49 protein-coding genes and 1 tRNA gene (1 of these 50 running past the window's edge) are annotated in these 57,311 nt (G+C 71.1%); 13 read left to right on the top strand and 37 right to left on the bottom strand.

The genetic code is table 11. The features are described from left to right. The 3 genes from BM288_RS11905 to BM288_RS11895 all read left to right on the top strand — a co-directional run. Positions 1-31 (top strand) — tRNA-Gly (locus tag BM288_RS11905) (it extends 40 nt beyond the left edge of the window). 111 nt (positions 32-142) lie between these two features. Continuing rightward, the gene (locus tag BM288_RS11900) at positions 143-1,774 is read left to right on the top strand and encodes an HNH endonuclease signature motif containing protein (protein WP_092919138.1); all 1,632 of its coding nucleotides are present in this window, start codon (positions 143-145) and stop codon (positions 1,772-1,774) included. A 60-nt stretch (positions 1,775-1,834) separates the two neighbouring features. Continuing rightward, positions 1,835-2,512: a hypothetical protein gene (locus BM288_RS11895; protein ID WP_143103104.1), complete on the top strand. Its 678-nt coding sequence runs from the start codon at positions 1,835-1,837 to the stop codon at positions 2,510-2,512. Between the two features lie 80 nt (positions 2,513-2,592). Here the strand turns inward: BM288_RS11895 and BM288_RS11890 are convergent, their stop codons facing one another. The 3 genes from BM288_RS11890 to BM288_RS11880 are packed head-to-tail and all read right to left on the bottom strand — an operon-like array spanning position 2,593 to position 4,779. Next, positions 2,593-3,600 carry an Fpg/Nei family DNA glycosylase gene (locus BM288_RS11890; RefSeq protein ID WP_092919136.1) on the bottom strand — a complete coding sequence of 336 codons (1,008 nt, stop codon included), beginning with the start codon at positions 3,598-3,600 and terminating at the stop codon, positions 2,593-2,595. Between the two features lie 43 nt (positions 3,601-3,643). Further along, positions 3,644-4,129, bottom strand: coding sequence for a ribose-5-phosphate isomerase (locus BM288_RS11885; protein WP_092919135.1), 486 nt, complete (start codon positions 4,127-4,129; stop codon positions 3,644-3,646). Beyond that, a complete protein-coding gene (locus BM288_RS11880; protein ID WP_092919134.1) occupies positions 4,129-4,779 on the bottom strand; it encodes a mycothiol-dependent nitroreductase Rv2466c family protein in 651 nt (216 codons plus the stop codon). The genes BM288_RS11885 and BM288_RS11880 overlap by 1 nt, the downstream gene beginning before the upstream one ends. A gap of 105 nt (positions 4,780-4,884) precedes the next feature. On the opposite strand from BM288_RS11880, the gene pepN reads away from it, so the two are divergent. The 4 genes from pepN to BM288_RS11860 are packed head-to-tail and all read left to right on the top strand — an operon-like array spanning position 4,885 to position 10,475. After that, on the top strand, positions 4,885-7,425 hold the full coding sequence (gene pepN / locus BM288_RS11875; RefSeq protein ID WP_092919133.1) for an aminopeptidase N: 2,541 nt from the start codon (positions 4,885-4,887) through the stop codon (positions 7,423-7,425). A 31-nt stretch (positions 7,426-7,456) separates the two neighbouring features. Next, positions 7,457-8,386 carry a mechanosensitive ion channel family protein gene (locus tag BM288_RS11870; protein WP_092919132.1) on the top strand — a complete coding sequence of 310 codons (930 nt, stop codon included), beginning with the start codon at positions 7,457-7,459 and terminating at the stop codon, positions 8,384-8,386. Beyond that, positions 8,383-8,772, top strand: a complete 390-nt coding sequence (locus BM288_RS11865) for a globin (RefSeq protein WP_092919131.1) — start codon at positions 8,383-8,385, stop codon at positions 8,770-8,772. The genes BM288_RS11870 and BM288_RS11865 overlap by 4 nt, the downstream gene beginning before the upstream one ends. Positions 8,773-8,792: 20 nt before the next feature. Beyond that, positions 8,793-10,475: an FAD-binding dehydrogenase gene (locus tag BM288_RS11860; protein WP_092919130.1), complete on the top strand. Its 1,683-nt coding sequence runs from the start codon at positions 8,793-8,795 to the stop codon at positions 10,473-10,475. Positions 10,476-10,580: 105 nt separating this feature from the next. Here the strand turns inward: BM288_RS11860 and ctaF are convergent, their stop codons facing one another. The 5 genes from ctaF to BM288_RS11835 all read right to left on the bottom strand — a co-directional run bounded on the left by ctaF (position 10,581) and on the right by BM288_RS11835 (position 15,554). Continuing rightward, complete coding sequence (gene ctaF / locus BM288_RS11855; RefSeq protein WP_177220377.1) at positions 10,581-11,000, bottom strand: aa3-type cytochrome oxidase subunit IV; 420 nt, start codon at positions 10,998-11,000, stop codon at positions 10,581-10,583. Between the two features lies 1 nt (position 11,001). Then, positions 11,002-12,726 carry an aa3-type cytochrome oxidase subunit I gene (ctaD, locus tag BM288_RS11850; protein ID WP_092919128.1) on the bottom strand — a complete coding sequence of 575 codons (1,725 nt, stop codon included), beginning with the start codon at positions 12,724-12,726 and terminating at the stop codon, positions 11,002-11,004. Further along, a complete protein-coding gene (ctaC, locus tag BM288_RS11845) occupies positions 12,726-13,601 on the bottom strand; it encodes an aa3-type cytochrome oxidase subunit II (protein ID WP_318255534.1) in 876 nt (291 codons plus the stop codon). Before ctaC ends, ctaD begins: the two co-directional genes overlap by 1 nt. Positions 13,602-13,754: 153 nt before the next feature. Continuing rightward, positions 13,755-14,096, bottom strand: coding sequence for a HesB/IscA family protein (locus tag BM288_RS11840; RefSeq protein ID WP_092919127.1), 342 nt, complete (start codon positions 14,094-14,096; stop codon positions 13,755-13,757). A gap of 33 nt (positions 14,097-14,129) precedes the next feature. Beyond that, on the bottom strand, positions 14,130-15,554 hold the full coding sequence (locus tag BM288_RS11835; RefSeq protein ID WP_092919126.1) for a M20/M25/M40 family metallo-hydrolase: 1,425 nt from the start codon (positions 15,552-15,554) through the stop codon (positions 14,130-14,132). Between the two features lie 85 nt (positions 15,555-15,639). On the opposite strand from BM288_RS11835, the gene BM288_RS11830 reads away from it, so the two are divergent. Continuing rightward, positions 15,640-16,200 (top strand): DUF3043 domain-containing protein, encoded by a 561-nt coding sequence (locus BM288_RS11830; RefSeq protein WP_177220376.1) that lies wholly within the window; start codon positions 15,640-15,642, stop codon positions 16,198-16,200. Between the two features lie 67 nt (positions 16,201-16,267). Here BM288_RS11830 and BM288_RS11825 read toward each other — a convergent pair whose 3' ends face one another. From BM288_RS11825 to BM288_RS11710, 24 genes are all read right to left on the bottom strand, one after another. Continuing rightward, the gene (locus BM288_RS11825; RefSeq protein ID WP_092919124.1) at positions 16,268-17,290 is read right to left on the bottom strand and encodes a quinone-dependent dihydroorotate dehydrogenase; all 1,023 of its coding nucleotides are present in this window, start codon (positions 17,288-17,290) and stop codon (positions 16,268-16,270) included. Continuing rightward, positions 17,287-17,757 carry a transcriptional regulator NrdR gene (nrdR, locus tag BM288_RS11820; protein ID WP_092919123.1) on the bottom strand — a complete coding sequence of 157 codons (471 nt, stop codon included), beginning with the start codon at positions 17,755-17,757 and terminating at the stop codon, positions 17,287-17,289. The genes BM288_RS11825 and nrdR overlap by 4 nt, the downstream gene beginning before the upstream one ends. Continuing rightward, the gene (gene hisD / locus BM288_RS11815; protein WP_318255533.1) at positions 17,757-19,085 is read right to left on the bottom strand and encodes a histidinol dehydrogenase; all 1,329 of its coding nucleotides are present in this window, start codon (positions 19,083-19,085) and stop codon (positions 17,757-17,759) included. Before hisD ends, nrdR begins: the two co-directional genes overlap by 1 nt. A gap of 136 nt (positions 19,086-19,221) precedes the next feature. Then, positions 19,222-22,731, bottom strand: coding sequence for a DNA polymerase III subunit alpha (gene dnaE / locus BM288_RS11810; protein ID WP_092919121.1), 3,510 nt, complete (start codon positions 22,729-22,731; stop codon positions 19,222-19,224). Between the two features lie 47 nt (positions 22,732-22,778). Next, on the bottom strand, positions 22,779-23,699 hold the full coding sequence (locus tag BM288_RS11805; RefSeq protein WP_092919120.1) for an RluA family pseudouridine synthase: 921 nt from the start codon (positions 23,697-23,699) through the stop codon (positions 22,779-22,781). After that, on the bottom strand, positions 23,699-24,292 hold the full coding sequence (gene lspA / locus BM288_RS11800) for a signal peptidase II (RefSeq protein ID WP_092919119.1): 594 nt from the start codon (positions 24,290-24,292) through the stop codon (positions 23,699-23,701). The genes BM288_RS11805 and lspA overlap by 1 nt, the downstream gene beginning before the upstream one ends. Before the next feature lie 71 nt (positions 24,293-24,363). Next, the gene (locus BM288_RS11795; RefSeq protein ID WP_092919118.1) at positions 24,364-25,149 is read right to left on the bottom strand and encodes a DivIVA domain-containing protein; all 786 of its coding nucleotides are present in this window, start codon (positions 25,147-25,149) and stop codon (positions 24,364-24,366) included. 89 nt (positions 25,150-25,238) lie between these two features. Next, complete coding sequence (locus BM288_RS11790; RefSeq protein WP_177220375.1) at positions 25,239-25,535, bottom strand: YggT family protein; 297 nt, start codon at positions 25,533-25,535, stop codon at positions 25,239-25,241. A gap of 4 nt (positions 25,536-25,539) precedes the next feature. Beyond that, positions 25,540-26,016, bottom strand: coding sequence for a cell division protein SepF (locus tag BM288_RS11785; RefSeq protein WP_092919116.1), 477 nt, complete (start codon positions 26,014-26,016; stop codon positions 25,540-25,542). A 30-nt stretch (positions 26,017-26,046) separates the two neighbouring features. Further along, positions 26,047-26,718 (bottom strand): YggS family pyridoxal phosphate-dependent enzyme, encoded by a 672-nt coding sequence (locus tag BM288_RS11780; protein WP_092919115.1) that lies wholly within the window; start codon positions 26,716-26,718, stop codon positions 26,047-26,049. Between the two features lie 7 nt (positions 26,719-26,725). Further along, complete coding sequence (ftsZ, locus tag BM288_RS11775) at positions 26,726-27,898, bottom strand: cell division protein FtsZ (RefSeq protein WP_318255532.1); 1,173 nt, start codon at positions 27,896-27,898, stop codon at positions 26,726-26,728. 158 nt (positions 27,899-28,056) lie between these two features. After that, positions 28,057-29,259, bottom strand: a complete 1,203-nt coding sequence (locus BM288_RS11770; RefSeq protein ID WP_092919114.1) for an FtsQ-type POTRA domain-containing protein — start codon at positions 29,257-29,259, stop codon at positions 28,057-28,059. Next, positions 29,256-30,668: a UDP-N-acetylmuramate--L-alanine ligase gene (gene murC, locus BM288_RS11765; protein ID WP_092919113.1), complete on the bottom strand. Its 1,413-nt coding sequence runs from the start codon at positions 30,666-30,668 to the stop codon at positions 29,256-29,258. The genes BM288_RS11770 and murC overlap by 4 nt, the downstream gene beginning before the upstream one ends. Next, a complete protein-coding gene (locus BM288_RS11760; RefSeq protein WP_092919112.1) occupies positions 30,665-31,747 on the bottom strand; it encodes a UDP-N-acetylglucosamine--N-acetylmuramyl-(pentapeptide) pyrophosphoryl-undecaprenol N-acetylglucosamine transferase in 1,083 nt (360 codons plus the stop codon). The genes murC and BM288_RS11760 overlap by 4 nt, the downstream gene beginning before the upstream one ends. A 2-nt stretch (positions 31,748-31,749) precedes the next feature. Next, positions 31,750-33,003: a putative lipid II flippase FtsW gene (gene ftsW / locus BM288_RS11755; protein ID WP_092919111.1), complete on the bottom strand. Its 1,254-nt coding sequence runs from the start codon at positions 33,001-33,003 to the stop codon at positions 31,750-31,752. After that, positions 32,969-34,480 (bottom strand): UDP-N-acetylmuramoyl-L-alanine--D-glutamate ligase, encoded by a 1,512-nt coding sequence (gene murD / locus BM288_RS11750; protein ID WP_092919110.1) that lies wholly within the window; start codon positions 34,478-34,480, stop codon positions 32,969-32,971. Before murD ends, ftsW begins: the two co-directional genes overlap by 35 nt. Next, entirely contained in the window at positions 34,477-35,568 is a 1,092-nt protein-coding gene (gene mraY / locus BM288_RS11745; protein ID WP_092919109.1) for a phospho-N-acetylmuramoyl-pentapeptide-transferase, read from the bottom strand. The genes murD and mraY overlap by 4 nt, the downstream gene beginning before the upstream one ends. Next, a complete protein-coding gene (locus BM288_RS11740; RefSeq protein WP_092919108.1) occupies positions 35,568-36,983 on the bottom strand; it encodes a UDP-N-acetylmuramoyl-tripeptide--D-alanyl-D-alanine ligase in 1,416 nt (471 codons plus the stop codon). The genes mraY and BM288_RS11740 overlap by 1 nt, the downstream gene beginning before the upstream one ends. Further along, positions 36,983-38,572: a Mur ligase family protein gene (locus BM288_RS11735; RefSeq protein ID WP_092919107.1), complete on the bottom strand. Its 1,590-nt coding sequence runs from the start codon at positions 38,570-38,572 to the stop codon at positions 36,983-36,985. The genes BM288_RS11740 and BM288_RS11735 overlap by 1 nt, the downstream gene beginning before the upstream one ends. Before the next feature lie 16 nt (positions 38,573-38,588). Then, positions 38,589-40,382 (bottom strand): peptidoglycan D,D-transpeptidase FtsI family protein, encoded by a 1,794-nt coding sequence (locus BM288_RS11730; protein ID WP_143103102.1) that lies wholly within the window; start codon positions 40,380-40,382, stop codon positions 38,589-38,591. Between the two features lie 95 nt (positions 40,383-40,477). Further along, a complete protein-coding gene (locus tag BM288_RS11725; RefSeq protein WP_092919105.1) occupies positions 40,478-41,203 on the bottom strand; it encodes a cell division protein FtsL in 726 nt (241 codons plus the stop codon). After that, positions 41,200-42,207, bottom strand: a complete 1,008-nt coding sequence (gene rsmH, locus BM288_RS11720) for a 16S rRNA (cytosine(1402)-N(4))-methyltransferase RsmH (protein WP_092919104.1) — start codon at positions 42,205-42,207, stop codon at positions 41,200-41,202. Before rsmH ends, BM288_RS11725 begins: the two co-directional genes overlap by 4 nt. 97 nt (positions 42,208-42,304) lie before the next feature. Beyond that, the gene (gene mraZ / locus BM288_RS11715) at positions 42,305-42,736 is read right to left on the bottom strand and encodes a division/cell wall cluster transcriptional repressor MraZ (RefSeq protein ID WP_092919780.1); all 432 of its coding nucleotides are present in this window, start codon (positions 42,734-42,736) and stop codon (positions 42,305-42,307) included. Between the two features lie 315 nt (positions 42,737-43,051). Further along, positions 43,052-43,429, bottom strand: coding sequence for a DUF3040 domain-containing protein (locus BM288_RS11710; protein WP_092919103.1), 378 nt, complete (start codon positions 43,427-43,429; stop codon positions 43,052-43,054). 86 nt (positions 43,430-43,515) lie between these two features. Between BM288_RS11710 and BM288_RS11705 the strand changes: the two genes are divergently transcribed. After that, the gene (locus tag BM288_RS11705; RefSeq protein ID WP_318255529.1) at positions 43,516-44,628 is read left to right on the top strand and encodes a polyprenyl synthetase family protein; all 1,113 of its coding nucleotides are present in this window, start codon (positions 43,516-43,518) and stop codon (positions 44,626-44,628) included. Position 44,629: 1 nt separating this feature from the next. Here BM288_RS11705 and BM288_RS11700 read toward each other — a convergent pair whose 3' ends face one another. Next, positions 44,630-45,007 carry an Rv2175c family DNA-binding protein gene (locus BM288_RS11700; RefSeq protein ID WP_318255528.1) on the bottom strand — a complete coding sequence of 126 codons (378 nt, stop codon included), beginning with the start codon at positions 45,005-45,007 and terminating at the stop codon, positions 44,630-44,632. Positions 45,008-45,085: 78 nt separating this feature from the next. Here BM288_RS11700 and pknB point away from each other — a divergent pair, with 78 nt between their 5' ends. Next, complete coding sequence (gene pknB, locus BM288_RS11695) at positions 45,086-47,008, top strand: Stk1 family PASTA domain-containing Ser/Thr kinase (protein ID WP_318255527.1); 1,923 nt, start codon at positions 45,086-45,088, stop codon at positions 47,006-47,008. 49 nt (positions 47,009-47,057) lie between these two features. On the opposite strand, the gene BM288_RS11690 is transcribed toward pknB, so the two are convergent. Then, positions 47,058-48,440 (bottom strand): class II 3-deoxy-7-phosphoheptulonate synthase, encoded by a 1,383-nt coding sequence (locus tag BM288_RS11690; protein ID WP_318255526.1) that lies wholly within the window; start codon positions 48,438-48,440, stop codon positions 47,058-47,060. 65 nt (positions 48,441-48,505) lie between these two features. Continuing rightward, positions 48,506-49,213 carry a lysophospholipid acyltransferase family protein gene (locus BM288_RS11685; protein WP_092919101.1) on the bottom strand — a complete coding sequence of 236 codons (708 nt, stop codon included), beginning with the start codon at positions 49,211-49,213 and terminating at the stop codon, positions 48,506-48,508. Between the two features lie 126 nt (positions 49,214-49,339). Between BM288_RS11685 and BM288_RS11680 the strand changes: the two genes are divergently transcribed. Both BM288_RS11680 and BM288_RS11675 read left to right on the top strand, forming a co-directional pair. Further along, a complete protein-coding gene (locus tag BM288_RS11680) occupies positions 49,340-51,175 on the top strand; it encodes an AMP-dependent synthetase/ligase (protein ID WP_404799714.1) in 1,836 nt (611 codons plus the stop codon). 24 nt (positions 51,176-51,199) lie between these two features. Then, positions 51,200-52,051 carry a class I SAM-dependent methyltransferase gene (locus tag BM288_RS11675; protein ID WP_092919100.1) on the top strand — a complete coding sequence of 284 codons (852 nt, stop codon included), beginning with the start codon at positions 51,200-51,202 and terminating at the stop codon, positions 52,049-52,051. 12 nt (positions 52,052-52,063) lie between these two features. Here the strand turns inward: BM288_RS11675 and BM288_RS11670 are convergent, their stop codons facing one another. Further along, on the bottom strand, positions 52,064-52,555 hold the full coding sequence (locus tag BM288_RS11670) for a peptide deformylase (protein WP_092919099.1): 492 nt from the start codon (positions 52,553-52,555) through the stop codon (positions 52,064-52,066). Continuing rightward, on the bottom strand, positions 52,552-55,956 hold the full coding sequence (locus tag BM288_RS11665; RefSeq protein WP_092919098.1) for a pyruvate carboxylase: 3,405 nt from the start codon (positions 55,954-55,956) through the stop codon (positions 52,552-52,554). Before BM288_RS11665 ends, BM288_RS11670 begins: the two co-directional genes overlap by 4 nt. A gap of 64 nt (positions 55,957-56,020) precedes the next feature. Here BM288_RS11665 and BM288_RS11660 point away from each other — a divergent pair, with 64 nt between their 5' ends. Further along, a complete protein-coding gene (locus BM288_RS11660; RefSeq protein ID WP_092919097.1) occupies positions 56,021-56,944 on the top strand; it encodes a ParA family protein in 924 nt (307 codons plus the stop codon). Positions 56,945-57,311: the final 367 nt, after the last annotated feature.

The raw sequence follows: 57,311 nt of genomic DNA, 5'->3' as shown, positions 1-57,311 counted from the left end.
GATTACGCGGGTTCGATTCCCGTCGCCCGCTCCGATCCCCGTCTCGCCGCTGGTCGAGCAGCGCCTGTGGATCAGAACCGAGTTCTCCACACCCGCTTCGAATCTTCATTCCCATGTCGGTGGCCCGTGAGAGTCTCTGCGCATGGACACCAGCGGCATCGATGGCGAGGGCTACATCGCCGCGATCCGCGCTGGCGCCATCGATCCGCACGGCAAGTCGGCGGAGACGCTGCAGGACGAGCTCGATGCGTTCGATGCGGAGTGGACACAGCGGCTCCTGGCGATGACGCCCGAGCAGGTCGAGGCGGGCGAGCAGATCCCGCCGCCCCCGACCGAGCCGGAATCGGCGTTCGACGAGCGGTTCCGCCTCGACGATGCGCTCGTGGGAGGCATGCGGGCGCTCGAGCAGCAGAGCGCTCGCATCGAGGGCGAGCGGCGCGTGCTGCTCGCCTCGCACATGCAGCGCGCCATCGACCTGCCCGGCGACACCGAGACGAACCGCAAGGAGCTGGCCGCGATGGTCGCGGTCGATCTGGGGGTGTCGCGGCGCAGCATCATCGACAGGATGACGCGTGCGCACGCGATCGTCACGCAGCTGCCGATCGCGCACGAGGCCGCCGCCGCGGGTCGCATCACCACGGGGCACCTGCGGATCATCGAGCGCGAGACGCAGCCGCTGCGACTCGACCAGGAGGTCTCCAGGAGCGAGCGGGAGCGGGTCGAGGCCGAGCTGGTCGATGTCGCCGAGCGCGTCTCGACCAGCCAGCTGGGCGCGAAGGCGAAGCAGATCGTCAACGACGTGCTCACCGAGCCGCTGCAGATCCGGCACGACACCGCCCGGCAGAAGCGCCGCACCGACCTGTTCGACGCCGGTGACGGCATGGGCGACCTGCTCGTGCACGCGCCGATCCTCGAACTGACCGCAGCCCACGATCGGGCCACGCAGGCAGCGAAGAAGAAGACCAAGGACGACCCGCGCACGTTCGAGCAGTTCCGCACCGACGCGCTGCTGGAGCTGCTGCTCACGGGTGTCGTGCCGGAGGATGTGCACGGCATCAGCGCCATCAAGGCGCACGTGGCCGTGACCATCCCGGCGACGACGCTGCTCGAGGATGAGTACCGCGACGGCGACGCGCTGCGGGAGCTGCAGTTCCCGGCCATGCTGGATGGGAAGACGCTCGTCGATGCCGACACCGCCCGCTGGCTCGCCGGCGGCAGCGCCGTCTGGGAGAGACTCTTCACCGACCCGGTCACCGGCGTCGCGGTGACGGTCGACACGTACCGGGCAAGCGCCGCGCAGCGGCGGATCCTGCAGGCGCGCGACATCCGTTGCCGGATGCCAGGCTGCGGACTGCCCGCCCGCACCGGCGATCTCGACCACACGCGAGACGCTGCCAAGGGCGGCCCCACCAGTCTCGGCAATCTCGCCCACATGTGCCGCAGCGATCACGGCATCAAGCACGACACCCGCTGGCAGGTCGAACAAACACCAGGCGGCGTGCTGCGATGGACCTCGCCCATCGGGCACGTCATCGACGATGTGCCCGAACCAGCCGGGCCCGTCTTCACCGACATGCCACGCAGCAGACCGAAACCCGTCCCCCTCACCCGTTCCGAGCGGCGCAGCCGGCAGCGGGAGCTGTTCCAACGGCTCGAGGACGCGCACGCGGCGAGGCAGGCCGAGCCGCCGCCCGATCCCGCAACCGTTCCCTACGAATGGGGTGGTGAGCTGGGCGCCCCGGCGGTACCGGTGCTGGGCCCGAACCCGTTCTGAGAGCGAATCGCGCCGTGGTGGCCGCTTCGACCTCACAGCGGCTGCCGGTAGCGTGACCCCGTGCAGTCCAGCCTCGTCACTCGCCCTCGTGGCCGCGGCTCCAGCAGGCTCGGTGCCGCGCTGGTGGCGGCCGCGACCGTCGCGCTGACCCTGGCCGCCTGCGTCGCGATGCCGGCGACGACACCGGAGGATCCCGCGATCCCCGCGAGCGCCTCACCGGTGTTCACCGACCTCGCTCCCCCGCCGACGACGAACGGGCCGACCGACCCGCCGGTGCCGACCACGCCGCCGGGCGACTTCGCCTACGGCGAGACCGTCACCGTGCACACCGACCGCGGCTCGACGTGGGAGATCACCGCGACCGGATCCACCGACCCCGCCGACAGCCTCGCCACGTTCGGCTGCCAGTCGAGCGGCGGCGCCGCGACACCGCGCGCCGGCGAGCGCTTCGTGATGCTCGATCTCGAGATCGCGAACGTGGGTGTCATCACCACCCACCCGATGTACGACATGACCTTCGGGTATCAGCCCGACGGCGGGCCGGTCGCCGACCAGAACTCGGCCTCCGTGGCGGCGGCACCGCTCGATCTCGGCTGCACCTGGGAGTTCGCACCGGGCGAATCCCAGCAGGTGCAGGTGATCGTCTCCATCCGCGACGACGCGGCGAGCACGGGCGCGTGGATCGTCAGCCCCTCCGAGGGCGGCCTCGACTCGGCTCGGCTCTACCGCTGGAGCTGACCTCCTCCGACACCGCTACCGCTGGAGCTGTCCCGCCCCGACGAGCACAGCCGACCAGCGGCCGCGCGGCGCACGGCGACCTACAGCTGGCAGCCGGGGCACCAGTAGAGCTTGCGGCCCTGCATCGTCTCGAGCGCGATCGGCGTGCCGCAGCGGCGGCACGGCAGCCCTTCGCGCTTGTACACCCAGTGCCGATCGGCACGGTTCGCGAGCGCCGCAGCCCGCTTCGCTCCGCGCAGTCCGTCGATCGTGAGCATCTGTCCCGTCTCGACGCCGATGCGCAGCAGCTTCACCCAGTCGCGCCACAGGCCGCGAAGCTCATCGCTCGTGAGTCGGCTACCCGGCCGATGCGGGTCGACGCGCGCTCGGAACAGCAGCTCCGCCCGGTACACGTTGCCGATGCCGGCGACCACCGACTGGTCCATCAGCAGCTGCCCGATCGACTGGTTCGAGCGCGACGCGCGCTCGACGAACCGCGCCTCCGCCTTCGCCCTCGACTCCGTCGGCGCCTCGGGGTCCGGGCCGAGCCGCTCGGCGAGCGCCCGCACCTGCGTCTGATCGAGCACCTCGCAGACAGTCGGCCCACGCAGATCCGCCACCGCGGTCTCGGTGAGAATGCGCACGCGCACCTGCCCCACCGGCTCCGGCGGAAACTCGACCGGCTCGCCGAGCGACTCGTGCTCACCCGCCCGCAGGCGCGCCAGCCGCGGCGCGCCGATCGAGGCGATCGACTCCTCGTTCTCGCCGTCGGTGCCCGCGCCGCGCATGCCCGTCTGGCCCATGCGGGCCGCACCGAACGCCGCTCGGCTGGCGAGGATGGTCGGGTCGACCGAGATCGCGCCCGCGAAGTCCCAGGCGCCGTAGATGCCCAAGTGGACGTGCAGCACCCGCTCGGGCGTGCGTGCTGTGCCGTCGAAGCCCAGCAGCAGGTGCTTGCCGATCGCCTCCGACGAGGTGACCTCCCGCCCGTCGAGCTCGGCTGCGCCCACCTCGAAGCGACCCTGCGGGCTCGTCACCGCAGCCGTGCGGCCGACGAAGTTCGCCCCGAACTGGCGCGCGATGCGATGGACGGAGTGGCCCTCAGGCATGCCGCACCGCCGGCATCGGTTGCTGTGTCATCAGACGCTGCCGTCAGGCGATCTCGTGGCCGGCGATGGCGCCCGTCGTCTCGTACTCCCCCAGCTGAGCGACGCGTCGAGCGTGGCGCTCGGCACCGGTGAACGGCGTGGCGATGAAGGTGTCGATGATCTCGAGCATCTCCTCCTCCGAGTGCTGGCGCGCTCCGACCGCGACGACGTTCGCGTCGTTGTGCTCGCGCGCGAGCTCGGCCGTCGCGAGGCTCCATGCAAGGGCTGCCCGCACGCCCTCGACCTTGTTCGCCGCCATCTGCTCGCCGTTGCCCGAGCCGCCGAAGACGACGCCGAGCGCCTCGACCCCAGCACGCTGGTCGCGCACGGTCGCGCGCGCGGCGTTGATGCAGAACGACGGGTAGTCGTCCTCGGCGTCGTACTCCGTCGGCCCGTGGTCGACGCACTCGTGACCCTTCGCGGCCAGGTGCTCGATGAGCCGCTTCGACATCTCGAAGCCGGCGTGATCGGTGGCGACGTGGATGCGCATCAGGCTGCCTCGACCTCGGCCTCGGCCGGCACCTCGAACCGCGGACCGCGCGTGCGGCTGCGCTTGAGCTCGAAGAAGCCGTCGATCGACGCGGCCGCGACGATGCCGTCGAACAGCCGCAGCGCATCCGCCCCCTTCGGTGCCGGGCTGATGACGGGGCCGAAGAAGGCCACCTCGTCGACCGCGATCACGGGGGTGCCGACGTCGTCGCCGACCAGGTCGATGGCCGCCTGGTGCGTGCCGCGCAGCGTCGCGTCGTGCGCGTCGGTCTCCTCGGCGAGCCCGGCGTCGAGCCCGACCTCGGCGAGCGCCTCGGCGATCAGCGCATCGTCGTCCTTGCGCTTCTGATGATGGATGCGCTCACCGAGCGCGTCGTACAGCTGCTTCACGGCCGCATCGCCGCCCGCTGCCCGCGCCGCGGTGACTAGGCGCGTCATGCGCATCGAGCGCGGCATCCTCGCTGCGTAGTCGGCGGGCAGGTCGCGGCCCTCGTTGAGCACCGCCAGGCTCATCACCTGCCAGTCGACGTCGAAGCCGCGCGCCTCGGCGACCTCGCCCAGCCAGCGGGAGGTCATCCACGCCCACGGGCACGTCGGGTCGAACCACATCCGCACGCTCTGCGGGGTCTGCTGCGAAGCCTGATCAGTCATGGCTCGAGCCTACCGAGCACTGGGCGAGCGGACGGCCGGGCGGCACTACGCTGGATCGACCAGCACACCCACTGTTCACAACACGACTGCCCGAAGGAGTCCAGCGTGCCCGGAGAGAACCTCACTCGCGCCGAAGCCGAGGAGCGCGCAGCGCTCGTCCAGGTCGAGAGCTACGACATCGCCCTCGACCTCACGACCGGCGACGAGGTGTTCCGTTCCACCACCACCGTGCGGTTCACCGCGCAGGAGGGCGCGTCGACCTTCATCGACCACATCTCCCGCACCGTGCACTCCGTGACCCTCAACGGCACCGAGCTGGACGCATCCGCCATCAATGACGGCGTGCGCATCCAGCTCGACTCTCTCGCGAGCGAGAACGAGCTCACGGTGGTCTCCGACGCGATGTATGTCAACACCGGCGAGGGCCTGCACCGCTTCGTCGACCCGGTCGACGGCGAGGTGTACCTCTACTCGCAGTTCGAGGTGCCCGACTCGCGCCGCGTCTTCGCCGCCTTCGAGCAGCCCGACCTGAAGGCCACCTTCGCCTTCACCGTCACGGCCCCCGCCACCTGGCAGGTCGTCTCCAACCAGCCCACGCCCGAGCCCGTCATCGACGGCGAGACGGGCACCTGGGCGTTCGAGCCCACCCCGCGCATCTCGAGCTACATCACCGCGCTCGTCGCCGGCCCCTACTCGGTCGTGCGCTCCGAGCTGACCTCGAGCGACGGCCGCACGATCCCGCTGGGCATGTTCTGCCGGGCGTCGCTCGCCGAGCACCTCGACGCCGACTACCTCTTCGACATCACCCGCAAGGGCTTCGCCTTCTTCGAACAACAGTTCGGCGTCGCCTACCCCTTCGACAAGTACGACCAGCTCTTCGTGCCGGAGTTCAACGCCGGGGCGATGGAGAATGCCGGATGCGTCACCTTCACCGAGGCGTACGTGTTCCGTGCGCAGGTCACCGACGCCATGCGCGAGCGCCGCGTCGTGACCGTGCTGCACGAGCTGGCGCACATGTGGTTCGGCGACCTCGTCACCATGAAGTGGTGGAACGACCTGTGGCTCAACGAGTCGTTCGCGGAGTGGGCATCGACGCTCGCCACCGCCGAGGCGACCGAGTGGACGGGCGCCTGGACGACCTTCCAGGCGATGGAGAAGACCTGGGCGTACCGCCAGGACCAGCTGCCTTCGACGCACCCGATCGTCGCGGAGATCCGCGACCTCGACGACGTGCAGGTCAACTTCGACGGCATCACCTACGCCAAGGGCGGCTCGGTGCTCAAGCAGCTCGTCGCCTGGGTGGGCCTCGAGTCGTTCATGAAGGGCGTCGGCGCCTACTTCGGCAAGCACGCATGGGGCAACACCGAGCTCTCCGACCTGCTCGCCGAGCTCGAGACCGCCAGCGGACGCGAGCTGGGCGACTGGAGCAAGCTGTGGCTCGAGACCGCCGGCGTGAACACGCTCCGCCCCGAGCTCGAGGTGAACGACGACGGCATCATCACCGCCTTCTCGATCGCGCAGACGGCGCCCGCCGACCACCCGACCCTGCGGCCGCACCGCCTGGCGATCGGCTTCTACGACGTCAAGCACGGCAGGCTGCGCCGCAAGGAGCGCCTCGAGCTCGACGTGGACGGCCCCGTCACCGCGGTGCCGCAGCTGGTCGGCCACCTGCGCCCGGCACTCATCCTCATCAACGACGACGACCTCGCCTACGCGAAGATCCGGCTCGACGAGGCGTCGATGCAGACGGCGCTGTCGAGCCTGAGCGAGATCGAGGACCCGCTCGCCCGCGCGCTCGTCTGGGGCGCCGCCTGGGACGCCACCCGCGACGGCGAGACGCCCGCGAGCGACTACGTCGACCTCGTGCTCGACAACATCGGCGCGGAGACCGAGTCGACCACCATCCGCCTCGCGCTCGCGCAGCTGACGCAGGCCGCCCGCACCTACGTGCACCCCTCGCGCCGCGCCGAGACGATCGAGAGGGTCGGCGACCGGCTCTGGAAGCTCGCCTCGAAGGCCGCGGCCGGATCGGACGCGCAGTTCCAGTTCGTGGGCGCCTTCGCCGGCATCGCCTCGACCCCCGCGCACGCCGAGACGCTGCAGTCGCTGCTCGACGGCACCCGCACGCTCGACGGGCTCACGGTCGACAGCGACCTGCGCTGGCAGCTGCTCGACGGCCTGGTCCTCAACGGCGCAGCCGGCGAGGCCGAGATCGCCGCGGAGCTCGCGAGCGACGACACCGCGACCGGCCGGCAGTTCGCCGCCCGCGCCCGCGCCACCATCCCCACGAAGGAGGCGAAGGAGGCGGCGTTCGCCTCGGTCGCCGACGAGGCGGGCGCGTCGAACCTGATCGTGCGCTACACCGGTCTCGGCCTGCAGCACGTCACCGACGCATCCGTCCTCACCGACCTGGTCGCGCGCTACCACGACGCGATCCAGTCGATCTGGGACTCGCGCACGTACCAGATGGCCGAGGGGCTGCTGGTGGGCCTGTACCCGGCCGTGCTCGCGAGCGAGGAGCTCGCGCAGGCCAGCCGTGCCTGGCTCGCCGCGAACGAATCGGCGGTGCCGGCGCTGCGCCGCATCATCATCGAGCACCTCGCGGGCGTCGAGCGCGCACTCCGGGCGCAGCAGCGCGACGCCTGATCGCCAGTGACGCCAGAGAGGAGCAGCGCGGATGCGTGAGAGCGGTCCGGAGGGCGGCGGCGGGATGGATTGGACCGCCTTCGGCGAGTGGTGGGGAGCCTGGGGGCAGCCGATCGGCATCCTGCTGGTCATCATCGGCGCCCTGGTCGGCTACTGGATCCTGAAGGTCGTCATCCGCCGGGTCGTCGACGGCGTCGTCAGCGGCGTCAAGCGCAAGGCGGACGCCGCCGACACCGAAGCGCTCGCCCACTCGCCGCTCGCGCAGGTGCGGGTGGTGCAGCGCACCCGCGCCATCGGCAGCGTGCTCAACACCCTCGCCGCGTGGGTGATCGGCGCGCTCGCGCTCATCCTGATCCTCAGCATCCTGGGCGTGAACGCGGCCTCGCTGGTGGCGATGGCGAGCTTCCTCGGCGCCGCGGCCGGCATCGGCGCGCAGGGCATCATCAAGGACTTCCTGAACGGCCTGTTCATGGTGTTCGAGGATCAGCTCGGCATCGGCGACATCGTCGACCTCGGCGAGGCCTCCGGAGTCGTCGAGTCGGTCGGCATCCGCGTGACCCAGGTGCGCGACGTCGACGGCACGCTCTGGTACGTGCGCAACGGCGAGATCCTGCGGGTCGGCAACGAGTCGCAGGGCTGGGCGCGCGTGGTCATCGACCAGGCGGTGCCCTACGACGCCGACATCGACTCGGTGCAGCAGCGCCTGCTCGACGTGGCGACCGAGATGAGCGAGCACCCCGACTGGCTGCACCGCGTCATCGACAAGCCCGAGATCTGGGGCGTGGAGTCGGTCTCTGCCGAGGCCATCGTCATCCGCCTGGTCATGAAGACGCGCGCGAGCGCGAAGTGGGAGGCGGGGCGCGAGCTGCGCAAGCGCGTGAAGCTCGGCCTCGACGACCTCGGCATGCATCTGCCGTCGCTGCAGAGCATCGTGGTGCGCGGCATGGACGGCAAGCGATGACGAACCAGACGCTCTACGAAGCGGTCGGCGGCGAGGCGTTCTTCCGCCGGCTCGTCCATGCGTTCTACGAGCACGTGTGGGCCGACGACGTGCTGCGCGCGATGTATCCGCAGGACGACCGCACCGGCGCCGAGGATCGCTTCAGCATGTTCCTCATGCAGTACTGGGGCGGACCCGGCACCTACAGCGAGCAGCGCGGCCACCCCCGGCTGCGCATGCGCCACAACCCGTTCCCGATCGATCACGACGCCCGCAACCGCTGGGTGGCGTGCATGGCGGCCGCCCTCGACGCGCTCGAGCCCGCCCCGCTGCACCGGGCGGAGCTCGACGACTACTTCGATCGCGCCGCCACCGCGATGGTCAACCACAACCCGCTCTTCCGCTAGCAACTCTCCGAGGAGGCACCATGACCGTGCACGACACGGACACCGCGAGCACCGACGTCATCGTGGTCGGCAGCGGCCTCGCGGGCCTGGTCGCCGCCTGCACGGCGCTCGATCGCGGCCGCACCGTCACGATCGTCGAGCAGGAGGGCCCGCAGTGCATCGGCGGTCAGGCCTTCTGGTCGTTCGGCGGCCTCTTCCTGGTCGACTCCCCCGAGCAGCGCCGCCTCGGCATCGAGGACTCCCTCGAGCTCGCCTGGGACGACTGGGACCACACCGCCGGCTTCGACCGCGACGAGGACGCCGGCGGTGAGGATCTCTGGGCGCGCCGCTGGGCCGACGCGTACCTCGACTTCGCGCACCGCGACCTGCGGCCCTGGCTGCGCGAGCTGGGCGTCTCGCTCTTCCCCGTCGTCGGCCACGCCGAGCGAGGCGCCCGCACCGAGGGCGGCCACGGCAACACCGTGCCCCGCTTCCACATCGTCTGGGGCACCGGGCCCGGCCTGGTCGCGCCCTTCACCAGACGACTGCGGGATGCGGTGCACGACGGCAGCGCCCGGCTCGTGTTCCGGCACCGGGTCACCGAGCTGCTCACCGACGAGGGGCGCGTCGTGGGTGTCGCCGGCGAACGGCTCGCCCCCGACGTGACCGTGCGCGGCGAGCCCTCCAGCCGCGAGGTGGTGGGCGAGTTCGCGCTGCGCGCCGCGAGCGTCGTCGTCGCCACCGGCGGCATCGGCGGCGAGCTCGACCGCGTGCGCGAGCTGTGGCCGGCCTCGCTCGGCAGCCCGCCGACCGAGGCCGTGCGCGGCGTGCCCGTCCATGTCGACGGCGCCGGGCTGCGCATCGCCGAGGCTGCGGGTGCGCGGCTCGTGAACGGCGACCGCATGTGGCACTACACCGAGGGCATCAAGAACTGGGATCCGATCTGGCCCGACCACGGCATCCGCATCCTGCCCGGGCCGTCCAGCCTCTGGCTCGACCACCGAGGACACCGCCTGCCTTCCCCCAACTACCCCGGTTTCGACACGCTCTCGACCCTGAAGCACCTGCGCGAGGTCGGCGCCGAGCACTCGTGGTTCGTGCTCACGCGCTCGATCATCGAGAAGGAGTTCACGCTCTCGGGCTCCGAGCAGAACCCCGACCTCACCGGCAGGAGCATCCCGCAGCTCGCGAAGCGCGTGCTGCCGGGCGCACCCGCCCCCGTGCAGGCGTTCCTCGACCACGGTGAGGACTTCATCGTCGCCGACTCGCTCACCGAGCTGCTCGACGGCATGGAGGAGCTGGGGCGAAGCGCCGACGGCAGCACCATCGACCGCGCCGCCGTCGTCGCCGCCCTCGGTGAGCGCGACAACGCGGTCGACGACCCGGCATCGACCGACCCGCAGGCGGTGGAGATCCGCCGGGCACGCGAGTACCTCGGTGATCGACTGGTGCGCACCGCCGCGCCGCACCGAATCCTCGACGAGCGCCACTGGCCGCTCATCGCCGTGCGGCTGCGCACCCTCACGCGCAAGACGCTCGGGGGCATCCAGACCGACCTCGACTCGCGGGCGCTGGGTGCCGACGGCGAGCCGGTGCCGGGGCTGTTCGCCGTGGGCGAGGCAGCGGGCTTCGGCGGTGGCGGCGTGCACGGCTACCGCGCGCTCGAGGGCACGTTCCTGGGCGGATGCCTCCACACGGGTCTGCGGGCGGGTCGCGCCGTCTGAGCTTCGACACGGTCAGCGCCCTCCGGGCGCGGACCGGCTCAGCCGCCGCAGCCACGACGCAGCAGAGCGCCCCGACCGGCGAGGTCGGGGCGCTCTGCTGCAGTCTCAGCGGGTGAAGTTGCCGCGGTAGTGCTCGTACACCCAGCCGACCATCATGACCAGCAGCAGTGCGCCGCCGATCGCGATGAGGAAGGTGGGGCCGGTGAAGGAGACGAAGATCAGCGCCAGCGCGGAGCCGACACCCAGCGGCCACCAGCTCCAGGGCGAGTAGTGGCCCATCTCGGGGTCGTCGTCGTCGAGCTCGCCATCGATGCGGTCGGCGGCGAACTCACCGCCCTGCCCGCGATAGACGAGCACGAGGTAGAAGCCGATCAGCGTCGCCAGCGCACCGGTGAGGCCGAGCGCGAGCGTGCCGACCCACTCGATGGCGCCTTCGTAGTACGCCATGTGCCAGACGGTGTAGACCGCCGAGCAGAGGTAGAAGAAGACGGCGATGATCGCCATGATGACGATGTTCGAGCGCATGTCAGCGGACCTCGCCCTTCGAAGTGTCGAGCACGGGACGGTTCGGGGCATCTTTCAGCGGGCCGACGCCGAACTGCATGCCCGCGTTCGGGTGGTGCAGGTCGAAGGCCGGCGACTCCGAGCGGATGCGCGGGATCGTCGTGAAGTTGTGGCGCGGCGGCGGGCAGCTGGTCGCCCACTCGAGCGAGCGGCCGGTGCCCCACGGGTCGTCGACCTCCACCTTCGGCGCCAGGCGCGCGGTGATCCAGACGTTCCAGAGGAACGGGATCATCGACAGGCCCAGGATCATCGCGCCGACGGTCGACAGCTGGTTCATCCAGGTGAAGCCATCCTGCTCCAGGTAGGTGTAGTAGCGGCGGGGCATGCCCACGACGCCCAGCCAGTGCTGCACGAGGAACGTCAGGTGGAAGCCGATGAACAGCATCCAGAAGTGCACGTGGCCCAGACGGTCGTTGAGCATCTTGCCGGTCCACTTCGGCCACCAGAAGTAGAAGCCCGAGAACATCGCGAACACCACGGTGCCGAACACCACGTAGTGGAAGTGCGCCACGACGAAGTAGGTGTCGGAGATGTGGAAGTCGAGCGGCGGCGAGGCGAGGATGACGCCGGTGAGGCCACCGAAGGTGAACGTCACCAGGAAGCCGAACGCCCACAGCATGGGCGACTCCCAGGTGATGGAGCCCCGCCACATCGTGCCGATCCAGTTGAAGATCTTCACGCCCGTCGGCACCGCGATGAGCATCGTCATGAGCGAGAACCAGGGCAGCAGCACCGTGCCGGTGACGTACATGTGGTGCGCCCACACCGTGACCGACAGCGCGGCGATCGCGATCGTCGCGCCGACGAGGGTGTTGTAGCCGAAGATCGGCTTGCGGCTGAAGACCGGGAAGACCTCGGAGACGATGCCGAAGAACGGCAGCGCGATGATGTACACCTCTGGGTGGCCGAAGAACCAGAACAGGTGCTGCCAGAGCACGGCACCGCCGTTGGCCGGGTCGTAGATGTGGCCGCCGAAGATGCGGTCGAGCGCGAGGCCGAACATGGCAGCTGCCAGCACCGGGAAGACGATGATGACCAGCAGCGAGGTGATGAGGATGTTCCAGGTGAAGATCGACATGCGGAACATCGTCATGCCGGGCGCGCGCATCGTGATGATGGTGGTGATGAAGTTGACGCCACCCATGATCGTGCCGAAGCCGGAGAGCGCGAGGCCCAGCACCCACAGGTTGCCGCCGATGCCCGGCGAGAAGGCCGCGGTGCTCAGCGGCGTGTAGGCGAACCAGCCGAACGAGGCGGCGCCCTGCGGCGTCAGGAAGCCGGCGACCGCGATCAGCGAGCCGAACGTGAACATCCAGTACGCCAGCGCGTTGAGCCTCGGGAAGGCCACGTCGGGGGCGCCGATGTGCAGCGGCATCATCACGTTCGCGAAGCCCGCGAACAGCGGCGTCGCGAACATCAGCAGCATGATCGTGCCGTGCATGGTGAAGAGCTGGTTGTACTGCTCCTCGGTCGGCACGATCTCCAGGCCCGGCGCGAACAGCTGGGCGCGGATCAGCAGCGCCATGACGCCGCCGAGCATGAAGAAGAGCACCGAGGTGATCAGGTACAGGTACCCGATCGTCTTGTGGTCAGTGGTCGTGATCCAGCTGACGATCACGTTGCCCTTGCGCTGGGCGCTCGGGCTGATGGGAGCCCGCGTGGTGCTGGGCGTAGCCGTGGCGGTCATCAGTGATCCTCGCCTTCCTCGCTCGTACCCGGCCGGAGGCCGATGTTCGGGTTGACGGTCTCGTCGATCGCGCCGACGTTGCCCTCGGCCTCGAGGCTCTCCAGGTAGGCGTCGTACTCCTCCGGGCTGATCAGCTCGACGTTGAACAGCATCAGCGAGTGGTACTCGCCGCAGAGCTCAGCGCACTTGCCGCGCAGGATGCCCTCGTCGGGGCCGGTCTCGAAGTACATGTGGTTCGTGACACCGGGCAGCATGTCCTTCTTGTAGAGGAACTCCACCACCCAGAACGAGTGCGCGACGTCGCGCGACTCGAGCGTGATCTCGATCGACGAGTTCGTCGGCAGGTACATCGTCGGCAGCGACTCGGGGTCGATGAGGTTCGACTCGGGGTCGTTCATCGCCTGCAGGCCCTGGTAGTACACCGGGTCCTGGCCGTCGCGCTCGTAGACGAAGTCCCATGCCCAGCGCTTGCCGTAGACCGTCACCGAGTAGTCGGGATCCTCGATGGGCTCCTCGATGATCGCCTGGTCACGCGCGGTGAACGCGAAGAAGCCGGCGACCAGGATGACGGGCACGATCGTGAAGAAGATCTCGATCGGCATGTGGTAGCGCAGCTGCGCCGGCAGGCCCGTCTGGCCGCGGCGGCGGCGGTAGGCGATGCCAGCCCAGATCATCAGGCCCCAGGTGAGGATGCCGACCAGCATGAGCACGATCCAGGACGTCGTCCACAGGCCCATGATGCGGTCGACGTGGTTCGTCAGGCCGGGCGTCGACGGCATGTACCCCTGCAGCTGTGCCTGGGTGCAACCGGCGAGCACCAGTGCCACCACGACGGCAACCGGGGCCGCGATCCAACGAGATCGACGAGTGCGCAATGTCTTCCTCCGACTCTTGTGAACGTCTGCCTCGATCCTAGTACCCACAGACGCGGCTCAGGCTCCTGCCACACCCCTGCTAGGGGGCCGTGAGACGCGAAACGCCGCCGATCCGGGGATCGGCGGCGTGTCGCCCTGCTGAGCGCTCTGGCGTCAGTGGAAGGAGTCCCCGCAGGCGCACGAGCCGCCCGCGTTCGGGTTGTCCATCGTGAAGCCCTGCTTCTGGATGGTGTCCTCGAAGTCGATGGTCGAGCCGTCGAGGTAGGGCACGCTCATGCGGTCGACGATGACCTCGACGCCGTCGAAGTCGCGCACCACGTCGCCGTCGAGCTGCCGCTCGTCGAAGTAGAGCTGGTAGATGAGCCCCGAGCAGCCTCCCGGCTGCACCGCCACGCGCAGGCGCAGGTCGTCACGACCCTCCTGGTCGAGCAGTCGCCGCACCTTGTCGGCGGCCGTGTCGGTGAGGTTCACGCCGTGCGTCATGAGATCGGTCATCTGCAGCTCCTCTCGAAAGCCCTGTGCCCCATGCTACTCCGAGCGCTCGGCGGCGCGCGAGAGCAGCAGCGCCTCGGCGCCGATCGCTCTCCGCAGCACGCCCAGGTGCTGCGACTCGTTCGGGCTGTGCGCCATCGTGCCCGGGTCCTCGACACCGGTCACCAGGATCTGCGCCGCCGGGAACTGCTGCACCAGGTCGGCGATGAACGGGATGGACCCGCCGATGCCGGTCTCGACCGCCCCCGCACCCCACGCATCCGCCATCGCCTGCTTGGCCGCGGCGGCACCCCAGCCGCTCGTGTCGACCAGGAACGGGTCGCCCAGGTCGACGTTGTCGTATTCGATGTGCGCGCCGAAGGGCGTGTGCTCGGCGATGTGCCGCTCGAGGGCCGCGAACGCCTCGGCCGACGACTGCCCCGGGGCGATGCGCGCCGACAGCCGGAACCGCACGGTCGGCAGGATCGTGTTGGATGCGTCGGGGACGCTGGGCGCGTCGACGCCGGTGATGGTGATGGCCGGCTTCCCCCACAGGCGCGAGAGCACCGGGCCGCTGCCGATCAGGTCGACGCCCTCGAGCACGCCGGCCTCGGTGCGGATGTGCTCCTCGGTCTGCTCGGGCACGTCCAGGTCTGCGTCGGTGAGGCCCGCGACCGCGACCGAGCCGTCGGCGTTCCAGAAGCTCGCGGCGAGCTTCGAGAAGGCCATCATCGCGTCGGGCACAGCGCCGCCGAACATGCCGGAGTGGCTGGCGTGCTCGAGTGTCGTCAGCCGCACGTTGAAGGCGGCGTTGCCGCGCAGCGCGACCGTCAGCGCGGGGATCTCGGTCGACCAGTTGTCGCTGTCGGCGACGACGATCAGGTCGGCGCTGAGCACGTCGGCGTGCTGCCGCAGGAAGTTCTTGAAGGAGCGCGAGCCGTGCTCCTCCTCCCCCTCGATGAACAGCGCGATGCCGAGATCGGGGTCCCCGACCTCGGCGAGCGCGCGGATCGCGGCGATGTGCGTGATGACGCCGGCCTTGTCGTCGGAGGCGCCGCGGCCGTAGAGGCGGCCGTCGATCTCGGTGGGCTCGAACGGCTTCGTGCGCCAGAGCGCCTCGTCGCCCCACGGCTGCACGTCGTGGTGGGCGTAGAGCAGGATCGAGGGCTTGCCGTTCTTGGCCGCCCGCACGGCGAGCACCGCCGGCTGCCCGAGCGCCTCGGTGTCGCCGATCGGCGCGCGCTCGATGGAGACCCGCTCGAACACGCCGGTGCCCTCCGCGAGCGCGGCGACGGCCTCGGCGCTCGCCTGCACGTGCGCGGGGTCGTAGGCGTCCCAGGCCACGCTCGGGATGCGCACGAGCGCCTTCAGATCATCGAGCGCCCGGTCGAAGCCGGCGTCGACGGCGGCCAGCACGGCGCGGTCGCGGTCGGAGAGGTCGCGCGCCGCGGGCGCGCCGGAGTCTGCGGAAGTGTCGGTCATGCGCACGATCCTAGGCGGCGAGGCGGCACGCGGGCGGCGGTACGATGGACTGATCCCCCGCGACCGATCTTCCGAAGGGCCTCCTGTGGCGCTGTTCAGCCGTTCTGCCGACGACAAGGCTCCGATCGAGAGCGAGCCCGTGGGCAAGCGCACGCCGAAGCAGTCGGAGCAGGTCGCCCGCAACCGCCGCCCGCTGGTGCCCGGGGACCGCAAGGAGGCGCGTCGCCAGGTGCAGGACAAGATGCGTGCTGAGCGGCAGAAGGCTCGCCTGGGCTTCGAGCGCGGCGACGAGAAGTACCTGCCGCCGCGCGACAAGGGCCCGGTGCGCCGCTACGTGCGCGACTTCGTCGACGCGCGCCTGTCGATCGGCACGCTCGCGATGCCGATGATGATCGTGGTGCTGGTGCTGACGTTCATCAACGACCCGCAGTGGCGCATGATCGCCAACATCGTGCTGTGGGCGTTCGTCGCCGTCGTGGTGCTCGACTCGGTGCTGATGGCGTGGCAGCTGCGCCGCGCGATCCGCGCGAAGTTCGGGCAGAAGGATGCGAAGGGTCACGGCTGGTACGCCACCATGCGTGCCGTGCAGCTGCCGTTCATGCGCATGCCGAAGCCGCAGACGAAGCTCTTCAAGTACCCCGAGTGATCATCGCGCTCGTCGCGTAGGCCGCAGGGCCGGATCGGGACGGAGCGGCCCTCCGCGCGCTGCGCGATCACCGCGCGGCGAGCAGCCCGCGGTTGATCTCTCGCGCCCAGCCAGGGCCGCGGTAGATGAAGCCGGTGTAGCCCTGCACGAGCGCCGCGCCCGCCTGCAGCCGCTCGCGCACGTCGTCGGCCGTCTCGACGCCGCCGACCGAGATGACCTCGAGCGCAGCGGGCAGCTCCGCGCGCAGGATGCGCAGCACCGCGAGCGAGCGAGCGGCGACCGGCCGCCCGGACAGGCCCCCCGCGCCCGCGTGCGCCACCGCATCCGCTGTGCTCGTCAGGCCCTCGCGGCTGATGGTCGTGTTCGTGGCGATGACGCCGGCGAGCTCGATGCGGCCGGCGAGCGCGGCGATGCCGGCGACCTGCTCGTCGTCGAGGTCGGGTGCGATCTTCACCAGCACGGGCGTGCTGCCGGATGCGCCGCGGATGGCCGTGAGCAGCGGCTCGAGCAGCCGTTCGTCCTGCAGGCCGCGCAGGCCGGGCGTGTTCGGTGAGGAGACGTTGACCGCCAGGTAGTCGGCGACCGGCGCCAGCAGCCTGGCCGAGTGCAGGTAGTCGGCCTCGACCGCGGCGGCGTCGGCCGCGTCGACCACGCGGCTCTTGCCGATGTTGACGCCGACGACCGGGCGAGAGCGCGCCTCCCGGGCAGCGGCGATGCGCTCGGCTGCGGCGGCGGCGCCCCCGTTGTTGAAGCCCATCCGGTTGACGAGCGCGCGGTCGTCGGTGAGGCGGAACAGCCGCGGCCGGTCGTTGCCGGGCTGCGGCAGCGCCGTGACGGTGCCCACCTCGACGTGGCCGAAGCCGAGCGCGCCGAGGCCGGCGATCATCGTGGCGTCCTTGTCGAAGCCCGCCGCGACGCCGAAGGGCGTCGGGAACTCGCGGCCGAGCGCGCGGGTGCGCAGCACCGGGTCGGTGCGCACGCCGGGGCGCGCGGCGCCGATGGCCGTGATGGCGGTGGCGCCCAGGTGGTGGGCCGCCTCCGGGTCGATCTTCGTGAAGCCGTGCCTGAAGAGCAGCTCGTAGGCGGTCACTCGGCTGGCTCCTCGTCAGTGCGCTTGCCCTCGCGCAGGGTGCGGATGGCGGTCTCGAAGTCGTCCAGCGAGTCGAAGTTGTTGTAGACGCTCGCGAAGCGCAGGTAGGCGACCTCGTCGAGCTCGCGCAGCGGCGGCAGCACCGCCAGGCCGATCTCGTTCGCGTCGATCTGGCTGGCGCCGGTCGCGCGGATCGTCTCCTCCACCGACTGCGCGACGCCCGCCAGATCGGCGTCGGTCACGGGCCGGCCGCGCACGGCCTTGCGCACGCCCTCGATGACCTTCTCGCGGCGGAACGGCTCGAGCACCCCCGAGCGCTTGACCACCGAGAGGCTCGCGGTCTCGGTGGTGGTGAAGCGCCGGCCGCACTCGGTGCACTGCCGGCGGCGGCGGATCGAGGTGCCGTCGTCGCTCGTGCGCGAGTCGACCACCCGCGAGTCGGGGTTGCGGCAGAAGGGGCAGTGCATCAGCGCACCTCCTGCCGGCGTGCCGGCTCCTCGAAGCGGGCCTCGATGGCCTCGCCGTGCGCGGGCAGGCCCTCGGCGGCGGCGAGCGCCGTCACCTCGCGGCGCACCTCGGCGAGCGCGGCGCGGTCGTAGCGCACCACCTGCTGCGCGCGCAGGAAGGTCGCGGCGCCGAGGCCCGCGACGCGGCGCGCCTGACCGCCGGTGGGCAGCACGTGGTTGGAGCCGGCTGCGTAGTCGCCCAGGCTCACGGGCGTGTGCGGGCCGAGGAAGATGGCCCCGGCGTGCCGCACCATCGCCAGCACTGCGTCGTCGTCGCGCGTGATGATCTCGAGGTGCTCGGGCGCGTAGGCGTCGCTCACTCTGGCGGCCGCCGCGAGATCGGCGACCAGCACGATCGCCGACTGCTCCCCCATCAGCGACGCGGCGACGCGCTCGGCCGCGGCGGTCGCTGCGGCCCGGCGGGCGACGGATGCGTCCACGCGGTCCGCGAGCTCGGCCGAGTCGGTCACGAGCACGGCCGACGCGAGCTCGTCGTGCTCCGCCTGGCTGACCAGGTCGGCGGCCACGAGCTCGGCATCGGCGGAGTCGTCCGCGATCACGAGGATCTCCGTGGGCCCGGCCTCCGCGTCCACGCGCACGGTGCCCGCGACGACGCGCTTCGCCGCGGCGACGAAGACGTTGCCGGGGCCGGTCACCACATCGACCGGCGCCAGGCCGATCGAGGGCACGCCGTGGGCGAGCGCGCCGATGGCGCCGGCCCCGCCCATCGCGTAGACCTCCTCGACGCCCAGCAGCGCGCACGCGGCGAGGATGGTCGGGTGGGGCAGCCCCGCGTGGTCGGCCTGCGCCGGGCTCGCGACCGCGATCGAGCACACGCCGGCGGCCTGCGCCGCGACCACGTTCATGACCACGCTCGAGGGGTAGACGGCCTTGCCGCCGGGCACGTACAGGCCGACGCGGTCGACCGGCTGCCAGCGCAGCTCGATCTCGGCACCCTCGGCGATGTGCGCGACCATCGACGGCGGCACCTGCGCCCTCGAGCCGATCCGCACGCGGTCGACGGCGACCTCGAGCGCATCCCGCACCGACGGGTCGAGCGCAGTGAGCGCATCCGTCAGTGCCTGTGCGCCGACCCGGATCTCGGTCGGCCGCACGTGGTCGAAGCGCTCGGCCTGCTCGATGAGCGCGTCGGCCCCGCGCTCGCGCACGGCGTCGATGAGCTCGGTCACCGCGGCGAGCGATGCCGCCACGTCGACTGCCGGCCGTGGCAGCAGGCCGCGCAGCTCCTGCTCGGCGGGCAGGGTCGTCAGGTCGATTCGTCGGAGCACGTCTTCCATCTTCGCAGGTCGCGGACGCCCCGCCGGTGCCGCTGCTGTGGCGGGCCGGCAGCGCTGGCCACCTCCCGCGTGCGCTCGCCCCGCAGCGAGTGGCCGCGAGAGCGGAGCTGGGCAGGCAGGGAGGCGGTCAGGCGATCGAGGCGGGGCCGAGCAGGCTCTTGATCTCGCCGAACAGGTCGGAGGAGACCCGCACCCGCAGCGGCACCGCGAACACGCGCTCCATGTCGGGCCGCTGCAGCGCGATGCGCACGTCGGTCTGTCCCGCGTGGCGCTCGAGCAGTCCGCGCAGCTCGCGCATCGCCGTCATCGAGGCGCGCCGCTCGGGGATCCGCAGCTCGAGCGGCCGGGTGTCGTCGATCGGCTGCACATCAGGGGTGTCGATGCTGTTCGCACGCACCGTGATGCTGTCGTCCCGGGTCTGCGCACGGCCGCGCACGACCACCACCTGGTCGGCCAGCAGCGCGGCGCGGTACTCCGTGTAGGTCTTGCCGAGCACCATGATCTCGAGCTCGCCGCTGAAGTCCTCGACCGCGATGATGCCGTAGGGGTTGCCGGAGTTGCGGGCCACCCGGTGCTGCACGCTGGTGATGAGACCGGCGATCGCGACGTGATCGCCATCCTCGACCGACTCGTTCAGCTCCTGGATCTGATGCGTCGCGTGCTTCGCGAGCTCGAGCTCCAGGCCTGACAGCGGGTGGTCGGAGACGTACAGGCCGAGCATCTCGCGCTCGAAGGCGAGCTTGTCCTGCTTGCCCCACTCCGGCCGGTCCGGCACCCGGTCGGCGACGGTGTCGAGGTCGTCGAAGATGTCGCCGAAGAGGTCGACCTGGCCGTTCGCCTCGTTGCGCTTGATGGAGACGGCCGCGTCCACCGCATCCTCGTGGATCTCGAGCATGCCGCGGCGCGTGGCACCCATGGTGTCGAAGCCGCCCGACTTGATCAGCGACTCGACGGTGCGCTTGTTCGCGACGCCCAGCGGTGCCTTCTTCAGGAAGTCGTGGAAGGAGGTGAAGGCGCCCTCGCGCTCGCGCGCGCCGATGATGCCGTCGACCACCCCGTCGCCGACGTTGCGCACCGCACCGAGGCCGAAGCGGATGTCGTCGCCCACGGCCGTGAAGTACAGCGTCGACTCGTTGACATCCGGCGGCAGCACCGTGATGCCCATGCGCCGGCACTCGGAGAGGTAGATGGCCATCTTGTCCTTGGAGTCGCCGACGCTCGTCAGCAGCGCCGCCATGTACTCGGCCGGATAGTGCGCCTTGAGGTAGGCCGTCCAGTAGGAGATGACGCCGTAGGCGGCGGAGTGCGCCTTGTTGAAGGCGTAGTCCGAGAAGGGCAGCAGGATGTCCCACAGCGCCTTCACCGCGGCGGCGGAGTAGCCGCGCTCGTGCATGCCGCCGGAGAAGGCCTCGAACTGCTTGTCGAGCTCCTCCTTCTTCTTCTTGCCCATCGCGCGCCGCAGGATGTCGGCCTGGCCGAGCGAGTAGCCGGCCACCTTCTGCGCGACCGCCATCACCTGCTCCTGGTAGATGATGAGGCCGTACGACTCCGAGAGGATGTCGTCCAGCGGCTCCTCGAGCTCGGGGTGGATGGGCGTGATCGGCTGCTGGCCGTTCTTGCGCAGCGCGTAGTTGGTGTGCGAGTCGGCACCCATGGGGCCGGGCCGGTAGAGCGCGATGACGGCCGAGATGTCGCCGAAGTTGTCGGGCTTCATGAGCCGCAGCAGGGAGCGCAGCGGGCCGCCGTCGAGCTGGAAGACGCCGAGCGTGTCGCCCCTGCCGAGCAGCTCGTAGGCGCCGCGGTCGTCGAGCGCGAGGGTCTCGAGGTCGAGCTCCTCGCCGCGGTTGGCGCGGATGTTGTCGAGCGCGTCCGAGACGATGGTGAGGTTGCGCAGCCCCAGGAAGTCCATCTTGATGAGGCCGAGCGACTCGCACGCCGGGTAGTCGAACTGCGTGATGATCGCGCCGTCCTGCTCCCGCTTCATGATCGGGATGATGTCGATCAGCGGGTCGGAGGACATGATGACCCCCGCCGCGTGCACGCCCCACTGGCGCTTCAGGTTCTCGAGGCCGAGGGCGGTGTCGTAGACGGTCTTCGCGTCCGGGTCGGTCTCGAGCAGCGCGCGGAAGTCGCCCGCCTCCTTGTAGCGCTCATGCTCGGGGTCGGTGATGCCGGCCAGCGGGATGTCCTTCGCCATGATCGCCGGCGGCATCGCCTTGGTCAGCTTGTCGCCCATGCCGAAGGGGAAGCCGAGCACGCGACTGGCGTCCTTGAGCGCCTGCTTCTGCTTGATCGTGCCGTAGGTGACGATCTGCGCGACGCGCTCGGTGCCGTACTTCTCGGTCACGTAGCGGATGACCTCGCCGCGGCGCCGGTCGTCGAAGTCGATGTCGAAGTCGGGCATCGAGACGCGGTCGGGGTTGAGGAAGCGCTCGAAGATCAGACCGTGCTCGAGCGGGTCGAGGTCGGTGATGCGCATCGCGTATGCAGCCATCGAGCCGGCACCGGAGCCGCGGCCCGGTCCCACCCGGATGCCGTTGTCCTTCGCCCAGTTGATGAAGTCGGCGACCACCAGGAAGTAGCCGGGGAAGCCCATGTTCGAGATCACGCCGATCTCGTACTCGGCTCGCGCCTGCACCGCGTCCGGGATGCCGCTCGGGTAGCGCTTCTCGAGCCCGACCTGCACCTCGTGGCGGAACCAGGAGTGCTCGTCGTGACCCTCCGGCACCGGGTAGCGCGGCATGTAGTTGGCGCTGGTGTCGAACTCGACGTCGCAGCGCTCGGCGATCAGCAGCGTGTTGTCGCACGCCTCGGGCATGTCGCGGAAGAGGTGCCGCATCTCGGCGGCCGACTTCACGTAGTAGCCGCCGCCCTCGAGGCGGAAGCGGTTCGGGTCGTCCATCGTCGAGCCCGACTGCACGCACAGCAGCGCCTCGTGGCTCTTGGCATCCTCGGCGTGCGTGTAGTGCAGGTCGTTCGTGGCCAGCGGCGGCAGGCCGAGCTGCCTGCCGATCTCGAGCAGGCCGTCGCGCACGCGGCGCTCGATCTCGAGCCCGTGGTCCATCAGCTCGAGGAAGTAGTTCTCGGCACCGAACAGGTCGCGGTAGGAGGCTGCGGCGGCGAGCGCTTCGTCGAACTGCCCCAGCCGCAGCCGCGTCTGCACCTCGCCGGAGGGGCAGCCGGTGGTGGCGATGAGCCCGCCCGAGTACCGCTCGAGCAGCTCGCGATCCATGCGCGGCTTGAAGTAGAAGCCCTCCATCGAGGCGTAGGACGAGAGCCGGAAGAGGTTGTGCATCCCCTCGTTGTTCTCGGCCAGCAGCGTCATGTGCGTGTACGCGCCGCTGCCGGAGACGTCGTCGCCGGGCCTGGCATCCTGCCCGCCCCACTTCACGCGCGTCTTGTCGCTGCGGTGCGTGCCGGGCGTGATGTAGGCCTCGGTGCCGATGATCGGCTTCACGCCGTGCGCCTTCGCGGCCTTCCAGAACTCGAAGGCGCCGAAGATGTTGCCGTGGTCGGTCATCGCGACCGCCGGCATCTGCTCCTGCTGCACCGCCTGCATGAGGTCGGTGATGCGAGCCGCCCCGTCGAGCATCGAGTACTCGGTGTGGACGTGGAGGTGCGCGAAGTTCTCTGCCATGGCATCTCGATCCTACGTCGAGGCGCCCACCCGACAGGCCGGTGCTCCTACTCGTCGCGCAGCAGCTCGAGCGCGTGCGCGAGCTCGGCCGGGTAGCGCGACTCGAACTGCACCTGTTCCCCCGTCGCCGGGTGCCGGAACCCCAGCCGCATGGCGTGCAGCCACTGGCGCGTGAGCCCGAGCTTCGCCGAGATCGTGGGGTCCGCGCCGTACATGGCGTCGCCCAGGCACGGATGCCTCCTGGCCGCCATGTGCACACGGATCTGGTGGGTGCGGCCCGTCTCGAGCTCGATCTCCAGCAGGCTGCCGCCCCGGTACGCCTCCAGCGTCTCGTAGTGCGTGATGGCGTGCTTGCCGCTCGAGACGACGGCGAACCGCCACTCGTGGTTCGGGTGCCGGCCGACCGGGGCGTCGATGGTGCCGGCGAGCGGATCCGGGTGCCCCTGCACGGCGGCGTGGTAGATCTTCGAGACCTCGCGGTCGTGGAAGGCGGCCTTCAGCCGCGTGTAGGCGATCTCGCTCTTGGCGACCACCATCAGCCCGCTCGTGCCGGCGTCGAGGCGGTGCACGACGCCCTGCCGCTCGGCGGCTCCGGAGGTGGCGACCTGGAACCCGGCAGCGGCGAGCGCGCCGACGACGGTCGGTCCCTGCCAGCCCATCGAAGGATGCGCGGCGACGCCCGCGGGCTTGTCGACCACGACGATGTCGTCGTCGTCGTGCACGATGCCGAGATCCGGCACCGGCGTCGCGACGATCGCGGGCTCCTGCCGCGGCTGCCAGCTGAGGTCGAGCCAGGCGTCCCCTCGCAGGCGGTCCGACTTCTGCAGCACCGCGCCGTCCTGCTGCGCGCCGCCCGCCTCGAGCATCCCGACCACGGCGGTGCGGGAGAGCCCGAGCAGCTTGGCGAGCCCGGCATCCGCCCGTGCGCCGTCGAGGCCGGGAGGAACCTGCAGGAAGCGGGTCTCCATCAGTGCCGGTCGCCGGGTCGCTCGCCGTGTCGGCCGTTCGAGCCGTCGGGCCGGTCCTCGGGGTCGAGCGGCTGCGTCGCATCGGGGTCGGCGTCGACCGCGGCGCGCTTCGGCTCGTCGGTGTGCCGCACGCCGTCCAGGCCGATGTTGGCCAGCACGAGCAGCACGACGCCGATCATCGATCCGACCACGAAGATGTCGGCGACGTTGAAGATCGCCGGGAAGCCCCACACCTGGATGAAGTCGATGACGTGGCCGACGAAGACGCCCGGCTCGCGCGTCAGCCGGTCGGTGAGGTTGCCGAGCGTGCCGCCCAGCAGACCGCCGAGCGCCGCCGCCCACAGGAGCGAGCGGATGCGTCGCACCTGCGTGAGGATGAAGATCACCACGGCGGAGGCGAGGATCGTGAAGATCCAGGTGGAGCCCTCGGCGAGGGAGAAGGCGGCGCCGGGGTTGCGCACGAAGTGCCACTGCAGGATCTCGCCGAGCACCTGCCGATGCTCGCCCTCGGTCATCGAGGCGAGCACCCACTCCTTGGTCAGGAAGTCGACCACCCACGCGATGACGGCGGTCCCGAAGACGAGCCCCAGCATCCGCCAGGGAGTGCGTCTCGGAACCGCCGCAGCGCTGTCGTCCGTCGCGGAGCCGGTGGCCACCGAGCGGCTCAGTTGCCGCCCTGCCCGCCGAAGGCGAGCGAGGAGGAGCGATCGAGGTCGCGCAGCTGGCTCTCGATGTAGCCGCGCAGCTTGAGGCGGTAGTCGCGCTCGAAGCTCTTGAGCTCGTCGATCTTGGCCTCGAGACCGGCCTTCTGCTCGTCGAGCTTGGCCTTCTTGTCGTCGAACTCCTGCTGCAGCGCCACCTTGCGCTGCTCGGCGGCGTCCTCGATCTCCTGCGCGGAGGTCTCCGCGGCGGCGATCAGCTCGTCGCGCTTGCGCTCGCCCTCGGCGACGTGCTCGTCGTGCACCCGCTGCGCCAGCGCCAGCAGGCCGTCGGCGTTGGTGGATGCGGGCGTGGCGGCCGCCTCGGCCGGTGCGGCGTCCACGACCGGCGCGGCCTGTGCCTCGGGCGCCTCCTCGGCCTCGGTCTGCGCGACCTCGGTCTCGGCGACGACCTCCGGGGCGGCAGCGGCCTCGGCGGCTGCGCTCTGGGCGGCGGCGTCGCGGTCGGCGAGCTCCTTGGTGAGGCGCTCGTTCTCGGCACGCAGGCTCTCGAGCTCTGCGGCGTCGGGGCGCGCGACGGCCTCGACATCGCCGTCGGCAGCAGCGGCGGCGCCGGCACCGGACTTGAGCTGCTCGTTCTCGCTGCGGAGGCTCTCGTTCTCCTCCGTCAGCCGACGGAGCTCTGTGACGACCTCGTCGAGGAAGTCGTCGACCTCGTCCTGGTCGTAGCCGTCCCGGAAGCGCGTCGTCTCGAAGCGCTTGTGGACGACGTCGTCAGGAGTCAGAGCCATGGCGTGCCTTTCTTGGTCAACTCGCGGCCTTCGGCAGGCTGCGCAGAATTACTGTACCTGTCCGCGGTCGCGTTCCGATGATCGTAGCGTCAACGCAGCGGCCCGACGATCGTCATCGCCAGCAGCAGGCCCAGCAGCAGCACGAGCATGGCGATGTCGAGCATCGCGCCGCCGATCCGCACCGGCTTCACGAAGCGGCGCACGAAGCGCAGCGGAGGATCGGTCAGCCGCATGAGCCAGACGGACACCAGGAGCCAGAATCCCTGCGGACGCCAGTCATGCCGCAGCTGCCGGACGAAGTCGAGGATGATCCTCGCCCAGAGGACGTAGAACGAGACCAGCAGCGCGGTGTGGACGACCCAGGCGAGGATCGAGACGATCTCCACCGCGTCAGTGCGCGAAGACGGCCGAGTCCGCGTCCTCGTCGACGCCCCGGCCGCCAGAGACCGCGATGTGCTCGGGGGTGAGCAGGTAGACCTTGGTGGTGACGCGCTCGATGCGCCCCTCCAGGCCCTGCGTGAGGCCGGCGGAGAAGTCGATCAGCCGGCGGGCATCACCATCGGTCATCTGCGACAGGTTGATGATGACGGGCGTGCCGTCGCGGAATGCCTCCGCGATCGGCTTGGCGTCCTTGTACTGGCGCGGGTGCACCGTGAGGATCTCGCTCATGTCGTTGACCTTCTGGCTCGCGCGGAGCTTGGTGACGGGCGCACGGCGCGGCTCCTCGACGCGCTCGCGCGGCTGCGGCTGCGGCTGCGGGGCACGGTCGTGCTCCTCGGCCCGCTCGACGGGGCGGACCTCCTGGGTCAGCTCATCCTCCTCGGCGAAGCCGAAGTAGATCGCCGCCTTCTTCAGTGCGTTGCTCATGCTGGATCCTCCTCGTGGCGTGGGTTCACGCTATCCGCCGGCTGGGCGGTTTCCCGTGATTGCGGTGCCGATTCGCAGGTGTGTCGCGCCGTGCTGCAGGGCCTCGCGCCAGTCGGCGCTCATGCCCGCCGAGATCCAGTCGGCGGATGCGTCCAGTCGACGCACGCGCTCGGCGTGCGTCGCGAGGCGCTCGAACGCGCGACCGGGCTCCTCGTCGAGCGGCGCGACGGCCATCACCCCGCGCAGGCGCAGCGCCGGCGAGGCGGCGACGCGCTCCGCCAGCGCTTCGACGCGGGCCGGGTCGATGCCGCCGCGGCCTGGGTCGTCGGTCAGGTTGACCTGCACGAGCGCGTCGCGGACGGGCCGCTCGTGCGGCGATTCACCGCCTTCGAGCGCCTCGACGAGCTCGATCGAGTCGATCGAGTGCAGCACGTCGGCGTAGGCGGCGACCTGGCGCGCCTTCTTGCGCTGCAGCTGGCCGAGGAAGTGCCAGGTCAGGCCGAGCTGCGCGAGCCCGAGGGCCTTGTCGCGCGCCTCGGGATGCCGGTTCTCGCCGAAGTCGCGGTGACCGGCCTCGGCGAGCTCGCGCACGAGCTCGGCCGGGTGGAACTTCGTGACGACGACCACGGTGACGTCGCGCGCCTGGCGCGCCTGCTCGAGATCCTCGAGGAAGGCGGCCAGGCGCGCAGGGGCGTCGGTCATGGGCGTGTCAGCGCAGGAAGTCGGGGAGGAACTCGTCCTCCTCCTCGTCCACCTGGGTCAGCGGCTGCACGGGACCGGTGAGGTGGTCGGCGACCGGCGGTGCGGGCACCGCGCGGCGCTCGGCCGGCTCCTCGGTGCGCGGCGCCGCGGGAGCGCTGGGGGTCGAGGCGCGCAGGCCCATGTCCTCGCGCGCCGCGGTGCGGATGACGGAGTCGTCGTCCTTCGCTATCGGGCCTGCGCCGTCGAAGCCAGCGGCGATGACGGTGACGCGCACCTCGTCGCCGAGAGTGTCGTCGATGACCGTGCCGAAGATGATGTTCGCCTCCGGGTGCACGGCCTCCTGCACGAGCTTCGCCGCGTCGTAGGTCTCGTGGATGCCGAGGTTGCTGCCGGCCTGGATCGACAGCAGCACGCCGTGCGCACCATCGATCTTCGCCTCCAGCAGCGGGCTCGCGACCGCGAGCTCTGCGGCCTTGATCGCCCGGTCGGCGCCGCGCGACGAGCCGATGCCCATCAGCGCGCTGCCCGCACCCTGCATGACCGACTTCACATCGGCGAAGTCGACGTTGATCAGGCCCGGCGTGGTGATCAGGTCGGTGATGCCCTGCACACCGGCGAGCAGCACCTGGTCGGCGGTCTCGAAGGCCTCGACCATCGAGATGCCCATGTCGCTGATCTCGAGCAGGCGGTCGTTCGGCACCACGATGAGCGTGTCGACCTCGTTCTTGAGCGCCTCGACGCCCGTCTCGGCCTGCGCCTGGCGGCGCTTGCCCTCGAACGAGAACGGCTTCGTCACGACGCCGACGGTGAGCGCGCCGAGGCTCTTGGCGATGCGCGCGACGACCGGCGCACCGCCGGTGCCCGTGCCGCCGCCCTCACCGGCGGTGACGAAGACCATGTCGGCGCCGGCGAGCGCCTCCTCGATCTCCTCCGCGTGGTCCTCGGCGGCGCGCCTGCCCACCTCGGGGTCGGCACCTGCGCCGAGACCCTTGGTGAGCTCTCGGCCCACGTCGAGCTTGACGTCCGCGTCGCTGAGCAGCAGCGCCTGCGCGTCCGTGTTGATGGCGATGAACTCGACCCCTCGCAGGCCGAGCTCGTTCATGCGGTTCACGGCGTTCACGCCGCCACCGCCCACGCCGACCACCTTGATGACGGCGAGGTAGTTGTTGTTGGAAGTCACGTTCCGGCCCCTCGATCGAACTCTCAACCTCTAGTTGAAGTTTAGAGAATTCCTCACTTCATGCTGACGTCTCTGACGGTACGGGCCACGGACGTGCGAACGCGGGACCGACAGGGCGTGTCGTGCGCGGGAGCGCCAAGAAAAAGAATCGTCAGGTTCTACGGCGACCCGGTGGAGGCCGAGGAGCCTCGGACGACCGGGTGCTCCGGTGCTCGCACGTCGAGCTCGGCCGCTGCGGCGGGGTCCTGCGTCGCCATCAGCGCGGCCACCACGTCGGCCTTCAGGGGGCTCTGCTCGGCGCCGCCCCACTCCACCGTCTGGCCCGTCGCGAGCGTCAGCCGGATGTCTGAGGGGGTCGGTGCCGCGATGCGCTCGGTGGCCTCGAGCACCTCTGCGGGGACGGACACCAGCACGGTCGCGACGGCCTCGAAGTGCTCGCTGCCGATCTCGACGCCGTCGAGCCTCGGCAGCGCCGCAGTGGTGTCGTCGACCTGGCCGAGCACGACGCCGGCCGCGTCGATGACCGAGGCCCCCGCATCCGTCTCGATGATCGCGACCGGCCGTCGCTCGACGAGCCGCACGATCACGGTCGACGGCGGTACCACGTCGAGGCGGAACGACTCGATCTGCGGAATCGCCTGCAGCCGCTCGGCGACACCGGCCTCGGTGACGGTGGCGATGGGCTCACCCAACTGGTCGGCGAGCGCCTCCTGCACGACTGCCGGCTCGATGCGCTCCGCGCCCTCGACCCGCACCTCGCGCACGGCCATCAGCGGCGACCAGACCAGCGCCACGAGCAGCGCCAGCGCGAGGCCCAGCCCGCCGGCGGTGATGAGCGCGACGCGCAGCTGCCGGCGGCGGGGCGCCGTGAAGCGGCGCACCTCCGAGCGCTCCTTGCGCGCGCGGGCGCGCTTGGCGGCCTTCGCCTCGCGCTTGGCGTCGTCCATCTCTGCGCGGTCGAGGCGCCGCTGCTCGCGCTGCGCCTTCCGCCAGGCGCGGTCGACGCGCTGCGCGTGGGAGCCGCGCTCCGGCGGCAGCTCGGCGGGCGCGTCGCCCTGCTCGGCTCCCGTGGCGGCGCCCTGCTCCCCCGTCGCGGCGTGCACGTCCTCGGCGATCGCATCGTCGTCCAGGTCGGCGTATGCGCTCAGCGCCCAGCGGCGGGGCTCCGGCCGGGCCTGCCGCCCCCAGTCCGCCTCCGCCGCAGACCGACGCGCCTCGTCTCGGCGGCGGCGCAGCGCATCGAGGCGGATGACCTCGCGCACCTCGGCAGCGACGCCCTGCTGCGCGCCGCGATCGTCGTGCGCGGCAGCATCCTCAGCACGCTCCCCGAGCGGTCGCTCGAACCCGTCGGGGCGCCTCACGCCTCGTCGCCATCCTCGAGCGCCGAGAGCACCTGCGGGATGATGCGGTACACGTCGCCGCAGGAGAGGGTGACGATGATGTCGCCCTCCTGGGCGAGTTCGGCGGCCCGCTCGGCGGCCCGCTGCCAGTCGGGCAGGAAGTCGACCTCGGAGCCGTCCTCGAAGCGCTCGGCGACCAGTGCCCCGGTGACGCCCGGGATGGGGTCCTCGCGGGCGCCGAAGACGTCGAGCACCACGGTGTGGTCGGCGACCCGCTCGTAGACGGCGGCGAACTCGCCGGCCATGTCGCGCGTGCGGGTGAACAGGTGGGGCTGGTGGATGGCGATGATGCGGCCCTCGCCGATGATGGTGCGCGCGGCGGTCAACGCGGCGTCGACCTCGGCAGGGTGGTGCGCGTAGTCGTCGTAGACGCGCACGCCGCGGCGCTCGCCGTGCAGCTCGAAGCGGCGTCCGGTGCCGCGGAAGCCGGCGAGCGCGTGCGCCGCCTCGGCCGGCGCGAAGCCCAGCGCGAGCAGGGTCGCCAGGGCGCCCGCGGCGTTGACCGCGTTGTGGCTGCCGGGCACGCCGACCTCGAGCTCGACGCGCTCGCCGGCGATCTCCAGCGTGCAGGCCGCGCTCGCCCCCGCGCGGATCTCCAGGATGCGCACGTCGGCGTCCTCGGCCTCGCCGAAGGTCACCACCCGCCGATGGTCGATCATGCCGCGCACCCGCTGCGCGCCGGGGTCGTCGGCGGAGATCACGACCGCCTCGCTCGCACGGATGGCGAACTCGGCGAACGCCGCGTCGAAGGCCTCCGGCGTGCCGTAATGGTCGAGGTGGTCGGTGTCGACGTTCGTGATCAGGGCGACCGCGACGTCGTAGAGCAGGAACGAGCCGTCCGACTCATCCGCCTCCAGCACGAACAGGTCGGAGGTGCCGTGGCCGCTGGAGGCATCGAGCCCGGCGATCACGCCGCCGTTGACGAAGCCGGTGTCGACGCCGAGCCCGTGCAGGCCGACCACGAGCATGCCGGTGGTGGTGGTCTTGCCGTGAGCGCCGCCGACCGCGACCACGCGCTTGCCGCGGGCGAGCACGTGCAGCGCCTGCGAGCGGTGCAGCACCGGGATGCCGTGCTCGCGAGCCGCGAGCAGCTCAGGGTTGTCCGGCCAGAGCGCGCTCGTGACGACCACCGCATCCGGTCGCGCCTCATCGAGGGCGATGTTCGCGGCGGCGTGGCCGATCGCGACCGTCGCACCGCGCTCGGCGAGGCGGTCGACGGTGGCGGAGCCGGAGCGGTCGGAGCCCGACACGGCGAGCCCCTCGTCGAGCATCATGTGGGCGATGCCGGACATGCCGGAGCCGCCGATGCCGATGAAGTGGATGCGCTCGATCGTCTCGGGGATCTGCTGGGTGAAGTCCGGTTCGATCACGACTGCCTCCTCGTGGCTGCGGCCCGCTCGATCAGTTCGCACATGCGATCGCTGCCGTCGCCGACACCGGCTCCCGCGCTGGCGCTGGCCATCTCGGCGAGCCGATCGGCATCCCGCAGCAGCGGCACGAGCCTGGTGCGCACCCATTCTGCCGTGAACTCGCCGTCGGCGACCAGCAGTGCGCCACCAGCGGAAACCTGGTCGGCCGCGTTCATGCCCTGCTCGCCGTTGCCGTACGGCAGCGGCACGTAGACGGCGGGCAGGCCGACGGCCATCAGCTCGGAGACGGTCAGGCTGCCCGCGCGGCACACGACCAGGTCGGCTGCGGCGAGCGCGAGGTGCATGCGGTCGAGGTACTCGATCGCGACGTAGTGGTCGACGCTCGCGGGCTCGAAGTCGGTCTGCCGGCCGCCGGAGAGGTGCAGGATCTGCCAGCCTGCCCCCACGATCTGCTCGGCGGTGGCGACGATCGTGCGGTTGATCGAGCGCGCGCCCTGCGAGCCGCCGGTGACCAGCAGCGTCTGCCGGTCGGGGTCCAGGCCGAGCTCGGCGATGGCCACATCGCGCAGCCCCGCACGGTCGAGGGACGTGATCTCAGGTCGCAGCGGCATGCCGACGAACTCGCCCGCGAGCGTCGTCGAGCGGTACGACAGCCCGACGAAGTCGGTCCAGCGCGCACCGAGCACGTTGGCCATGCCCGGCTTCGCGTTCGCCTCGTGGATGACGATCGGCACCCGCTCGAGGCGGGCGGCGCGGTAGGCGGGGGCGGATGCGTAGCCGCCGAAGCCGACCACGACGTCGATGTCGCGGTCGCGGATGAGCGCGCGCACCTCCCGCACGGCCTTCCGCCAGCGGCCGGGGAAGCGCAGCGCAGCGGCATCGGGCCTGCGCGGGAAGGGCAGCTTCTCGATCGTGACGAGCTCGAGGCCCGCGCGCGGCACGAGCTCGCGCTCCAGCCCCTCGGCGGTGCCGAGCACGGTGAGCTCGGCGTCGGGATGCCGCTCCCGCAGCCGCTGCGATGTCGCGAGCAGCGGGTTGACGTGGCCGGCGGTGCCGCCTCCGGCGAGCAGGACGCGCATGCTCAGGCCCTCGCTGCCGCGGCGCGGGGGCGCACGCGCTGCACGGCGGGCTCCTCGCCGCGCGCCCTGGGGTTGTCGACCCGCTCGAGCGAGAGGACGATGCCGACGACGAGCAGCGCGGCGATCAGCTGCGAGCCGCCGGAGGAGATGAACGGCAGCGGCACGCCGAGCACCGGCAGCAGCCCGAGCACGACGCCGATGTTGACCAGCGCCTGGCCCACCAGCCACACCATGGCGGCGCCCGTGACCACGCGGGTCATCTGCCGCCGGGCCTGCCGCACGATGCGCAGCAGCGTCCAGGCGAGCAGGGCGAACAGGGCGAGCACGACGACGGCGCCCAGCAGCCCGAGCTCCTCGCCGATGATCGCGAAGATGTAGTCGTTGTCGGCCTCCGGCAGCCAGTTCCACTTCGCCCTGGAGTTGCCGAGGCCGACGCCGAACAGGCCGCCGGCCGAGAGCGCCCAGGTGCCGTGCAGCTGCTGCCAGCAGCCGGAGTAGTAGTCGGCGTCGGTGCAGCCCTGCAGGAACGCCGTGATGCGGCGCACGCGCGAGGCGCTCGAGAGCACCACCGGCACCGCGAGCACCCCGAGGGCGGCGACGGGCAGCAGCAGGTGCCACCACTTGACGCCCGCGAACCACAGGGCGCCGAACGAGAGCGCCACCATGATCACCACGGTGCCGAGGTCGCTGCCCAGCAGCACCAGGCCGATCGACAGGCCCGCGACGGGCGCGGCGGGGATCCACACCTGCCAGAAGCTGTCGAGCCGCTTCTGCTTGCGGGTCATGATCATGGCCAGCCACACGCACAGGGCGACCTTGACGAACTCGCTCGGCTGCAGCGAGAAGCCGCCCACGCCGATCCAGTTGCGGTTGCCGTTCGCGCCGAAGCCGAGCGGCGTGAACACCAGCACCTGCAGCGCGATGCCGAGCAGGACGCCGATCCAGGCCAGCCGCTGCCAGGTGCCAGCGGGCAGGCGCGCCGCGACCAGCAGGAGCACGACGCCGATCGAGGCGAAGGCCGCCTGCTTGACGAAGTCGGTGAAGAACGAGCCGCCCGCGACGTAGCTCTCGACCGAGGAGGACGAGAGCACCATGATGAGGCCGAAGACCACCAGGAAGAGCGTGGTGCCGGTCAGCAGCGCCGCGTTGAGCGTCGGGGCGCCGAAGATCGAGCGCACGCGCACCAGCGCGCGCCGACCCATCCGCTCGACGCGGCCGCCCTCAGCCGTGCTGAAGGGAGCTGCCGTCGTCGCCATGGGCTCCCCCTTCTCGATCTCGTCGGGCCCGCACCGCCTCGGCGAATCGGTCGCCGCGCTCCGCGTAGTCCTTGAACTGGTCCATGGATGCCGCCGCCGGCGCCAGCAGGACCGTCACGCCGGGCGCGGCATGCTCCGCGGCTGCCTCGACGGCCAGTCGCATCACGGAGACAGTGTCCGCCGTGTCGACCTCCACGAGCGGGATGCCGGGCGCGTGTCGCGCGAACGCCTCGCGCACGGGCTGTCGATCGACGCCGATCGCGACGACCGCGACGATGCGCTGCCGGTGCCGCTCGACCAGCGGCGCGACATCGGCGCCCTTGAACAGGCCACCCACGATCCACACCACCTTGTCGAAGGCGCTCAGGCTGCCCTCGGCGGCATGCGGGTTGGTGGCCTTCGAGTCGTCGACGAAGCGCACGCCGCCCAGCTCGGCGACCAGCTCGGTGCGGTGCCGGTCGAGGGTGAAGGAGCGGATGGCGTCCCGCACCTGGGCGGGCGAGGCGCCGTGCGCACGGGCGAGCGCCGCTGCCGCGAGCACGTTGCGCGTCATGTGGGGCGAGCGCAGCCCGGCCGGCTCGAGGTCGGCGAGGGTCGCGAGCTCGAGCGCCTGCGAGTGGCGGGCATCCAGGAAGGCACGGTCGACGAGCACGTCCTCGACGAGCCCGAAGTCGCTGCGGCCGGGCACGCCGAGCGTGAAGCCGATGGCGCGGCAGCCCTCGACCACCTCGGCCTCCTCGACCATGCGCATCGTGACGGGGTCATCGACGCTGTAGACGGCCGCGACCCGCGCGTTGCCGTACGCCTTCGCCTTGGCCGCGCGGTACGCATCCGCCGACCCGTGCCAGTCGAGGTGGTCGTCGTCGATGTTGAGCACCGCTGCCGAGTGCGGCCAGAGCGCGCCGGGGCCCTGCGCGGGCAGCGTGTGCAGCTGGAAGCTCGAGAGCTCGACCACGAGCACGTCGAAGCCCGCCGGGTCGCGCACGGCGTCGAGCACCGGGGTGCCGATGTTGCCCACCGGTGCCACGCGGAAGCCGGCCTCGCGCAGCATGTGCGCGGCGAGCTGGGTGGTGGTGGTCTTGCCGTTGGTGCCGGTGATCAGGATCCACTCGGCGGCCTCGACCTTGTCGCGCAGGCGCCAGGCGAGCTCGATGTCGCCCCAGATCGCGATGCCGCGCTCGGCGGCCGCCAGCAGCCACGGGTGATCCGGCCGCAGCCCGGGCGATGCGATCACGACCTCCGCCTCGGTGAGCGCCGCCGGCAGGTCGTCGCGCCCGGCGTCGACCACGGGCACCTCGAGCACGCCCAGGATCGTGCGGCGCTCATCGTCGACGCGCTCGGCGACGACGGTGACGGATGCGCCCAGCTCGGCGAGCGTGTCGGCTGCGGCGAAGCCCGTCACGCCCTGGCCGAGCACCGCGACGCGCAGGCCCGACCAGTCGGCGTGCCAGGAGGTCAGGGAGTCGAGACGGGTCATAGCCCCTGCAGCGCCCACTCGAAGTAGAACAGGCCGATGCCGGCCGCCACGAACAGGCCGCCGAGGATCCAGAAGCGCACGACGATCGTGACCTCCTCCCACCCCTTCAGCTCGAAGTGGTGGTGCAGCGGCGTCATCAGGAAGACGCGCTTGCCGCCGGTGGCCTTGAAGTAGGCGCGCTGCACGATCACCGAGCCGGTGACGATGATCGGCAGGCCGGCGATGAGGATGAGCAGCAGCTGCGTGTCGGTCATGATCGCGAAGCCGGCGAGCGCGCCGCCGAGTGCGAGCGAGCCGACGTCGCCCATGAAGATCTGGGCGGGGCTGGTGTTCCACCAGAGGAAGCCGATCAGTGCGCCGACCAGTGTCGCCGCGAGCGTGGCGACGTCGAGCGGCTGCAGCACGTCGTAGCAGCCGGGGCCGGGCTGCGCGCTGAAGCAGGACTGGTTGAACTGCCAGAAGGCGATGAACGCGTAACCGATGGTGGCGATGATCACGGAGCCGGTCGCGAGGCCGTCGAGACCGTCGGTGACGTTGACGGCGTTCGAGGCCGAGACGTTCATGATCAGGATCCAGAGCACGAAGACGATGCCGCCGATCGCCCCCCAACCGGTGAGGTCGAGCCACGGGATGTCGCGCACGCCGGAGATCACGGGGTCGACGATCGTGCGGTTGCCGCCCTGGTACAGCACGTTGATCGCCAGCACGCCGAAGAGCACCGAGACCACGACCTGGCCGGCGACCTTCGCCCAGCCGCCCAGGCCGAGCGAACGCTGGTTCGAGATCTTCAGGAAGTCGTCGAGGAAGCCCACCGCGCCCATGCCCACCATCAGCAGCAGGATGAGCAGTGCGGGCTGCGTGGGCGCCTCCTGGCCGAGCAGCTTGCCGCCGAAGTAGCCCACCAGCGTGGCGACGATGAAGATGAGGCCGCCCATCGTGGGCGTGCCGCGCTTGACGTGGTGGGACTGCGGGCCGTCGTCGCGGATGAACTGGCCCCAGCCGATGCGGGCGAAGCCGCGGATGAACAGCGGGGTCGCCAGCAGGGAGATGAGCAGCGCGATGCCTGCCGATGCCAGCAGCACGAGCATCAGAGGCCCCCGATCCGTTCGGCCAGGGCCTGGAGCCCTGACACGTTCGACGACTTGAACAGTACGACATCGCCTGCGACCAGCTCGCTGCGCAGCAGCGCCTCCGCCTCGGCGGCGGTCTCGACGAAGCTCGTCTCCTGACCGAAGGACGACTCGAGCTCTGCGGCGTCGTGGATGGCCTTCGCCCCGGTGCCGACGACCACCAGCCGGTCGATGCGCAGCCGCACCGCCTGGCGACCGAGCCGGTCGTGCTCCTCGACAGCGTGCGGCCCGAGCTCTGCCATCTCGCCCAGCACGGCGATGGAGCGGCGGCCCGCCTGCCTCGTCATGTGCGCGAGCGCGCGCAGCGCCGCGGCCGTCGAGTCGGGGCTGGCGTTGTAGGCGTCGTTGATGACGGTGATCCCGCCGCCGGGCTCGAGCAGCTCCATACGGCCGCGCTCGGCGCGCTCCATCGTCGCCAGCGCCTCCACGGCCGGCTCGAGCGGCAGGCCCAGCGCGTCGGCGACCGTCAGCGCGGCGAGCGCGTTCATCACGTGGTGCTCGCCGAGGATGCGCATGCGCAGCGGCCACGACCGGGCAGCGCCGTCGGCGGCGCGGTGGATGGTCGCGACGGTGCCCTCGAGCGTGGAGTCGATGCCGTCCGCCCAGAGCCGTGTCGGCTCGTCGGCGGGACCGGCGTCGGTGCCGTACCAGACCACGCGCGCCCGCGTGGCGGCGGCCATGCCGCGCACCCGCTCGTCGTCGCGGTTGAGCACCGCGATCCCTGCCTCGTCCAGGTCGCGCACCATCTCGGTCTTCGCGCGCGCGGTGGTCTCGATGCCGCCGAACTCGCCGGCGTGCGCGAGCCCGACCTTGAGCACGACGCCGACATCCGGGTGCGACATGGCGGTCAGCCGCTCGATGTCGCCCTCGACGCTCGCGCCCATCTCGAGCACCAGGTAGCGCGTCGACGCGTCGATGCGGAGCATCGTCATCGGGGCGCCCACCTCGTTGTTGAACGACTTGACGGGCGTCACGGTCGGCCCGTGCTGCTCGAGGATCGCCTGCAGCATGTTCTTGGTGGTGGTCTTGCCGTTCGAGCCGGTCACGCCGACCACGGTCAGCTCCCCCGCCGCTCGCACGCGGCGGATGACCTCGGCGGCCAGCGAGCCGAGCGCCTCTACGCCTGCCGGCACCAGCACGTGCGGCACGTCCTGCTCGACCGGGCGCTCGGCCACCACCAGCGCGGCGCCGGCGGCGACGGCCGCGTCGATGAAGCGGTGGCCGTCGGTCTCCTCCCCCGGCATGGCGAAGAAGGCGCCGCCGGCGGTGACGAGCCGCGAGTCGGTCTCCACCGAGCCGGTGACGCTCACGTCGTCTCCGTGCAGGGTGCCGCCGACGGCTGCGGCGATCTCGCTCGCGCGCATCGGCAGCATCAGCGCTCGTCCCTGCGCTTGTCCCCGTCGCGGCGCTTGTCGAGATCGACGGGCCAGCCCGCCTCGTGCAGCGCGAGCTTCGCCTCGTCTCGGGCGACGAAGGGCTCGCGCACGCCGGCGACGTCGCGGTAGTCGGCATCGCCTGGCCCGGCCCAGAGCACGGTGTCGCCGGGACCGGCGAGCGCGAGCGCCTCGCGGATCGCAGCCTCCTCCGGCGAGGACTCGATGATGCGCGTGTCGCCGGAGACGGCGCGCGCGCCCTCGAGCACCTGAGCGCGGATGCTCGCGGCATCCTCGGTGCGCGGGTTGAAGTCGGTCACGACCACGGCGTCCGCGAGCTCCGCGGCGATGCGGCCCATGTCTGCGCGCTTGGTGGCGTCGCGGTCGCCGTCGGCGCCGAAGACCATGATGAGCCTGCCCTCGGTCACCCGGCGCAGCGCGATGAGCGTCTGCTCGAAGGCGTCCGGGCTGTGGCCGTAGTCGACGAAGACCGCGGGGCCCTCCTCGCCCGAGACCCGCTCGATGCGGCCGGGCAGCGTGGGACGCATGCCGCGGTCGATCGCCTCGGCCACGCCCTCGATCTCGAAGCCGTCCTCGACCAGCATCAGGATGGCGATCGCGGCATCGACGGCCATGTGCCTGCCGATGAAGGGCACCTGCACCTCGATCGCGCCGCCATCGATGCCGGTGAGCGTGAAGGAGGTGGAGACGGGCGTCTCCTCCCAGATGTCGACGCGCCAGTCCGCGGGTCGCTCGGGGTCGCTCGAGACGGTGGTCACGGGGATGCGGCTGCGCTCGGCGACGCGCGCGCCCCAGTCGGTGTCGACGCACACGACGCCGCGCATGGCGCGGTCGGGCGTGAACAGCTCGAGCTTCACGTCGAAGTACGCCTCCATGGAGCCGTAGTCGTCGAGGTGGTCGTGGCTGAGGTTCGTGAAGGCGACCACGTCGAAGAGCACGCCGTCGACGCGGTGGCGCTCGATGGCCTGGGCGCTCACCTCGAGCACCGCGGCGCGCACGCCCACCTCCTTCATGCGGGCGAGCAGCGCGTGCAGCTCGCTCGCCTCGGGAGTGGTGAGCTTCGAGGTGACCACCGTCTCGGCGACGTGCCGCTCGGCCGTGGTCGAGAGCCCGGTGACGAAGCCCAGGTCGGCGAGCAGGCCCTCGAGCATGAACGAGGTGGAGGTCTTGCCGTTCGTGCCGGTGATGCCGAACAGCTTGGGCGGCTGCTCCCCCGTGCGGTAGACCCAGGCAGCGATCTCCCCCAGTGCCGCACGCGGCTCCTCGATGACGATCACGGGCGCCTCGGTCTGCAGCAGCGCGGCGCCCGCCGCGTCGGTGACGACCGCCACCGCGCCCCGCTCGAGCGCGCCGGCAGCGAACTCCGCGCCGTGCCTGCGCGCGCCGGGCAGCGCGGCGAACAGGTCGCCGGGCTGCACGTCGGAGGAGTCGTTGGTGATGCCGGTCACCTCGACGCCGTCGAGGTCAGCGTCGACATCCAGCTCGAACTCGTCGACCAGGCTGGCGAGGGGCCTCGGTGCGGGGTGCTCCGGTCGCAGGATCCTCGGGGTCACGCCCGCCACGGCCATCCTCTCCTCAGTGTGCTCAGGGCTGATCCGCCGTCCATTCCAGCGGAACGTTCGACGCTGGCGTCGTGCTCGGAGGGATGTCGTAGTGGCGGATCAGGAGGTTCACCATATCGTGAAAGGCCGGGATGGCCCCGCCGCTGGTGCGGATGGTCTGGGGGCTGTCGTACATCGTCAGGACCACGAATTGCGGGTCATCGACGGGGAAGACGCCGGCCACCGAGATCATCATGCGATTGGGGTCGTAGCCCGAGCCGTCGGCGTATGCCATCTGCGCGGTGCCGGTCTTCGCGGCGATGCGGTAGCCCTCGATCGGGAAGGTGTCGTAGCCGTAGTCGGTGACGACATGCTCGAGCACCTCGAGGGTGGATCGCGCCGTGTCCTCACTGACGACGCGCTGCCCCGCGGGCAGCTCAGGCGCGGTCACCTCGCCCTCAGCATCGGTGCAGCCGGCGATCAGCTGCACCGGCAGGTGCACGCCGCCGTTGCCCATCGCCTGGTAGGCAGAGGCCAGCTGCATCGGGGTCGCTGCGATGCCCTGCCCGAAGAGCACGTTGAGCTGGGTCTGCGGGTCGAGCGCCCCGAGGTCGCGCAGCGGCACATCCTGCTCGCCGGCGAAGCCGACGGCCGTCCGCTCGCCGAAGCCGAAGCGGTCGAGGTAGTCGGTGAAGTCATCGCGGTCGAGCTGCTGACCGAGCTCGACCATGCCGACGTTCGAGGAGTTCACGAGGATGCCGGCGGCGGTCCACTGCTCGACGGGGTGCGAGTGCGCGTCGCGCACGCGGGTGCCCTGCCCGCTGTAGGTCCACGGCACGCTCATCTCCTGCGTGCGCTCGATGAGCCCGAGGTCGAGCATGGCCGCCCAGGAGAAGGTCTTGAAGATCGAGCCCGGCTCGTAGGCAGCGGTGAAGGCGCGTGAGCCGCGGTCGCGCTGGGCGGCGGCGGTCGGATCGTTCGGGTCCACCGTCGGCGACTCGGCGATCGCCACGACGGTGCCGTCGGTGCGCATGACGATGCTCGTGCCGCTGCGGGCGCGCAGCTGCGAGGTGTACTGGGCGGTCAGCTGCTGCACCTGGTACTGCACGTCGGCGTCGATCGTGAGCTCCACCGAGCCGCCGTCCACCGCGGGCTCGGTGACCACCGAGCCCGGGATGGGGGTGCCGTCGGCCGAGCGATCGAAGGTGCGCTGCCCCGAGTGCGCTGCGAGGCAGGCGTCCTGGCTGCGCTCGATGCCGGCCAGCGGATCATCGGTGCCCATGAAGCCGACCAGGTTGCCGCCGACGGAGCCCGCCGGGTAGACGCGCTGCGGGTTCAGCCGCAGGTAGACCCAGGGGATGCCGAGGTCGCGCACCGCCTCGTACTGCCGCGCGTCGAGCCCGTCGGCGAGCATCAGGTAGTCGGAGTCGGGATTGCGCTCGAGCTCGGCGTAGATCATCGCCTGCAGGTCGTGCGGGTCGTCGCCGGTGATGCCGCCGATCTGCACGAGCGCGTCGCCGACGGTGAGCTCCTCGTCGACGGCGTCGATGCCCGGCTCGAGGTCGCGCGTGTACTGCGGCGAGACCGTCAGGTCCCAGCGGTCGACGCTCTCGGCGAGCACGGTGCCGGCGGAGTCGACGATCGGGCCGCGCGTGCCGAAGAGCGTCTGGGAGACGCCGCGTCGCCCATCCGCCTCGGCATTGAGCGCCTCGGCGCGCACGAGCTGGATGTCGGCCAGCCGCACCACGAAGGTCGCCAGCAGGGCGAAGGTCAGGATCGCGACCATCGCCGTTCGCATGCCGCTGCGGGAGCGCTTGCGCTTGGCCGCCACTGTCACCTCCGCTGCCTTCTCTCGCGTGCGCGAGGGTCGTCTCTGTTCGGGGTCGTCAGCACGGTATCGGCGGGTGGGGCCTCAGCTCCGCCGCCACGCCCTCACTCGCCCGGAGCCGCCGGCAGCAGGGTGCCGGGCGCGGGCTGCGCCGCCTCGGCCGCCGCCGCACCGGTCTCAGTGGTCGCTGCGGCAGCAGCGCCCGCATCATCGGTCGCGGCCGCTGCCGGAGCGCCCTCGCCGGCAGGCAGCAGCATGCCGGGGTAGGGCGCGATCTCCTCGCGCACCTGCTCGACGGTGGCTGCGATCTGCGGCTGCGTCTGCAGCAGCGCGTTGGGCACGTACATGCCGAAACGGTCGAGCGCCGGCACCTGCATGTGCAGGGCGTCGGGGCCGCCGGCGGTCGCCGTGCCCGAGAGCGTCAGGAACTGCGAGGGCTGTCCCGCGAGCATGCCGAGCTCGTCGGCGGCGACGGCGACGTGCTGCGGCGAGGCGAGCACCGCGACGTCCTCCCCCAGTGCCTGCTCGGTGCGGGCCAATGCGCTCGACTCGCCGCCCAGCGCATTGAGCGTGTAGGCGCCCTCGCTGATCACGACCGTCAGGCCGAGCTGCGCCGCGACGATGCCCGCGAGACCAGCCAGCGCGAGCACGCCGTGCACCAGCCGCGGTGCCCGTCGCACGCTGGGCGTGGGCAGCGCCCGCAGGTGCCGGCGAGGATCGGGGGCGAGACCGGGATCGACGCCGTGCTGATGGGCATCGTGCTGATCAACACCGTGCTGCTCGGCACCGGTGGCGTCGACGTGGATGCTGGCGATGGCTGCGTTGCTCATGGCTGCTCCCCCCTGCTGGGGCTGGTCGCGGGCGTGAAGGTGAGGGGTCGGATGCGCTCGGCCGCGCGCAGGCGGACGGGCGTGGAACGAGGGTTGGCGGCGCGCTCGGTCTCATCGGCGAGCTCGGCGCCGCGCACCAGCAGCCGCAGGTGCGGCGCGTGCTCGGGCAGCTCGACCGGCAGGTCGCGGGGCGTCGTGGAGGCGACTGCCGCCTGCAGCGCGCGCTTCACGATGCGGTCCTCGAGCGACTGGTAGGCGAGCACGACGAGGCGGCCGCCGACGGCGAGCGCGTCGATCGCGGCGGGCATCGTGCGCTCGAGGATCGCCAGCTCCTGGTTGACCTCGATCCGCAGCGCCTGGAAGACGCGCTTGGCCGGGTGGCCCTGGTTGGCCAGCGCCCGCGGCGTCGCCGCCTGCAGGATGTCGACGAGCTGCGCGGAGGTCTCGATGGGCGCCTCGGCGCGGGCTGCCACGATGGCGCGGGCGTAGCGGTCGGCGAGCTTCTCGTCGCCGTACACCTTGAACAGCCGCGACAGCTCGCGGTCGCTGCGCTCAGCGAGGATCGTGGCGGCGGTCGTCTCACCCGACTGCCCCATGCGCATGTCGAGCGGCGCGTCCTTCGCGTAGGCGAAGCCGCGGTCGGCGGCGTCGAGCTGCAGGCTCGAGACCCCCAGGTCGAGCAGGATGCCGTCGGCGGCCTCGGCGCCGGCGGCTTCGAGCGCCTCGTCGATGCGGTCGTAGGTGGTCTGCACCGGGAGGAAGCGCCCGCCGAAGCGCGCCAGGCGCTCCCCCGCGAGCCGGATGGCGTCGGGGTCGCGGTCGATGCCGGCCACCACGAGCGTCGGGTGCGCGGCGAGCATCGCCTCGGTGTGGCCGCCCATGCCGAGCGTGCCGTCGATGACGAGCGGCGTGCGGCCGGCGGCGGCAGCCGCCTCGATCGCGGGGGCGAGCAGCGCTAGCGTGCGCTCGAGCATGACCGGGGTGTGGAGGGCGGATGCGTCCATGTCGTTCCCTGCTCCGTCCCGGCTCCTGATCCCCATCCGCGCGACGCGACACCGGGGAAGGTGTGTCGCGGCGCCCAGCTGAGGGTCACGAGCCGGGTCAGAAGATGCCGGGGATCACCTCCTCCGTCGTCGATGCGAAGTCGGCCTCCTTGGCCGCGTAGTACTCGTTCCAGGCCTGGGTGTCCCAGATCTCGGCGCGGGAGCCCGCGCCGATCACCGTGAGCTCGCGGCCGAGGCCGGCGTAGTCGCGCAGGTTCCCGGGGATCGTGACGCGGTGCTGGCTGTCGGCCTGCTCGCTCGAGGCGCCCGAGAGGAACAGCCGCAGGAAGTCGCGCGCGCCGGCCGAGGTGAGCGGCGCCTGCCGGATCTGCTCGTGCACGCGCTCGAACTCAGCTCTCGAGAAGACGTAGATGCAGCGCTCCTGGCCGCGGGTGAGCACGAGGCCGCCCTCAAGCTCCTGCCGGAACTTCGCCGGGAGGATCACGCGGCCCTTGTCGTCGAGCTTGGGCGTGTGCGTGCCGAGGAACACATCGCCCCCTCTCGTCCGGCCTGCGAGATCCACCAGCATCCGCCGGTTTCCTCCACAGTACTCCACTTCACGCCACAGTTGCTCAGCATTTGCCATGCAAGACGGCGTGTTCTCAACAATTCATTGGGTGAATGCGGTGGAGGGGTTTTGGAGCAACCAGGCACGCACGCAGGCCGTGCGCCGGCCGCCAGGCGGGCGTGCGCAGCGAACCAGCAGCTTGCGGGCACAGAAAAAGGGCCGACTCGTGCGAGTCGGCCCTGCGCTGCCCGGGAGCTGCGCTGCCCGGGGAGGGAGTGTGGAGCGGTGTGGAGGCGACTACCGCTGGTTGCGGTCGTCCCACTCCTGAGCGAGGCGATCCATCAGGCTCGGCGCCTGCTTCGCGGGTGCGGGGCCCTGCCCTGCAGCATGCTTCGCCGCGGCCTCGTCGCCCGTGGCGGGCTTCGACGCCGAGAGCGCCCAGAGCGCACCGGCGACGGCGACGGCGAAGCCGGCGACACCGATGATCAGGAGCTTGGCGCTCACACCGACGATGACCAGCACCAGCCCGACGACGATACCGAGCACGCCGACGGCGACCTTGGTGTAGTTGACGGTGCGGGGCCCGGCCGACGTGCTGACGATGTCGGCCTCGTGCTTGTAGAGATTGCGCTCCATCTCATCGAGCAGTCGCTGCTCGTTCTCGGAGAGGCCCATCTCGCACCCCTTTCGCTCAACCGGTGCGGAAGGTCAGTCTACGGCTTCCGGCTGTCAATCGCATGTGGCTGAATAGCATGGACCCTGTGTCAGCACAGCAGCGCTTCGCCCAGGCCGTCGAGGCGTCGATCCAGCAGTACCTGGACGAGCGGGAGGCGGCGCTCACCGAGCTCGCCTCCGACGCCACCCCCCTCATCCGCCTGGTGCGAGAGATGGTCTCGGGCGGCAAGCGCGTGCGCAGCGCCTTCGTGCTCTGGGGCTGGCATGCCGTGACGGCGGCGCGACCCGACGCATCCCACACCGCCGGCACCGAGCAGGACCCGGCGTGGGCCGACGCCGTGGGCGTCGCGACCGCCATCGAGCTCTTCCACGCCGCGGCGCTCGTGCACGACGACATCATCGACCAGTCCGACACCCGCAGGGGCCGTCCGTCGATGCACCGCTCGCTCGAAGCGATGCACCGCGACCGCGAATGGGTCGGCGACGCCGGCTCGTGGGGCGAGCACGCCGCGCTGCTGGCGGGCGACCTGCTGCTCAACTGGGCGGACGACCGGATGCTGCGCGCCTGCAGGCGGGCGGCGCACGGCGACGCGGTGCACGACGCCTACCGCCGCATGCGCGAGGAGGTCACCTTCGGCCAGTACCTCGACGTGCTCGAGGAGGCGGCGTGGATCAGGCAGGAGCCCGCGACGCTGCTCGACCGCGCCCACACCGTCGCGATCTACAAGTCGGCGAAGTACTCGGTGGAGGCGCCGCTGACGCTCGGGGCGCTGCTGGCCGGCGGCTCCAAGGCGCAGCTCGACGCGCTCGCCGGCTACGGGCTGCCCGTCGGCGTCGCCTTCCAGATGCGCGACGACCTGCTGGGCGTGTTCGGCGACCCGGAGGTGACGGGCAAGCCCGCCGGCGACGATCTGCGCGAGGGCAAGCGCACGGTGCTGGTGGAGATCGCTCGCCAGCGCCTCTCCTCCGGCGTGCGCACGATGCTCGACGAGCTGCTGGGCGATCGCGAGCTCGACGAGCGGCAGATCGCGATCCTGCAGGACGCCATCCAGCGCTCGGAGGCGCCGCAGCGCCTGGAGGCGCTCATCGACCGCGCGGTCGGCGAGGCGCTCGAGTCGCTGCACGACGGCGAGCTCTCGCGCTCGGCCGTGCTCGAGCTCGAGCGGCTCGCCGACGCGGTCGCCAAGCGCGACCGGTAGCTCAGCCCTGCAGCTGGGCGGCGCGCCGCACCTCGGCCTTGCGGCCCTGGCGCATCGCGTCGAGCGGCGTCGTGCCGAGCGCGTCGTCGACGCCGAGCAGCCAGTCGATGGCCTCGTCCTCGGTGAAGCCCAGATCGAGCAGCACGAGCAGCGTGCCGCGAGTCTCCGACATCGGCTCGCCGTCGCGCAGCACGGCCGCCGGCACCTGCACGGGGCCGTTCCTGCGGGTCGCAGGCAGGCGATGCTCCTCGATCAGGCGGTGGATGCGTCCCACCGGCTCATCGAGGATCTCGACCAGGTCGGGCACGGTGAGCCACTCGGGGGCTCGGGTCTCGGTCTCTGGGTTCACTGCGTCTGGGTTCGCTGCGTCGTCCGTCACGCATCCATCATGCCCTGAACCCCACGGGGATCGGCGTGGATCACCGGGATCCAGCCCCGCACCGCCTATTCTCACTGCGTGCCCGTCGACTCCCGCGATCCCGTCATCGGACGGACGATCGACCGTCGGTACGAGGTGGGCGAACGCATCGCCCGCGGCGGCATGGCGAGCGTCTACACCGGGCTCGACCTGCGGCTGGACCGCAAGGTCGCCGTCAAGGTGATGCACCCGCACCTGGGCGATGATCCGGAGTTCCGGGAGCGCTTCATCCAGGAGGCGAAGGCGGCCGCCCGCCTCGCGCACCCGAACGTCGTCAACACCTACGACCAGGGCGAGGACGGCGATCTCGCCTGGCTCGTGATGGAGCTCGTGCCCTCCATCACGCTGCGCGACCTGCTCGCCGAGCGCGGCCGCATCACGCCGGAGCAGTCGCTCGACGTGCTCGAGGCGGTGCTGGCCGGGCTCGCCGCCGCCCATCGCGCGGGCATCGTGCACCGCGACCTGAAGCCCGAGAACATCCTGCTGGCGCACGACGGCCGCATCAAGATCGGCGACTTCGGGCTCGCCCGCGCCGCCAGCCAGAACACCGCGACCGGCAAGGCGCTGCTGGGCACCATCGCCTACCTCTCCCCCGAGCTCGTCACCCGCGGCATCGCCGACACCCGCAGCGACATCTACGCGGTGGGCATCATGCTGTTCGAGATGCTCACCGGCAGGCAGCCGTTCACCGGCGACGAGCCGATGCAGATCGCCTATCAGCACGCCAACGACGATGTGCCGCTGCCCTCGAGCAGCACGCAGGGCATCCCCGACGCGCTGGACTCGCTCGTGCACTGGGCGACCCAGCGCGACCCGAACCTGCGACCCGCCGACGCCGCCGAGATGCTCGCCGAGCTGCACGCCATCCGGGAGCGGGGCATCGACACCCCGACGACCGTGCTGCCCTTCCTCACGGAGGACGAGCGCTCGACCACCGTGATTGAGCGGCCGAAGAAGCAGCGCAGGCCGATCGCCGCCGAGCCGGAGGTCGTGCAGGACGGCGGCGACGGCAAGGCGACCACGGCGCTCATCCGACGCGTCACCCTGCGCCGCCGGCGCGGCATCCTCTGGCTCGCGCTCGTACTGCTGGGCGTGCTGCTGGCCGCCGGCGTCGGCTGGTGGTTCAACGGCGGGCCTGGCGGCAGCGCGACCGTGCCCGATGTGGCGGGCACCGCCGAGGCCGACGCCCGCCTGGCGCTCGCCGAGCACCGCATCGACGTCGACGAGGAGACCGTCAGCGAGCCCGACTACGACGTGCCCGCCGGCCACGTGCTGCGCACGGAGCCGAGCGCCGGCACGGTGATCGGCAACGGCGAGATCGTGCGGCTGGTGCTCTCCGACGGGCGCCGCCAGCTGCCGGTGCCCGACGTGATCGGGCAGCAGCTCGATGCCGTGCGCGCAGCGCTCGCGACCGACTTCGTCGTCGCCGAGCCGATCGACGAGGTCTTCGACGGCGCCGAGGCCGGCACAGTGCTGGCCGCGGCAGACCCCGAGGGCACCTCGCTCACCGACCTCGATGCGCTCGAGGAGCGAACGCCGGTGTCGCTGCGCGTCTCCCTCGGGCCCGTGCCGGCGGCTGCGGGCCAGCCGGCCGACGAGGCCGCTGCCGCCCTGCAGCAGGTGGGGCTGATCGCCGACTTCTCGACCGAGCAGCACTCGCGCGACGTGGCCGCGGGCCACCTGATCTCGGTCACTGTGCCCGAGGGCCTCGTGCACAAGGACAGCACGATCACCGGTGTCGTCTCGGCCGGACCGGTGATGGTGGAGGTGCCCGACGTCGTCGGCCGCTCGATCCAGGAGGCCCTGCAGCTGCTGCGCGACGCGCGCTTGGAGCCGGACCTGCGGACGAACATCCCCGAGGCGCTGTGGGGCTTCCCCACCTCGACGATCCTCTCGCAGGGGGTCGAGGCGGGGAGCTCCGTCGAAGAGGGCACGACCGTGACGATCGACGCGACCTTCTAGCGCGACGGGCCGCAGCGCATCCGCACCACCGGCCGAGCGTCGCGAGGCGCTACGGGCGAGGCGCGGCGCGCAGCTCCTCGGCCACCAGGAACGCCAGCTCGAGCGACTGCATGTGGTTCAGGCGCGGGTCGCAGAGCGACTCATAGCGGGTCTCGAGGGCGATCTCGTCGATCTCCTCGGAACCGCCGAGGCACTCGGTGACGTCGTCGCCGGTGAGCTCGACGTGGATGCCGCCGGGGAAGGTGCCGACCTCGCGGTGCGAGGCGAAGAAGCCGCGCACCTCGTCGACCACGTCGTCGAAGCGGCGCGACTTGTAGCCGTTCTTCGTGGTGATGCCGTTGCCGTGCATGGGGTCTGTGACCCACAGCGGTGTCGACTCGAGCGACTTCGAGGCCTCGAGCAGCCCGGGCAGCACGTCGCGGATGCGGCCGGCACCCATCCGGGTGATGAACGTCAGGCGGCCCGGCTCGCGCTCGGGGTCGAGCTTGTCGACCAGCGCCTCCATGTCGGCGGGCGTCGTCGTCGGGCCGAGCTTCACGCCGATCGGATTGCGCACCCGGGAGAAGAAGTCGACGTGGGCGCCATCGAGTTCGCGCGTGCGCTCGCCGATCCACTGGAAGTGGCTGGAGGTGTTGTAGGCGAGGCCCGTGCGGGAGTCGATGCGCGTCATAGGACGCTCGTAGTCCATCAGCAGGCCCTCATGGCCGGTGAAGAACTCGACGCCCTTGAGCTCGTCGAAGTTGGCGCCGGCGGCCTCCATGAAGCGCACGGCGCGGTCGATCTCGCCCGCGAGCGCCTCGTACCGGGCGAAGGAGGGGTTCTCGCCGAAGCCCTTGTTCCACGAGTGCACCTGGCGCAGGTCGGCGAAGCCACCCTGCGTGAACGCGCGCACCAGGTTCAGCGTCGAGGCGGCCATGTGGTAGCCGCGCAGGATGCGCTGCGGGTCGGCCGCGCGCGACTCGGGCGTGAAGTCGTAGCCGTTGACGATGTCGCCGCGGTAGGCGGGCAGCGTCAGCTCGCCGCGGGTCTCGTTGTCGCTCGAGCGGGGCTTCGCGAACTGGCCGGCCATGCGACCCATCTTGATGACCGGCATCGCGGCGCCGTAGGTGAGCACGACCGCCATCTGCAGGATCGTCTTGACCCGGTTGCGGATGTTGTCGGCCGTGGCGCCGGCGAAGGTCTCGGCGCAGTCGCCGCCCTGCAGCAGGAAGGCCTCGCCGCGGGCGGCAGAGGCGAGCCGGTCGCGCAGCATGTCGACCTCACCGGCGAACACCAGCGGCGGCGAGCTGCGCAGCTCGCGCCGCACCCGCTCGATCGCGGCCTCGTCCTGCCAGCTGGGCTGCTGCTTGATCGGCAGCGCTCGATACGCATCGAGGCCCTGCTCGATGGAGCCCTGCTCCATGAACGAAGGTGTCGCGATGGTGTCGGTCATGCCCTGCCTCAATGCTCCGGCGGCGCTTGTGCGCCGTGTTCCACTCTAGTCGTGGGCGGATCGCCTCAGCGGCCCGTGGACCGGGCCGCGCGCTCGGCCTCGACGCGAGCCTTGACGCTCGAGGCGTAGACGTCGACGTACTCCTGATCGGAGATGCGGTTGAGGGCGACCATGATCTCGTCGGTGATCGAGCGCAGCACGAAGCGGTCGCCCTCGAGGTTGTAGTAGCGCGAGAAGTCGATCGGCTCGCCGAAGATCATCCCGATCCTCCCGACGCGCGGCAGCCGGCTGCCGATCGGCATGATCTTCTCGGTGTCGACCATCACGCAGGGGATGACCGGCACGCGCGCGTCGAGCACCATGCGGGCGACGCCGGTGCGGCCGCGGTACATCTTGCCGTCCGGGCTGCGGGTGCCCTCGGGGTAGATGCCGATGAGCTGGCCCTCCTGCAGCTTCTGCAGCGCCGCATCGAGGCTCTGCGAGCTCTTCTCACCGCCCGAGCGATCCATCGGCAGCTGGCCGACGCCGAGGAAGAACCACCGCATGAGCAGGCCCTTGAGCCCCCTGCCGTTGAAGTAGTCGGACTTCGCCAGGAAGTAGACGCGGCGATCGATGACCAGCGGCATCAGGAAGGAGTCGATCACCGAGAGGTGGTTGCCGGCGATGATCGCACCGCCATGTTCTGGCAGGTTCTCGAGCCCGGCGACCCACGGGCGGAACACCCGGTTGATGTAGGGGCCGACAATCCAATGCCGCAGCAGCCAGTAGATCATCGCCACCTCCTCGGGGGTCGAGCCTAGGGCAGTCGGATGCTCCCTACAGACATGCGCGCCGTTGAGAGATCCTCGCGAGCGCCGACCGTAGACTGAGCCCAACGCACGAACGCCGAAGGAGTCCCAGTGCCTGAGCTCACCATCCCCGAGGGTGTCATCCCTCCCGTCGTCACCCCGGATCCTGAGGCGAACGTCACCGACCTGCTCGAGGACACCGTCCGCAGCCACCCGGACACCCCGCTGTTCTCCGTGCCGGAGGGCGAGGGCTGGCGTGACATCTCCGCCACCGAGTTCAAGCACCAGGTGGTTGCGCTCGCCAAGGGCTTCGTCGCGGCCGGCATCCAGCCGGGCGACTCCGTGGGCTTCATGTGCAAGGTGCGCTACGAGTTCTCGCTCGTCGACTTCGCGCTCTGGTACGCCGGCGCCCGCATGGTGCCCGTCTACGAGACCTCCGCCCCCTCGCAGATCCAGTGGATCCTCTCCGACGGCGGCGCGACCCGCGCGATCCTCGAGGACGCCGAGCTCGTATCGCGCTTCGACGAGGCGCACGGCGACCTGCCCGAGATCCGCGACGTGTGGCGCATCGACCGGGGCGACCTCGACCGGCTGGTCGAGCAGGGCGCCGAGGTCGCCGACGACGAGATCGAGCGCCGCCGCTCGCTCGCGGTCGGCAGCGACATCGCCACCCTCATCTACACCTCCGGCTCCACGGGCCGCCCCAAGGGCACGATGCTGACGCACTCGAACTTCGTCGAGCTGTGCCGAAACGCCGCGGTGGAGATGGCGGACGTCGTCCGTCCCGGCTCCGCGACCCTGCTGTTCGTCACGCAGGCGCACGTGTTCGCGCGCTTCATCTCGGTGCTCGGCATCGCCGCCGCGGTGCGTGTCGGCCACCAGTCCGACACCAAGCAGCTGCTGCCGTCGATGAGCTCGTTCAAGCCCACGTTCTTCCTCGCCGTGCCGCGCGTGTTCGAGAAGGTCTACAACGCCAGCGAGCAGAAGGCCGAGGCCGGCGGCAAGGGCAAGATCTTCCGCGCCGCCGCGCAGGCTGCCGTGGCCCACTCGAAGGCGACCGACGCCGGCCACGTGCCGCTCGGCCTCAAGCTGCGCTTCGCCGTGCTCGACAAGCTCGTGCTCAGCAAGCTCAAGGTGGCGCTGGGCGGCAACGTCAAGTACGCCGTCTCCGGCTCGGCCCCGCTGTCGACGTTCCTGGCGCACTTCTACCGCTCGCTCGGCATCCGCATCCTGGAGGGCTACGGCCTCACCGAGACGACGGCGCCGCTGACGGTCAACGTGCCGAGCAAGTTCAAGATCGGCACCGTCGGCCCGGCGCTGCCCGGCAACGGGGTGAAGATCGCCGAGGACGGCGAGATCCTCGGCAAGGGCGCCGCCGTCTTCGCCGGCTACTGGAACAACGAGCAGGCCACCAAGGAGGCCTTCACCGAGGACGGCTGGTTCCACACCGGCGACATCGGCTCGCTCGACGCGGACGGCTACCTGACCATCACGGGCCGCAAGAAGGAGATCATCGTCACCGCGGCGGGCAAGAACGTCGCCCCGAACGTGCTCGAGGACCCGATCCGCTCCAACACCATCATCGGCCAGCCGGTGGTGGTCGGCGACCAGCGCAAGTTCATCGCGGCGCTCATCACGCTCGACGCCGAGATGCTCGGCACCTGGCTGAAGAACAACGGCCACGACGAGCACATGTCGCTGGCCGACGCGGCAGCCTTCCCGCCGGTCATCGACGAGGTCCGCTCGGCGATCCGGCGCGCGAACAAGCAGGTCTCGCGCGCCGAGTCGGTGCGCAAGTTCGCGATCATCCCGGTGGAGTTCATCGAGGCCAACGGCCACCTGACGCCGAAGATGTCGATCAAGCGCCACAACATCCTGAAGGACTACGCCGCCGAGATCGACGACATCTATGCGTCGAACTCGACCGCGCACGACGTCGGCGAGTGATCGACCCGATCGCGGAGTGAGCGGATGATCGAGCCGAACGCTCCGCAGGATGCCGGGGCGGTCGCCGATCACTACGACGAGCTCGACCTGATCTATCGGCGGGTGTGGGGCGAGCACGTCCACCACGGGCTCTGGACCACGGGGCGCGAGACACCCGCGGAGGCGGTCGAGGCGCTCGTCGACACGGTCGGCGAGCGCCTGCGCCTGCAGCCCGGCCAGGCGTGCGTCGACATCGGCTGCGGCTACGGCGGCACGGCGAGACGGCTCGCGGCGACCCGCGGGGTGCGGGTCAGCGGCGTCACCCTCTCCGCCGAGCAGGTCCGGCACGCGGCGACGCAGCCCGCTCCCGACGTGGAGATCCGCCAGCGCGACTGGCTCGACAGCGGCCTGCCCGGCGCCTCGGCCGACGCCGCGTGGGCGATCGAGTCGAGCGAGCACATGGTGGACAAGCCTGCGTTCTTCGCCGAGGCGCACCGCGTGCTGGCGCCCGGCGGCCGCTTCGTGGTCTGCGCGTGGCTCGCCGAGACGGGCGCGGGCGGCTGGAAGGTGCGCCACCTGCTGGAGCCGATCTGCAGGGAGGGCCGCCTGCCCTCGATGGGCACACGCGAGGAGTATGCGGCGTTGGCGGAGGACGCCGGCTTCGAGATCGCCGGCTACGAGGACGTCAGCCAGCGCGTCGCGCGCACCTGGACGGTCTGCGCACGTCGGCTCGCGCGGGCGCTGGTGGTCGATCGCGAGACCCGCCGCATCGCACTCGCCGCGCGCAACCGCATCTTCGCGCTGTCCTTCCCTCGGCTCATCCTGGCCTACCGCACCGGGGCGATGCGCTACGGCATCTTCACGCTCGTCAAGCCCGAGCCGGCCGAGCAGGACTGAGGCCGGGACGGCTCAGTACCAGTCGGCCTTGCGCACCTCGGCCATCGCGAGCCGGCGCATGTCCTTCTCGAGCGCCTGCAGGTAGAGCTTGCCGTCGAGGTGGGCCATCTCGTGCTGCAGCATCTGCGCCATCAGACCCTCCCCCTCGAGGACGACTTCGTCGCCGGCGGTGTCGACGCCGATGACGCGGCAGAACGGATGGCGCGGGGTGGGGAACCCGAGCTCCGGCACCGACAGGCAGCCCTCGTCCACCAGCTCGGGCTCGCCGCGCACCTCGTCGATGCGCGGGTTGAGCACGTAGCCGAGCTCGCCGTCGACGAGGAAGGAGAAGGCGGCCTTCGCGACCCCGATCTGGCAGGCCGCGACACCCGCACGGCCGGGCAGCTGCACCGTGTCGAGCAGGTCCTGCACCAGCGCGGCCGTGGCGGCGGACCCCGGCTCGACGGGCGTGGCGCGCTCTCGCAGCACCGGATCGCCGAAGACCCGGATCTCGCGCACGCTCATGCCGGCGCCACCACCACGATCAGGTCGCCCGCCTGCACCGGTGTCGTGCCCGGCAGCGCGAGCCGCTCGATCGTGCCGGCGACCGGGGTCGTGATCGCGGCCTCCATCTTCATCGCCTCGATGGTGGCGACGGCGTCGCCGGCCGCGACCGTGTCGCCCTCGGCGACCTTGACGGTGACCGCCCCCGCGAAGGGGGCTGCGATCTGGCCCGGCACTGACGCATCCGCCTTCTCCACCTGCGGCTTCTCGACCTTCACCGAGCGATCGCGCACGTAGACGGGGCGCAGCTGGCCGCCCAGCACCGTCATGACGGTGACCATGCCGTCGTCGTCGGGCTCGCCGACCGCCTCGAGCTCGACGTTGAGGGTGACGCCGCGGCCGATGCCGACGTGGTGCTCCACGCTCTGCTGCATGCCGTAGAGGTAGTCGATCGTGTCGACCACCGAGAGATCGCCATACTGCTCGCGGCTCTCGTCGAAGGCCTTGGTGGGACCGGCGAAGAGCAGCTCGTTGAGCGCGTGCTGGCGATCGGCGCCGGGCTCCTGCAGCCGCGCGGCCTGCTCGGGCTCGAGCGGCGTGACCGAGATGTCGACCTCGCGCCCGGCGAGCACCTTCGAGCGGAAGGGCTCGGGCCAGCCGCCGGGCAGGTCGCCCAGCTCGCCCGCCATGAAGCCGATCACCGAGTCGGGGATGTCGAACCCCCGCGGGTCGGCCTCGAACTCCTCGGGGCTCACGCCCTGCGCGACCAGCTGCAGCGCCAGGTCGCCGACCACCTTCGACGAGGGCGTGACCTTCGTCGGGCGGCCCAGGATGCGGGACGCCGCGGCGTACCAGTCCTCGATCTTCTCGAAGTCGTCCGCGAGGCCGAGCGCGATCGCCTGCTGGCGCAGGTTCGAGAGCTGGCCGCCGGGGATCTCGTGGTGGTAGACGCGCCCGGTGGGGCCGGGCAGGCCCGACTCGAACGGCTTGTAGAGGCGCCGCACGGCCTCCCAGTAGGGCTCGAGCTCGCTCACTGCATCCAGCGAGATGCCCGTGTCGCGCTCGGTGTGGGCGACGGCGGCGACGAGCGCCGACAGCGACGGCTGGCTGGTGGTGCCCGACATCGGCGCGCTGGCCACGTCGACGGCGTCGACGCCCGCCTCCGAGGCGGCGAGCAGGGTGGCGAGCTGGCCGCCGGCGGTGTCGTGCGTGTGCAGGTGCACCGGCAGGTCGAATCGCTCGCGCAGCGCAGTGACGAGCTTGGAGGCCGCCCCGGCGCGCAGCAGACCCGCCATGTCCTTGATCGCCAGCACGTGCGCACCGGCGTCGACGATGCGCTCGGCGAGCCGCAGGTAGTAGTCGAGCGTGTAGAGATCCTCGGCCGGGTTCAGCATGTCGCCCGAGTAGCAGAAGGCCACTTCGGCGACCGTGGTGCCGGTCTCCAGCACCGCATCGATCGCCGGCCGCATCTGGTCGACGTCGTTGAGCGCGTCGAAGATGCGGAACACGTCGATGCCGGTCGCGGCCGCCTCCTCCACGAACGCCGTCGTGACCTCGGTCGGGTAGGGCGTGTAGCCGACGGTGTTGCGGCCGCGCAGCAGCATCTGCAGCGGGATGTTGGGCATCGCCTCACGGATGCGGGCGAGGCGCTCCCACGGGTCCTCCCCCAGGAAGCGCAGCGCCACGTCGTAGGTGGCGCCTCCCCAGGCTTCCATCGACAGCAGCTGTGGCGTCATGCGCGCCACGTGCGGCGCGACCGCGACCAGGTCGGCGGTGCGCACGCGGGTGGCGAGCAGCGACTGGTGCGCGTCGCGGAAGGTGGTCTCGGTGACCGCGAGCGAGGTGCGCTCGCGCAGTGCGCCCGCCCAGCCGGCCGGGCCGAGCTCGAGCAGCCGCTGGCGCTCGCCGTCGGGCGCGGGCGCGTCGAGGTCGATCTCGGGCAGCTTGATCGCCGGGTTGATGACGCCGTCGGCCGAGCCGTGCGGCTGGTTGACGGTCACGTCGGCCAGCCACGAGAGCACCTTCGAGGCACGGTCCTTCGGCGGGTTGATGCGCGTGAGCTCGGGGTGCTCGTCGATGAAGTGCGTCGAGACGTCGCCGGCGCGGAACTCCTCGTCGTCGAGCAGGTTCAGCAGGAACGGGATGTTCGTGGCCACGCCGCGGATGCGGAACTCGCTGACCGCGCGGTGGGCACGGCGGATGGCGGTGTCGAGATCGCGGCCGCGGCAGGTGACCTTCGCGAGCATGGAGTCGAAGTGGGGGCTCACCTCGGTGCCGGGGTTGATGGTGCCGCCGTCGAGGCGGACGCCGGCGCCGCCGGGCGAGCGGTAGGCGGTGATGCGGCCGGTGTCGGGGCGGAAGCCGTCCGCCGGGTTCTCGGTCGTCACACGGCACTGCAGCGCGGCGCCGTGCATCTCGATGTGCTGCTGCTGCAGCCCGAGCTCTGCCAGCGTCTCCCCCGCGGCGATGCGGATCTGGCTGCCGACGAGGTCGACGTCGGTGATCTCCTCGGTGACGGTGTGCTCGACCTGGATGCGCGGGTTCATCTCGATGAACACGTGCTCGCCGGCGCGCTCGCCGGCGGTGTCGAGCAGGAACTCGACCGTGCCGGCGTTGACGTAGCCGATCGACTTCGCGAAGGCGATCGCGTCGCGGTACATCGCCGCGCGCTGCTCCTCGCTCAAGTTGGGCGCGGGCGCGAGCTCGACCACCTTCTGGTGGCGGCGCTGCACCGAGCAGTCGCGCTCGAACAGGTGCACCGTCTCGCCGGTGGCGTCGGCGAGGATCTGCACCTCGATGTGGCGCGGGCGCACGACGGCCTGCTCGATGAACATGGTGGCGTCGCCGAACGCGCTGTCGGCCTCGCGCATCGCGGCCTCCAGCGCCTCCCGGAGGTCCTCGCGACGCTGGACCAGCCGCATCCCACGGCCGCCGCCGCCGGCGACCGCCTTGCAGAAGACCGGGAAGCCGATCTCGTCGGCGCCGGCGAGCAGCACGTCCATGTCGGTGGTGGCGGGCGTCGAGGCCAGCACGGGCACGCCAGCGGCGATCGCGTGCTCCTTCGCCGTCACCTTGTTGCCGGCCATGGCCAGAACCGATGCGCCGGGGCCGACGAAGGTGATGCCGGCCTCTGCGGCGGCGGTGGCGAGCTCGGGGTTCTCGCTCAGGAAGCCGTAGCCGGGGTAGATCGCGTCGGCGCCGGCATCCTTGGCGACCCGGATGATCTCGCTCACCGTCAGGTACGCGCGCACCGGCCGGCCCGGCTCGCCGATCTGGTAGGCCTCGTCGGCCTTCTGGCAGTGCAGCGAGTTTCGGTCCTCGTGGGCGAAGACGGCGACCGTCTTCACCCCCAGCTCATTGGCTGCCCGGAAGGCTCGGATCGCGATCTCGCCGCGGTTGGCTACGAGCAGCTTCGTGAACATGCAGGAACCCTCCGAGGTGTGGCGGCGTTTCCGATCCAATCTAGTGCCGCTAGGCTTGGCCGCCGTGCACGTACTCTCGATCAGCTCCCTCAAAGGCGGCGTCGGCAAGACCACGGTGACGCTCGGTCTCGCCTCCGCCGCATTCGCGAAGGGTCTCCGCACCCTGGTGGTCGATCTCGACCCGCAATCCGATGCCTCCACCGGCATGGACATCGAGATCGAGGGCCGCCTCAACATCGCCGATGTGCTCGCCAACCCGAAGGACAAGGTCGTCCAGCAGGCGATCTCGCCCTCGGGGTGGACCCAGGGCCACGGCGGCACCATCGACGTGCTGATCGGTTCGCCCTCGGCCATCAACTTCGACGGCCCGCACCCCACCATCAAGGACATCTGGAAGCTCGAGACGGCCCTCACGACCGTCGAGAACGACTACGACCTCGTGCTGGTCGACTGCGCCCCCTCGCTCAACGCGCTCACGCGCACCGCCTGGGCGGCCTCCGACCGCGTGCTGGTGGTCACCGAGCCCGGCCTGTTCTCGGTCGCCGCCGCCGACCGCGCGCTGCGCGCGATCGAGGAGATCCGCCGCGGTCTCAGCCCGCGCCTGCAGCCGCTCGGCATCGTCGTGAACCGCGCGCGGCCGCAGTCGCTCGAGCACCAGTACCGCATCCAGGAGCTCAAGGACATGTTCGGCCCGCTCGTGCTCGACGCGGTGCTGCCCGAGCGCACCTCGATGCAGCAGGCGCAGGGCGCCGCCCGGCCGCTGCACGTGTGGCCCGGCGAGGGCGCGCAGGAGATGGCGCTGCAGTTCGACGAGCTGCTGCAGCTGGTGCTGACCGCTGCCGGCCGCGCCGGCGACGAGGCGGCATCCGGCCGCCGCATCCCGGCGCCGACCGCCGCGGTCGATGCCACGGCTGCGGCAGAGCTCGAGGAGGCCGCGGCTGAGGCTGAGGCCGCCGAGGGCGACGCGGGCGACGCCGACAAGAAGTAGCGACACCGCACGCCCGAACGCGAGATTGGCCGCTCCCCCGCTCGAGTGGTCAGTCCCCCGCTCGAGTGGCCAGTCCCCCGCTCGAGTGGCCAGTCCCCCGCTCGAGTGGCCAGCCCCCCGCTCGAGTGGCCAGCCCCCCGCTCGAGTGGCCAGCCCCCCGCTCGAGTGGCCAGCCCCCCGCTCGAGTGGCCAGTCCCCCGCTCGAGTGGCCAGTCCCCCGCTCGAGTGGCCAGTCCCCCGCTCGAGTGGCCAGTCCCCCGCTCGAGTGGCCAGTCTTCGCGTGAATGCTCGGACGAGGGCATTGTGTTTTCGTGCGTCGGCTCGATCGAGCCGCTTGAACACACCAGGGTCCACGCAAGCGCGGAGG

It is taken from the genome of Agrococcus baldri, assembly GCA_900114805.1.
In the GTDB taxonomy this organism is placed as follows: Bacteria; Actinomycetota; Actinomycetes; order Actinomycetales; family Microbacteriaceae; genus Agrococcus; species Agrococcus baldri.
Note: the sequence above shows the minus strand (reverse complement) of the source record. Positions and strands in the feature narration are given on the sequence as shown.

What these genes read in the sequence shown, in the direction of transcription:
- BM288_RS11900 (WP_092919138.1), top strand. Translation starts at nt 143, where the DNA reads ATGGACACCAGCGGCATCGATGGCGAGGGCTACATCGCCGCGATCCGC.
- BM288_RS11890 (WP_092919136.1), bottom strand. Translation starts at nt 3,600, where the DNA reads ATGCCTGAGGGCCACTCCGTCCATCGCATCGCGCGCCAGTTCGGGGCG.
- BM288_RS11885 (WP_092919135.1), bottom strand. Translation starts at nt 4,129, where the DNA reads ATGCGCATCCACGTCGCCACCGATCACGCCGGCTTCGAGATGTCGAAG.
- BM288_RS11880 (WP_092919134.1), bottom strand. Translation starts at nt 4,779, where the DNA reads ATGACTGATCAGGCTTCGCAGCAGACCCCGCAGAGCGTGCGGATGTGG.
- BM288_RS11870 (WP_092919132.1), top strand. Translation starts at nt 7,457, where the DNA reads ATGCGTGAGAGCGGTCCGGAGGGCGGCGGCGGGATGGATTGGACCGCC.
- BM288_RS11865 (WP_092919131.1), top strand. Translation starts at nt 8,383, where the DNA reads ATGACGAACCAGACGCTCTACGAAGCGGTCGGCGGCGAGGCGTTCTTC.
- BM288_RS11860 (WP_092919130.1), top strand. Translation starts at nt 8,793, where the DNA reads ATGACCGTGCACGACACGGACACCGCGAGCACCGACGTCATCGTGGTC.
- ctaF (WP_177220377.1), bottom strand. Translation starts at nt 11,000, where the DNA reads ATGCGCTCGAACATCGTCATCATGGCGATCATCGCCGTCTTCTTCTAC.
- ctaD (WP_092919128.1), bottom strand. Translation starts at nt 12,726, where the DNA reads ATGACCGCCACGGCTACGCCCAGCACCACGCGGGCTCCCATCAGCCCG.
- BM288_RS11840 (WP_092919127.1), bottom strand. Translation starts at nt 14,096, where the DNA reads ATGACCGATCTCATGACGCACGGCGTGAACCTCACCGACACGGCCGCC.
- BM288_RS11835 (WP_092919126.1), bottom strand. Translation starts at nt 15,554, where the DNA reads ATGACCGACACTTCCGCAGACTCCGGCGCGCCCGCGGCGCGCGACCTC.
- nrdR (WP_092919123.1), bottom strand. Translation starts at nt 17,757, where the DNA reads ATGCACTGCCCCTTCTGCCGCAACCCCGACTCGCGGGTGGTCGACTCG.
- dnaE (WP_092919121.1), bottom strand. Translation starts at nt 22,731, where the DNA reads ATGGCAGAGAACTTCGCGCACCTCCACGTCCACACCGAGTACTCGATG.
- BM288_RS11805 (WP_092919120.1), bottom strand. Translation starts at nt 23,699, where the DNA reads ATGGAGACCCGCTTCCTGCAGGTTCCTCCCGGCCTCGACGGCGCACGG.
- lspA (WP_092919119.1), bottom strand. Translation starts at nt 24,292, where the DNA reads ATGCTGGGGCTCGTCTTCGGGACCGCCGTCATCGCGTGGGTGGTCGAC.
- BM288_RS11795 (WP_092919118.1), bottom strand. Translation starts at nt 25,149, where the DNA reads ATGGCTCTGACTCCTGACGACGTCGTCCACAAGCGCTTCGAGACGACG.
- BM288_RS11785 (WP_092919116.1), bottom strand. Translation starts at nt 26,016, where the DNA reads ATGAGCAACGCACTGAAGAAGGCGGCGATCTACTTCGGCTTCGCCGAG.
- BM288_RS11780 (WP_092919115.1), bottom strand. Translation starts at nt 26,718, where the DNA reads ATGACCGACGCCCCTGCGCGCCTGGCCGCCTTCCTCGAGGATCTCGAG.
- BM288_RS11760 (WP_092919112.1), bottom strand. Translation starts at nt 31,747, where the DNA reads ATGCGCGTCCTGCTCGCCGGAGGCGGCACCGCCGGCCACGTCAACCCG.
- ftsW (WP_092919111.1), bottom strand. Translation starts at nt 33,003, where the DNA reads ATGGCGACGACGGCAGCTCCCTTCAGCACGGCTGAGGGCGGCCGCGTC.
- murD (WP_092919110.1), bottom strand. Translation starts at nt 34,480, where the DNA reads ATGACCCGTCTCGACTCCCTGACCTCCTGGCACGCCGACTGGTCGGGC.
- mraY (WP_092919109.1), bottom strand. Translation starts at nt 35,568, where the DNA reads ATGCTCGTGCTGCTGGCATCGGCAGGCATCGCGCTGCTCATCTCCCTG.
- BM288_RS11740 (WP_092919108.1), bottom strand. Translation starts at nt 36,983, where the DNA reads ATGCTGCCGATGCGCGCGAGCGAGATCGCCGCAGCCGTCGGCGGCACC.
- BM288_RS11735 (WP_092919107.1), bottom strand. Translation starts at nt 38,572, where the DNA reads ATGGCCGTGGCGGGCGTGACCCCGAGGATCCTGCGACCGGAGCACCCC.
- BM288_RS11725 (WP_092919105.1), bottom strand. Translation starts at nt 41,203, where the DNA reads ATGAGCAACGCAGCCATCGCCAGCATCCACGTCGACGCCACCGGTGCC.
- rsmH (WP_092919104.1), bottom strand. Translation starts at nt 42,207, where the DNA reads ATGGACGCATCCGCCCTCCACACCCCGGTCATGCTCGAGCGCACGCTA.
- BM288_RS11710 (WP_092919103.1), bottom strand. Translation starts at nt 43,429, where the DNA reads ATGGGCCTCTCCGAGAACGAGCAGCGACTGCTCGATGAGATGGAGCGC.
- BM288_RS11690 (WP_318255526.1), bottom strand. Translation starts at nt 48,440, where the DNA reads ATGACCGACACCATCGCGACACCTTCGTTCATGGAGCAGGGCTCCATC.
- BM288_RS11685 (WP_092919101.1), bottom strand. Translation starts at nt 49,213, where the DNA reads ATGATCTACTGGCTGCTGCGGCATTGGATTGTCGGCCCCTACATCAAC.
- BM288_RS11675 (WP_092919100.1), top strand. Translation starts at nt 51,200, where the DNA reads ATGATCGAGCCGAACGCTCCGCAGGATGCCGGGGCGGTCGCCGATCAC.
- BM288_RS11670 (WP_092919099.1), bottom strand. Translation starts at nt 52,555, where the DNA reads ATGAGCGTGCGCGAGATCCGGGTCTTCGGCGATCCGGTGCTGCGAGAG.
- BM288_RS11665 (WP_092919098.1), bottom strand. Translation starts at nt 55,956, where the DNA reads ATGTTCACGAAGCTGCTCGTAGCCAACCGCGGCGAGATCGCGATCCGA.